Here is a 57,671-nt window from a genome sequence, read left to right as displayed (position 1 = left end):
ACGGACGAGGTCGGCACTGCGGGTACGGATCCGCTCGGGGTCGGCGAGCAGCACCGGCGACCCCCCGGGCAGCAGGTCGGTGAGCAGCTCCAGCTCGCCGCCGACCAGCGCCGGGACGAGCGACTCCATGCCCTCCGACGGGATGCCCTCGGCCAGGTGCTCCAGCAGCTCGCGCAGCGGTGGGTTGTTCTCGTGGGTGCGGGCGAGCTCCGCGGCTCGGGCGCGCACCGGCTCGGTGAGCAGCAGCTCCCGGCAGCCCGGCGCCACCAGCTCCTCGACGGGAGCGACCGAGCGCTGGTCGGCGACGGCGAAGTAGCGCAGCTCGCTCACCTCATCGCCCCAGAACTCGACCCGGACGGGGTGCTCGGCCGTGGGCGGGAAGACGTCGATGATGCCGCCGCGCACCGCGAACTCGCCGCGGGCGGTGACCATCTCGACGCGGGTGTAGGCCAGCTCCACGAGCCGGACGAGCAGCGCGTCGAAGTCGGCGGTGTCCCCCACCCGCAGCTGGACGGGGTCGAGCCGGCCCAGGCCCGGCGCGATCGGCTGGATGAGGCTGCGCGCGGCGGTGACCAGCACGCGCGGCGCGGTCTCGGGACGGGCCAGCCTGCGGAAGAGCGACAACCGCCGTCCGACGGTGTCGGGGCGCGGGGAGAGCCGCTCGTGCGGCAGCGTCTCCCACGACGGGAGGACGGCCACGTCGTCCGGCCCGAGCAGGTCGGCGGCAGCGGCGCCGAGATCCTCGGCCTCCCGGTCGGTGGCGGTGACGGCCAGAACCGTGCGCCCGGCACCGCCGTCGTCCACTGGTGAGCCGAATGCGGCGGCGAGGATCGGACGAAGCGCGGACGGTCCTTCGATCCGCAGCGCGGGCATCTCGCCCACCACGGGTCGCACGTTGCGCGCCGCGTCGAGGACGGCGCGCAGATCGGGGTCGGAAAGAGTGGAATGAAGCAGACCGGAGAGCATGGCCACGGTTCGAGATACCCCTCGCATGGCAGGAGCTGGGCAGCACAGACAGACCCCTACCCGGGACTGGCGCCCGGTGGGGCCTCGGCTTCCAGGCTACGCCCGGGACCGGGCACGCCGGCCCGGGGTCGGGATCCGCGCCCTGGGAGGGTGCTGAACAACTCCGCCCGTAGCGAGCGGTGATCCAGGTGCAGTGTCCTTGCGGGACACCCGCACCCGGGCGATCGCAAGGCGGAGGAGGGGGGCCGATACCGCTGTTGTATCGGGCCCGACGACAACGCCGCGAGGGCGCCGCCTGGGCGCCGCGCAGTAGGGCCGAGTTGTTCAGCGCGCTCCTACGGGAAGGTGACGACCAGCCGGTCCAGCGGGTACTGGTCGCGGTGTGCGCCGTCGCTGGGCGTGGGCTGCACCGGAAGGGGCTGGGTGGTGTTCTCCAGCTGGTCGAGAGCCTGGGTCGAGGCGATCTGCCCGGTGACGGTGAAGGAGTCGATGACGTAGGGGACGCCCTCCGACTCCACCGGCGACGCCCCGTCCATCACGTGGAAGTGCAAGTGGGGTGCCGAGCTGTTGCCGCTGTTGCCGACCAGGCCGATCGGGTCGCCCCGCCCGATCCGCTGCCCCTCCGCGACGTGCAGCGAGCCCGCCTGCATGTGCGCGTAGAGCATGTAGAGGCCGTCATCGATCGCCACGATCACGCTGTTGCCGTCGGCCTGATCGAGTCTGATGCCCGCCGGTAGCTCTCCCGGCTCCTGGTCGGGAAGACCGTCGATGACCTTGACGACGGTGCCGTCCGTGGCGGCGATCGCCTGCTTCCCGTAGATCGTGTAGTCGGCGGGGTCATCCGGGTCGTCCCCGGTGACGGTCCGGCCGCGCGCGTCGAGCTGCTCCCAGTCCACCGCGAAACGCTGGGCGAACCAGAGCCCGTTGTCGACCGACAGCCCGGCCCGGCGATGGCGCACCGAGTCGCAGCAGCTGTCGGCCGCGATGTAGCCGGACCCGGGGACGAGCGGCGGCCCCAGCACCGGCACCGTCGCGTCGCTCACCGTCACCGCCACCGACTTCGACGTCACACCCTCCGGCGGCAACCCGGGCGCCGTCACCGTCACCCGGTTCTCGAGCCGGTCGGGGATCTCGGCACGCGTGGCGAACTCCAGCGTCATGAAGAGCATCGCGACCTGGCCGCCGCCGATCCCGGTGACGCCCGACCGCGCACCGGGCAGGGCGAGAGCGGGCGGGATCTGGGCCGCGTCGAGCGTGTAGAGCACCACACCCGCCGGACTGCGCACCTCGACCCGGGTGGGCGTGAGCATCAGCGGCGTCATGTTGCGCAGGCTCAGCTCGTAGGTGGCGATGAACTTCCCGTTCGAGGCGGCGAACGGGATCGTCGGCTCGAACGTCGAGACGATCAGCGGCGACAGTTCGGTGGGTAACTCCGAGCCACGCAGTTCGCCCGTGATCGGGCTGTGGCCACGTTGCATCGGGACGCGCGGGGGAGGCGCTGTGCACGCCGCGATCAGCACGAGAGCCAGCGCAAGCAGCGCCGTCGACCGCCGTGCCGTCACGGGTGCACCCCTCCCACCAGCACACACTCGTGATGACCAGCCCGAATGTGAGCGGCGAGGGGCCGACCTCACCCGATCGGTCCCCCACATGCGCGTTCACGCATCGGCACGAGCGGCACTCCGGTCCGGGCCTATCGGGCGGGAGTGCCGTTCGTACGAGGTGGGCCGTCAGGGGCGGGGCGGCAGCTCCGGGCGGCGGCGGCTCGGCCGTGTGGCCACGTCGGGCGGACGCACCGCGGGCTGCTGGGCCAGTGCCTCCAGCGCCATGTCGACGGCCTTCTCCAGCTGGGGATCACGCCCGGCCACCCAGTCCTGCGGCGCGATCACCACCTCCACGTCGGGGTCGACGCCGTGGTTCTCGACGTTCCAGTTCGTGTCGTCGAACCAGAACGCGTACCGCGGCTGCGTCACGCGCGTGCCGTCGACCAGCCCGTAGCGTCCGTCGATGCCGATCACGCCACCCCAGGTACGCACGCCGACAACCGGGCCGATGCCGAGCCGCTTGATCGCCGCGGTGACGATGTCGCCGTCCGAGCCGGACAGCTCGTCGGCCAGGGCGATGACGGGGCCGCGCGGGGCGTCCTCGGGGTAGGTCGTGGGCTGGCGGTGCCGCGGCAGGTCCCAGCCGATCACCTTGCGCGCCAGCTTCTCCACCACCAGCTGCGACGTGTGCCCGCCGCTGTTGCCGCGGACGTCGAGGATCAGGCCCTCCCGGCTGGTCTCGCGGCTCAGGTCGCGGTGCAGCTGCGCCCAGCCCGGCGCCATCATGTCGGGCACGTGCAGGTAGCCGAGCCTGCCCTCGGACCGGTCGGCCACGAACGCCCGGCGGCCTGCCACCCAGTCCTGGTAGCGCAGCGATGCCTCGGACGACAGCGGCTTGACCACGACCCGGCGCACCGTGCCCGCGTCATCGCGGTCCGGCCCGGAGCGGACGGTGAGCTCCACCAGCTCGTCGGCCCTCGACACGAGCAGCGGCGCAGGTCCGTATGCAGGGTCGACCGCCTTGCCGCCGACTTCGAGGATCACGTCGCCCGGGCGGACGTCGACACCCGGTCCGGAGAGCGGGCTCCTGGCAGCGGGGGCCGACGTCTCCGGGGGCAGCACACGCATCACGCGCCACCCGTCGTCGGTGGGCTCGAGGTCGGCGCCGAGCAGCCCCGGCTGCCCCGAGTGGTCGCCCGCCCCGCGTCCCGACACGTAGGCGTGCGACGTGCCGAGCTCGCCCTGCAGCTCCCACAGCAGGTCGACGAGGTCGTCGTGGCTGCCCACGGCGTCGACGAGCGGCCGGTACCGGGCCATCTCCTCGGCCCAGTCCACGCCCGCCATGTCCGGCGCCCAGAAGTGGTCACGCATCAGCCTGCCGGCCTCGTCGAACATCTGCCGCCACTCCGCCGTGGGGTCGACCGTGACGACGATCCGGCGGGTGTCGATCTCGAACTCGTCGCCATCGCCATCGCCGGGCGCCGAGGAGTTCGGGCGGTCGGTGCGCAGCACACGCAGCGTGCCACCGTCCCGGACGACGAGCCGCGTGCCGTCGCCGCTCACGGCGAAGCCGCTGACCGGGTCGGCGATCACGTCGAGCTTGCGGCGCACCAGGTCGTAGCGCTCGAGCACCGGCCGTTCGGCCTTCTCGTCGGTGCCCGCACGGGTGTCGCCGAGCACGCCGGAGACGGGGACCCGGTACCAGAGCAGGCAGTCCTTCCCTGCTCGCATCCCGCTGTACCGCGCCGCGACGACGGGCACGGGCACCACTCGGTCGGCCAGCCCCTCGACGTCCACCACCACCTCGGGCGGGGTGTCGTCCTTCTTCTTCTCCGGCTTGGCCTTGCCCTCGGCGGCGTCCGGCTCGGCCGACGGGTCGGTAGCCGCCGGCGCGGGTAGGTCCGAGGGCCCCTCCTCCCCCGGCGAGACCGGACGCCCGTCGGGGCTCGCCCCGAACGGAGATGGCGTACGTGCAGCCAGCGGAACCAGGAACGGACGCCACGACGCCGGGAACGTCAGGTCGAAGGAGTGTTCGTCGTAGATCGGGTCGAAGCTGCGGCGCGACAGGAACGCCAGGTACTTGCCGTCAGAGGTGAACGTCGGGTCCATGTCCACGAACCGCGGCTCTGTGACGGCCACGAGCGTGTCGTCGGCGAGCCGGGCCATCATGATCCGCGTCAGGCCGGACTCGACCGGGTCGCGATAGGCCAGCCAGGCGCTGTCGGGCGACCAGCACAGATCGCTGATCTCCCCGTCGGCTCCTCGCGCAAGCTCACGCAGCTCACCTTCGCGGTCGCCGGCGAGCTCCAGCACCAGGAGCCGCCCGTCGTGCGCGGCGAGAGCCAGCTTGGATCCGTCGGGGGCCGCGGCCAGCTCCAGCACGCGACCGACCTCGCCGACCCCGTGACGGCGCAGCGGTGCCACCCCGTCTGCCCGCTCGTCGAGCGGCGCGACGCAGACGGCGTCCTCCCCTTCGACGTCGTCCACCCACACCACGCGGTCATCGCCCAGCGGCCGCGCCAGCCGGGCCCGGGCACCCGGCTCCGCGAGGAGCGTGCGGGCAGGCCCGTCGCGGTGGGTGAGCCGGTGGACGGTGCCACGCACCAGCGCGATGCTCGTGCGACCGGTGCGGTCGGGCGCGGCCCACGTGAGCTCGTCGGCGGTGCGGACGCGGAACGGTTCGCGGGCCGTGCGCGGGCCACCGAGTCGCACGTCGAGGCGCCGGGGCTCGGCGGAACCGTCGAGCGAGTCGAGGATCCAGAGCTCGCCCGCCGACTCGAACACGATCCGCTCGCCGTCGGTGCTCGCGTGCCGCACATAGAACGGCGGCGCGTCTGGGCCGCCGTGGTCGGTGTGGCGCCGCAGCCCGGAACCGTCCGCGCCGAGCGAGTAGATGTTGCCCCAGCCCTCGTGGTCGCAGATGAAGGCGATGCGCCTCCCGTCGCCGGAGCCGACGAGCATCGGGGCCGCCATCTGCCCGTCGAGATCGGCCGCGAGCCGCACGAACTGCCCGGACCCGGTCGCGTCCCACCACAGCTTGCCGGCCGTGCCACCCCGGTACCGCTTCCACCAGGCCATGTCCCGCGACATGACGCTGGTGACGACCACGATCGGGCTGCCGTCCGCGGCCAGTGCGACGTCGGAGACCGGTCCGAGGTCGAGCCGGCGCGGCGTGCCGCCGCTCGGCGGGATCGCGTAGGCCCAACCCCGCCGGGACGCCTGCCCCACCGTGCTCACGGCGAGCACATCTCCGTCGGGCGTCCACCCGACCACGTGCGCCCGTGGGTCGGCCCAGTAGGACAGCCTCCGCGCGCCGCCACCGTCGACGTCGCTGACGAAGACCTCGGGCGCCCCTTCCCGCCAGGACGTCCACGCAACCCGCGTGCCGTCGGGCGACAGGCGCGGATGATCGACCGGCACGTCGTCGGCGGTGAGCCGGTAGGCCCTCCCACCGGACACCGGCGCAGTCCAGACGTCGTTCTCGGCGACGAAGACGAGAGTGTCCGCGTGCAGGTGGGGGAAGCGGAGGTAACTGCGGGGCATGGTCCAGACGGTAGCGATCATCAGAGTCAACAGGGAGCCGTAGATCGACACGTTCGCAAGCGGATGGGCGTTTTGCACACTGTGTCCTCACCCGGGCGGCGGCAAGATGAGGCTCATGCTGCGGACCACGGCCAGCCGCTTCGTCGTCGCAGCGGTGGCCGCTGCAGCGCTGGGGCTCACCGGATGCACAGCGCCCGACGGTGCCACCTCGGCCGAGACCGGGAGCTCCGCACCGGTCTCAGCCCCCACCCCCCTCGCCCGCACCGGCACGCCCGAGCTGCGGGCGAGCGTCGTCGCGGGGGGCCTGTCGCACGTGTGGGACCTGGGATTCCTCCCGGACGGACGCGTGCTGCTGACCCAGCGCGACGGCCGGATCGCGCTGCTGTCGAGCACGAAGCCCGGGGCCACGGTCACGCCCGTCGACGCCGATCAGTCCGATGTGTACGTCCGGGGCGAGGGCGGGCAGATGGGGATGGTCGTCCACCCCGACTTCGCCGAGACCCGCCGATTCACCACGTGCCAGACCCATATGGAGGGGAGCACCCCCACCGACGTCCGGCTCGTCACCTGGCAGCTCTCCGCCGACGGCAGGGCCGCGACCAGGGTCGCCGACCCACTGGTCGGCGGGATGCCGATCAACCCGTCGGGCCGGCACTCGGGGTGCCGCCCGACGCTCGCCTCGGACGGCACGCTGCTCGTCGGCACCGGCGACACCGCGCGCGCCGCCATCCCGCAGGACCTGACGTCGCTCGGCGGCAAGGTGCTCCGCATCGACCTCGCCACCGGTGGGCCCGCGCCCGGCAACCCCTTCGCCGACGCGGGCAACCCCGCACAGCGGCTCGTCTGGAACTACGGCCATCGCAACGTCCAGGGCGTCGCCGTCGATCCGCGCTCCGGAGCGGCGTACTCGGCCGAGCACGGCCCGACCACCGACGACGAGGTGAACCTCCTGCGTGCAGGCGCCAACTACGGCTGGGACCCGTCCCGGGGCGGCACCGTCGGCGGCTACGACGAGTCCGTGCCGATGACCGATCTCCAGCGCTTCCCCGACGCCGTGTCCGCCGCGTGGAGCTCGGGCAGCCCGGTGGAGGCGGTGTCCGGCGCCGCGTTTCTCAGGGGTCCACAATGGGGTGATCTCGACGGGGTACTCGCGGTGGGCGCGCTGCGCGGGCAGAAGCTGCTGCTCATGCGCCTGCGCGCGGACGGTACCGTCGATCAGGTGACCATTCCGCCCGCACTCGATGGCGCGTTCGGCCGGCTACGGGCCGTCCGGCTCGCACCTGACGGCGCGCTACTGCTATCAACATCCAACGGCGCCGATGACCAGGTGCTCCGTATCGATCCGGTATGACCGTTTTCGTCGGCGACTACTACGATTCCTAGTGGCGCACGCCTACTAACTTCCTTCGTAGGACCGACCTGTCCTGGTCGTACGGTAACCTCCATCCGCGAACTTGCAGGGCATTCGACCGGAGAAGCGAGGAATTGCGTGATCACGCTCTATCTGAACCGCCAGATCGCCGACGACCGCCGACGTGAGTCGCTGTTCTCCGGCGATTTCTACCTTTACACCGGGTTGCCCGGCGCGGCCGCTTTGGTGAAACACGCCGAGGACCTCATCGCCGAGACGTTCGGCGACCTCGACCCCGAGCGCGCCCAGTTCGAGATGAGCGTCGAGGAGTTCATCAGCCGGGTGGGTCCGCTCAAGTCCGAGTTCACCAACGGGCAGCGCACCAAGGAACTGTGCCAGCAGTTCGCGGTGGACTTCGGCGTCGACCCCGACCGCACTTACTTCGACATCCCCCGGCTGCGCGTGATCCCCGCGGAGAACTACCTCACCGCCGGCGTCAGCTACAACTACAAGGCCCACCGCGACATGTGGTACGGCCACCCGCAGCAGCTGGTCAACTACTGGACCCCGGTCTTCCCCGTGGTCGGCGACAACGTCATGAGCATGTACACCGACTACTTCGACAAGCCGGTGAAGAACGGCTCCAACCAGTACGACTATGACGAGTGGGTGGCCAAGCACCGCCACGCCGCCGCCGAGAAGACCACCACCGACGACCGGCCCCACCCGCTCCCGCTCGAGGAGATCGAGTCCCGCGGCGAGATCCGGATCGCGGGGGGCGCGGGCGATGTGATGATGTTCTCGTCCAACCACCTGCACGCGTCGGCGCCGAACCTCTCCGGCGTCACGCGCTTCTCTTACGACCTGCGCACCATCAACATCGACGACGTGCGTGCCGCCCGCGGCCCGCGCAACGTCGACAGCGGTGCCACCGGCACCACCCTGGGCGACTTCCTGCGCGTCTCCGACCTCGAGCCGCTGAAGGCCGAGGAGTTCGCCGACGCCATGGCCGCCTCGCAGTGATCTGCGGCCGCCGCGCGCCTCAGCCTGTGGCGTAGCGCGCGGCGGCGCGTTCACGCGCCTTGGCCGCCTCCACCTCGCGGTTCTTCGGGGGCGCCGAGGTCACGAGTTCGTCCAGCAGCCGGCGCGTTGCGGCGGTGACCGCCTCCACGGCCCGGGCGAACGCCTCCTCGTTGACCTGCGACGGCGAGGTCGACCCACTGACCTTGCGCACGTACTGCAACGCAGCCCCGTGCACCTCATCCCGGGTGGCGGGCGGCTCGAAGTTGTGCAGGGTCCGGATATTCCGACACATACCCCAATCCTGCAGCATTGTGGAGCCCCAGTGTTGCCGCAGGGCGCTGCAGACAGCAGTACGGCTCCACAGTTCCTGGGCTGTGGATGGGCGTTCGACTGCTCGCCCCGTCTGCGTCAGCCTTTTGATCCATGGTGATCTCCGGTTTGCCCGATGTGTTCCGTGGTTCCGACGCCGTGGCGTGCGGCGCCCTCACTCGTGCCCAGCTGCGCGGGCCTTCGGTGCGGCGGATCTGTCGCGACGTCTACACGGTCTCGTCGGGGCAGATCACCCACCAGTTGCGGTGCCGGGCGATGGCTCTCTCCCTACCGGCCGGGGCAGTGATCACCGGTCGGTCAGCAGCCACGATCAGGGGTGTTCCCCTCTGCTGGCCCGACGACGACGTGCAGGTTCTCGCGCCGACCGAGATGCGACTGGGGCATCGGGCGGGCCTCGATGTGCGGCGCACCGGAATCGAGCCCGTCGAGTGGGAGCCCTGGGCCGGCGGTCGGATCGCCACACCGATGCGGCTCGCCCTCGACCTGCTACTCGGCCGTGCCTTACCTGATGCCGTAGCTGATCTGGACGCCGTGCTGCGCGCCCGGCTGGTCGAACACGCGGCCGTCGCGACGATGGTGGCGCAGCGATCCGACAACGGGATCGTCCTAGCCCGGCGAGCCGTCGAACTGGCCGATCCGAGGGCGGAGTCGTTGCCGGAGTCCAAGCTCCGCGTCCACCTCGTGCTCGACGGTCTTGCTCCGGTGCCGCAGTACTGGATCCACGACGCGGGCGGTCGCATCGCACGCGTGGATCTCGCCCTGCCGGAGCACAAGATCGCCATCGAGTACGACGGCGACTGGCGTGACGGCGAGACGTGGGCGCTGAACCGCGACCGCGACCGCCTCAACCGGGTACACGCGGCGGGCTGGGACGTGGTCTTCGTGACAGCCCCACTACTCCGCGACGGAAAAAGACTCCTACGAACGATAAGACAAGCAATCCCCAGCTGAGCATTTGGGAGCCGTAGTGCTGTCAGAGGCCGCATCCCGACAGCGCTACGGCTCCACAATGCTGTGTTAGGGCTGTACGCGCATTGTCGCGTCCAGTTCCCCTGCTTCTTGGCGCGCGCTCAGGACTGCCAGGCGGGTGAACTTGTTGTCGAACGCGTCCTGCGTCAGGCCGCGCTCGCGGTACTCCTTCGCGAGCTGCTGGGCGCCATCCGGGATGGTCCACTTCGCCTCGAACTCGAGCTCCTTGCGCGCCCGGGAGAAGTCCACCCGGTAGGAGCGCGGGTCGTTGCCTGCCTCACCGGTGATCTCGAGCTCGGAGTCCGGCACCGCCTCCACCACGGCCTGGGCGATCTCGGCGACGGTGCGGTTGTTCTTCTCGGTGCCCACGTTGAACGCGCGCGCCCGCACGACGTCGGCCGGCGCGGCGAGCGCGGCGAGCACAGCGCCCGCGATGTCCTCGGCATGGGCGAGGGGACGCCACGGGGTGCCGTCGGAGAGCACGGTGACCTTGCCAGTGAGGATGGCCCGTCCGACGAGGTTGTTCAGCACGATGTCGGCGCGCAGCCGCGGGGAGAACCCGAACGCGGTGGCGTTGCGCAGCGAGAACGGCACGAAGTCGCTGTCGGCGAGCTCCGCCAGGTCGTCCTCCACACGCACCTTGGAGATCGCGTACGGGGTGACCGGCTTGAGGGGCGCGTCCTCGTCCACCAGCTCGTCGCCGGACTGCGCGCCGTACACCGAGCAGGTGGACGCGTAGGCGAAGCGGGAGACCCCGGCCTCCTTGGCCAGGCGGGCGAGCCGGGTGGAGGCGTGGTGGTTGATGTCGTAGGTGATCTCGGGGGCCAGCGAGCCCAGCGGGTCGTTGGAGAGCGCCGCCATGTGGACGACGGCGTCGAAGCCTTGCAGCTGCTCGACGGTGACGTCCCGCAGATCGGTGCTGAGCCCGGGAACGTCCGGGGTGTCCAGCGAGCCGAGCACGCACTCGGCGAACAGGCCGCTGTCGAGCCCCGTCACGTCGTGGCCTGCCGCGGTGAGGATCGGGGCCATCACGGTGCCCAGGTAGCCCTGGTGACCGGTCAGCAGAACTCGCACGGGGATCCCTTCGAGTGGTTCGTATGGCGGGGGTTCAGTCCACCGGGTGATCAACCCCGGTGAGAGGAGCGACTCCGAGCACGAGCTTCGACGCGTGGAACGCCTCGGCGTACCGCGCATGGCACTGCACACCGCGGATGCGGGCCAACCCTCCGAACGTCTCGGCGTCGAACCAGCTGCGGTCGCGCTGTGAGCCGTAGTGTTCGTGCAGCTTGGCCACCTTCTCGCGCAGCACCGGCTCGGCAAGGGGCAGGTACACGGTGGGCTGAGCCAGGTCGCTCTCCCACTTGAGGATCTCGTAGCCCAGCGTGAGGTGGTCGCGGAAGACCGTGGGCACGAGCTTCGCGAGCGTGCGGTGGTCCTGGTGGGCATCGTGCGGCGACGGCGCGAAGATGATGTCCGGTTCGCCGAGGGTGCGCAGCTCCTCGATGGCGAGCTTGGCACGCTCCCAGCGCGTCGGGACGCGACCGTCGGGGAGGTCGAGAACCGCGACCTCCAGCTGAGCCCCGGGGCAGAACGCCGCCAGAGCAGCGCGTTCCTCCTCTTCCCGCAGCGAGCCGCCCCCGGTGAGGACGAGCGCGGAGACGGTGACGCCGGGATGCGCACGGCACAGCTCGATGAGGGACCCGCCGGCGCCGATCGCGATGTCGTCGCAATGGGCGCCGAGCAGCAGGATCCGGTCGATGCGCTCCGGCAGCAGGCTCAGCACGATCTCATCGCTCGATGTTGGCGTCGTTCATTGCCGCAATTGTGGCCTGTAGGGGGTCGCGGTCGCCTGTGCTGTTCTCCCAGAGCATCCACGGCCGGGTGCCACCCTGGTAGGCCGCCTCCAACGCGGTGCGCTCCTTGACCGTGTCGGCAGGCTGCCAGAACCCCCGGTGCCGATAGGCCATCATCCGGCCCTCCTTGGCCAGCACCGCGGCCCCGTCCGCGATCAGATCCCCGTTCTCCGGGATGTAGTCGAAGATCTCCGGACGCAACACGAAGTACCCGCCGTTCTCCCACAACGGCATCTGCTGCAACGTGGTGATCGCCGAGATCCGATCATCCGACCCCACGTCCACACAGTGGAACGCCGACTGCGGCGGCACCGCCAGCAACGCCCCCACCGCATCCGAGGCCGCGAACTTCCCGATCATGTCGTTCAACGGCAGGTCGGTGAGCACATCGGCGTAGTTGGCCAGGAACATCTCCTCCTCACCCACCAACGACCGCACCCGCCGCAACCGCTCCCCGATCGGGGAGTCCAACCCGGTGTGCACGAACGTGATCGTCCAGTCCTGGATGTCCGAACCCAGCAACTCCACGTTCCCGCCACGCAGCACGAAGTCGTTGGAGGCCGTCTCGGAGTAGTTCAGGAAGAAGTCCTTGATGTGATGCGCCCCGTACCCCAGGCACAACACGAAATCCGTGTGTCCGAAGTGGGCGTAGTAGCGCATCACATGCCAGATCAGCGGCCGTGGCCCCACCGGGTGCATCGGCTTCGGCAGATCCGACACGCCATCGCGCATCCGCATGCCGTAACCACCGCAGAACAATACGACCTTCACGCGATCACCTCGAGCGCCGGAATCGGGAACACCAACTGCCCGCCCCATTCGCGGACGTAGGACAGCTGGTCGATCAGCTCGTCGCGCAGGTTCCACGGCAGGATCAGGACGTAGTCCGGCCGGTCCTTCGCGATCTGTTCCGGCGCGAGCACCGGAATACGCGTACCGGGGGTGAACCGCCCGTGCTTGTACGGGTTGCGATCCACTGTGTATTTCAGCAGGTCGGGGCGGATGCCGCAGTAGTTCAGCAGGGTGTTGCCCTTGCCCGGCGCCCCGTAGCCGACCACCGTCTTGCCCGCCCGTCGCGCCTCGATGAGGAAGGCGACCAGGTCGTCACGCACCCGCGAGACCGCCTCGGCGAAACCGTCGTGGCCCTCGGCGGTGTGCAGCCCGGCCGCCTCCTCGGCGGCGAGGACCGCACGCACGCGCTCCGACGGCTCGCCCGCGATCTCGGTGGGCCGGGCCCACATCCGGATGGAGCCGCCGTGGGTGTCGAGCAGCTCGACGTCGACGAGCGTCAGGCCGCCCGACTCGAGCGCCCGCTGGCCGGTGAGCAGCGTGTAGTACTGGAAGTGCTCGTGGTAGATCGTGTCGAACTGGGTGCGCTCCACCAGCGTCAGCAGGTGCTGCACCTCGATCGACACCCAGCCGTCGTCCGCCACCAGCGCCCGCAGCCCCTGCGTGAAACCGACGACGTCGGGGATGTGGGCGTAGACGTTGTTGAGGCAGACGAGGTCGGCCGGACCGTGCTCGGCGCGGACCGACGCACCGGTCTCCGGGGTGAGGAACGCCGTCAGGGTGGGCACGCCCTTCTCCCGAGCGGCCTCGCCCACGTTGACCGACGGCTCGATGCCCAGGCAGCGGATACCCCGCTCGACGACGTGCTGCAGCAGGTAGCCGTCGTTGCTCGCCACCTCGACGACGAACGATTCGGGGCCGAGGCCGAGCCGCTCGACGGACTCATCGACGAAGCGCTTCGCGTGCTCGACCCACGATGTGGAGAACGACGAGAAGTAGGCGTACTCGGTGAAGGTCTCCTCCGGTGTGATCAGCGGAGGAAGCTGCGCGAGCAGGCACTTGTCGCACACTCGCACGTGCAGCGGGTAGGTGGCCTCGGGGCGCTCCGTGGCGTCCGCCGTGAGGAACAGCTCGCACGGTGGGGTGGCCCCGAGATCCAGGAAGCTTCTGAGCTCTGCCGAACCGCAGAGCCGGCACGTGACGAGGGGCGCGGCGGTTGGCGCGTCACCCGCATGAGCTGCGTTCTCGGTCAGCACTGCGGCGCCCCCCCGCTCGTGTCGCGCCGGTGACGGTTCTCCAGTCTGCGCACGGGGGCCAGTGTTTCACGAACAGCCCAGCACTCCCCCGCGGGTAGGTCACCCGGGTGGGCCGCACGCGCGCCCGCCCGGCCCCCTACTGGAGGCATACATGCAGGTCAAAGCGGTGGAATCGCCCGTAGCTCCAACGCGAGGCTCACGCTTCCTGGCTACTGAGCCGGGCGAGCCGTTTGGGAGTGGGCCAACGCACGTCGTAGGCCCAGCCGAGCTTCTCGAATATCCAGATGAGCCGGGCCGAGATGTCGATCTGGCCGGGCAGGACGCCGTGACGCGCGCACGTCGGGTCGGCGTGGTGCAGGTTGTGCCACGACTCGCCCATGGACAGCACGGCGAGCGGCCAGAAGTTGTGCGACCGGTCACGTGAGCGGAACGGGCGCCTGCCGATCATGTGGCAGATCGAGTTGATGGACCACGTGACGTGGTTGGAGATCGCGAGGCGCACCAGCCCGCCCCAGAAGAAGCCGGTGAGCACGCCGACCCAGGACCACGAGATGAGCCCGCCCAGCACAGCGGGAAGCAACAGGCTGACCGCCACCCAGATACCGAACGTCTTGCTCACGCGCACGATCGCGCGGTCGGCGAGCAGGTCCGGGATGAACCGCCGGTGGTTGGTCTCGTTGCGGTCGAAGAACCAGGTCATGTGGGCGTGCAGGAAGCCCCTCGCCACGGCCAGCGGCGACGTGCCGAACAACCACGGCGAGTGCGGGTCACCCTCACGGTCGGAGAAGGCGTGGTGGCGGCGGTGATCGGCCACCCAGTTCAGGATGTTGCCCTGCACGGCCAGCGAACCGGTGATCGCCATCGCAACACGAAGCCACGGCTTGGCCTTGAACGACTTGTGCGTGAAGTGGCGGTGGAAGCCGACCGTGATGCCGAGTACGGCGGGCACGTAGAACACGACGAGGAGCACGAGGTCGTGCCAGTCCACCCCCCATCCCCACGCCAGTGGCACGGCCAGCGCGAGCGCGACCATCGGTCCCGCGACGAAAACCCAGATCAGCGAGTGCTGGAACGCGGTGCGTCGGCCGGAGATCACCGGGTTCGGATCCGACGTCGGCCGACTTCCGTCGGCGTCCGAGACGGTGGCGGTCATGGGGCTCCTCGCGGATGAGTGTCTGGGGTGACGGCCGGGCGGCCCGCGCGGCTGCGGACCGCACCCGTTCCGGAGGCTAGGTGATCAGGACCCGGCCACACAGCCCCCGCCACGGGAACAACAGGCGAATCGCCCGGTTCACAGTGCGCTCCATCGCATACCCGGCCGTGGTCCGCCGCAACCGGTGTTCCCACTGCGTGACAGGATGAAGGCCTGTCCGCCGTGGTGTAACGGCAGCACCTCGGATTTTGGTTCCGATGGTCCAGGTTCGAATCCTGGCGGCGGAGCAGCAGGTCAGCGCCTCGCCGACCAACCTCATGCCGCAGCGGCACGGGCGCCGGCAGCCGGCGTTCCGGGCCACCCCCCGTCGTCCCGGCGGGGGTCGGGAGTAGCCCGAACTCGGGTCGCCCGAGCGGCGGCCGAGCCCGCGAGCGGTTTTCGTCACAGAGATGAGATACGCGGGTGACATACCCGCGCAACCGCCACGACCTGCGACGACCCGGGTACGGGGCGCGTCTGCCGCGGACGGACCGTCAGAGCTCCGGCTTCTCGTCGTAAAGCACGAAGTGCTCGACCACCGGCGGCGCGGCCAGGAACTCACCCAGAAGCGCTACGTACCGGCTGTACCGATCCGTGCCCCGGAAGTTCTGCAGATGGGCGTCGCGCGACTCCCACTCCACCATCCCGACGAACCGGGTGGGGCTCTCCACCCCGCGAAACATCTGCGCCGAGAGACATCCCGGCGTTCCGGTCAAAATCGCCTGCGCCTCGGCGTTGCGGGCGGCGAAATCGTTCTCGCTGCCCTCACGAACATCGATCAGCGCGATCTCGCGGATCATGAAACCGACCCTACGCGCGGTCCGACCGGCGCCGTAGCCGAACCGGGGCGGTCCCGCCTCATTCAGCGGGACCGCCCCGGCACGGTTGTCATGGATCGGTCAGTTGGTGCGGTTCTGTTTGATACTGGTGTTCGTACGCGAGTTCCGCTCGGCGATGGTGATCGCCTCGCGGGCCCCCTCAGCGTGGATGTTCACTCCCCTGCCTTGCTCGGCGATGGTGTTCGCTTCGCAAGCCCGCTCAGCGCCCGTTCGGCGCCGGCGGCGGCTGGGGCGGTTCGGGCGGACGCCCGTTCCCCGTGCACCTCATGCCACTCCTCTGTTTCCCTACCAGTGGGGCCTCCGTGACGGCAGGCCCCGGTCCGTCACTCCAGACCGGCGTCCAGGGTGATGGTGGTGCCGGCCAGTGCCTTGCTGACCGGGCACCCTTCCTTGGCCGCGAGTGCGGCCTTCTCAAACCCCGCCGCGTCGAGTCCCTCGACCTCGCCGCGGACGGTGAGCGCGATGCCCGTGATCGCGAACCCGCCCTTGGGGTCCGGACCGAGCGTGACGTCGGCGGTGACGTCCAGCGACTGCGGCGTGCCGCCTGCCTGCGCGATGAGCGCCGACAGCTGCATCGCGTAGCAGGACGAGTGGGCCGCCGCGATGAGCTCCTCCGGGCTGGTGGTGCCGCCAGCGTCCTCCGCCGTGCGCTTCGGGAAGCTCACGTCGTACGTGCCCACGCCACTGCTGGTGAGTTCGACCTGGCCGGCTCCCTGCTCGAGGGTGCCGTTCCAGGCCGTGCGGGCGGTGCGCGTGGGCATCGAAAGCCTCCTGAGAGCGGTCGTGATCTTCCTTCTGTGACAACCCCCGAGAACGAGCGAACTATCCGTCAGGCTCGGCCGGTGAGACGACCGGTGCAGGATGCACGGCGAACGGTCCGGCCGGACCGTGTGTCAGCCATTCGGGGTGGCTCACGGCCAGGAAGTCGTGGACCGTCCTCGCGCCGTTACGCAGGCCCACCGGCCGGTGGCGAGACGTCCGTCCAGATGCCGGGCGCGACGATGGGCTCGACGGCGGGGTACCTACCGACCCCGTAGGATTTCCAGGTCCCCGACGCCGGCCCGGCGTGCCGCACCGCACCAGGTTCGGTATCGCCGCAGCTCGCCACGGTGACCACCAGCAGTAGAACAGGGAGTGGGCTCCATGGTCGACAGTCACGAGCCCGGACGCACCGGCGACTGCGCACCCGTCCGCCCGGCCGCCGCCATCGTGCTGGCTGCGGGCGAGGGCACGCGGATGCGCTCGGCCGTGCCGAAGGTCCTCCATCCGATCGCCGGCCGCAGCCTTCTCGGGCATGCGGTCCACGCGGTTGCCGCGTTGGAACCCGAGCACCTCGTCGTCGTGGTCGGCCACGGCCGCCACCAGGTCGGCGACGCCGTCACCGCACTGGGTGACGAGCTCGCCCGGCCGGTGCTCGCGGCCGAACAGGAGAAGCGCCTCGGCACGGGTCACGCGGTCCGGTGCGCGCTCGATGTCGTGCCGTCCACGATCACGGGACCGGTCCTCGTCACCTACGGCGACGTCCCGCTCCTCGACCCGCACACCCTCACCGACCTCATGGCCGACCACACGAGTTCGGGGGCGGCACTGACCCTCCTCACCACCGAGCTCGCCGACCCCACCGGGTACGGCCGGGTGCTGCGCGAGTCGGACGGCACCGTCACCCGCATCGTGGAGGAGGCCGACGCCACACCGGAGCAGCGGGCGGTCACCGAGGTCAACTCGGGGGTGTACGCCTTCGACGCCGAGTACCTCCTCGCCACCATCACCAGGCTGCGCGCGGCCAACAGCCAGGGCGAGCTGTACCTCACCGACCTCGTCAAGATCGCGCACGACAACGACGTCGACGTCCGCGCCGTGCGCTGCGTCGACGGCTGGCAGGTACGCGGCGTCAACGACCAGGTCCAGCTCGCGGCCATCCGCGCCGAGCTGAACCGGCGCCTGCTCGACGGCTGGATGCGCAAGGGCGTCACGGTCGTCGACCCGGCCACCACGTGGACCGACGTCGAGGTCCGGCTGGAGCCGGATGTCGTGCTGCACCCGCACACCCAGCTGCACGGCTGCACGTCCGTCGCCGGCGGCGCCGAGGTCGGCCCGGACACCACGCTCACCGACTGCGAGATCGGCGCGGGCGCCAGGGTCATCCGCACGCACGGCACCGGAGCGGCCATCGGCGCGGGCGCGTCGGTCGGGCCGTTCGCCTACCTGCGGCCGGGGGCACGGCTCGGCGAGCGCGGCAAGATCGGCACCTTCGTCGAGGTCAAGAACTCCGACATCGGCACGGGCACCAAAGTTCCGCATCTCACATATGTCGGCGACGCCACAATCGGCGAGTACAGCAACATCGGCGCGTCCTCGGTCTTCGTCAACTACGACGGTGTGCGCAAACAGCGCAGCGTCATCGGATCGCACGTCAGGACCGGTTCGGACAACACCTTCGTCGCCCCGGTACACGTCGGCGACGGCGCCTACACAGGGGCCGGCGCGGTCGTGCGCGAGGACGTCCCACCGGGGGCGCTCGCCGTGTCCGCCGGGGCACAGCGCACGATCGAGGGGTGGGTCGAGAAGAAGCGGCCCGACACCCCGGCCGCGGAGGCCGCCGCCAGGGCGGTCGACCGGGCGAACAATGGCGATGGAGGCACAGCACGGTGAGCGCGATGTCGGCAGTCCCGAAGAAGAACCTCATGCTCTTCTCGGGGCGTGCACATCCTGAGCTGGCCGAGCAGGTCGCCAAGCACCTGGACGTGACGATCACGCCACAGTCGGCGTACTCGTTCGCCAACGGTGAGATCTTCGTCCGGTTCGAGGAGTCGGTGCGCGGCTGCGACGCCTTCGTCCTGCAGTCGCACTCGGCGCCGATCAACGACCAGATCATGGAACAGCTGATCATGGTCGACGCGCTGAAACGGGCCTCGGCCAAGCGGATCACCGTGGTCATGCCGTTCTGGGGCTACGCGCGCCAGGACAAGAAGCACCGCGGGCGCGAGCCGATCTCGGCCCGCCTCATCGCCGACATGTTCCAGGTGGCCGGCGCCGACCGGATCATGACGGTCGACCTGCACACCGCTCAGATCCAGGGCTTCTTCGACGGGCCGGTCGACCACCTCTTCGCGCTGCCGGTGCTCGCCGAGCACGTCAAGCGCACCTACGCCGACCACCCACTCGCCGTCGTCTCCCCCGACTCCGGCCGCGTCCGGCTCGCTGAGCGTTGGGCCGAGACCCTCGGCGGCACGCCGCTGGCGTTCATCCACAAGACGCGCGACCCCCGCAGGCCGAACGAGGCCGTCGCCAACCGCGTCGTCGGTGAGGTGGAGGGCAGGCTCTGCGTGGTGATCGACGACATGATCGACACCGGTGGCACCGTGGCCAAGACCGCCGAGGTGCTGCTCAACGAGGGCGCGTTGGACGTCGTCGTCGCAGCGACGCACGGCGTGCTCTCCGGCCCCGCGCCCGAGCGTCTCGCCGCCTGCGGGGCCCGCGAGGTCATCTTCACCGACACACTGCCGATCCCGGACGAGAAGCGGTTCCCGGCGATGACCGTGCTCTCCATCGCCCCGCTGCTCGCCGAGGCCATCCACCAGGTGTTCGACGACGGCTCGGTCACCAGCCTCTTCGACGGCAACGCGTAGGGACTCCGCGAATCACACTCCGGTGCGGCCACGGCAGCGTCGATCCATCGACCGCCGTCGGCCGTACCGGAGGCGCGGGGCGTGCTCTGCCTCGTGATCCACAATTCCCTGTCTGTGGTCGTCACCGATCGACCGACTCGGCTTTCGCGAGTACCCACAGCGCTTGGACGGCTCTACCAGCGGCATCCGACCGCATTGCCCGGGTCGGTGGACGCCCAGGAGCGGCTGAAGTCACCGCAGAGAGTGACGCCCGTAAGGGCGAGGGTCTGGCGAGGCACGCGGTGCGCGTCGCGTATCGTTGACGCCAGTTCCGCGGCGAGGGTGGGTGTTCCTTCTTAGCCTGCCGTTATCGACGCAGCCCCGGCCCGGCCGGTCTGCCTCGCCGCGCGTCCATGTCACAGCACGCTTGATCGAGGAGAAGTACCGTGGCCGAGGCCCGTATCGACGCCGAGACCCGCACGGAGTTCGGCAAGGGCGCCGCCCGCCGCACACGTCGCGCAGGCAAGATTCCCGCTGTGCTCTATGGGCACGGCACCGACCCGCAGCATCTCTCGCTCCCGGAGCTTGAGTTCAAGCGGGTCGTCCGTGAGCAGGGCCGCAACGCCGTCATCACGCTCAACATCGGCGGCCGCCCCCAGCTCGCGCTGACCAAGACCGTGGTCACCCACCCCATCCGGCCGTACATCGAGCACGTCGACCTGCTGGTGATCAGGCGGGGCGAGAAGGTCGCCGTCGAGGTCCCGGTGGTCGTCGTCGGCGACGCCGCGCCCGGCACCCTGGTCACCCAGGAGCTCAACAACATCGAGGTCGAGGCCGACGTCTCCAACATCCCGGAGCACGTCGAGGTGTCCGTCGAGGGCCTCGAGGTCGGCACCCAGATCCAGGCCGCCGACGTGCCGCTGCCCGAGGGCACCACGCTCCGCGCCGACGCCGAGGTCCTCGTGATCAACATCGTCGCCGCCCCGACCGAGGCCCAGCTCGAGGGCGAGATCGACACCGAGGGTGCAGGCGTCGTCGAGGAAGCCCCGCAGGCCCCGGCGCCCGAGCCCACCGAGAGCTGACCATGACGCCGGGCCCCGCTCTGGTGGTCGGGCTCGGCAACCCGGGCCCCGACTACGCCGAGACCCGGCACAACGTCGGATTCCGCGTCGTCGAACTACTCGCGGCGCGGGCCGGCGGTGGCCGCTTCTCCCGGCACCGAACCAACTCCGACGTGCTCGAAGCCAGGCTCGCCGGACGGCGGGTCGTGCTCGCCAAGCCGCGCACGTACATGAACGTCTCCGGGGGCCCGGTCGCCGGGCTCACGAAGTACTTCTCCGTGCCGATCGAGGATCTCGTCGTCGTCCATGACGACCTCGACCTCGGCTTCGGCGTGGTGCGCCTCAAGCGGGGCGGGGGCGAGGGCGGCCACAACGGCCTGCGCTCCATCAGCTCCGCGCTGGGAACGAAGGAGTACCTGCGCGTCCGCTTCGGGATCGGCCGGCCCCCGGGCCGGCAGGACCCAGCCGACTTCGTGCTGAAGCGCTTCTCCGGGGCGGAGAAGAAAGAGCTGGAGTTCGCGGTCGACCTCGCCGCCGACGCCGCCGAGGCCCTGCTCTCCGACGGCCTCGAGCCGGCGCAGAACAAGTTCCACGCCCTCTCGGGCTGACGCGCTTGCGTCGTTGATCAACGGTTTGGGGACGCGCGGCCGTGCAGTGAACGGCAGCGGGGCCCGCAACGGTGATCTCGAACTGCGGCGGCCCGGATCAGCCACCACCCGGCGACGGCCCGCGGCCATGATCAGCAATTGGGGACGCCCAGCGGCGTCATATGCGGCCACCGGGCCCGAAATGATGATCATGGCGTGCAGCGCCGGCTGCTCGACGCGGACAGTCGGCAGGCGCGAAGGGATCAGCTTTCAGGAACCCGGAACCGTCCTCGTGCGGTTGCCCGGCACCTGATCAGCCACTCGGTGGGCAACGACGTATGTCCGGTGGCTCGTGGGGGGGCGTGCGCTCCATGATCATCATTCGGGGACCCGCAACCGCATCACGCACAGCTGGAGGGCCCGAACCGGTGATCATGAACTGCGGCGGCGCAGATCGGCCACCACCCGGCGGCTGGCGGCCATGATCAGCGAATGGGGACGCACAGCCGCGTCATATGCCGCTACAGGGCCCAAGCTGATGATCATGGTAGCTGGCTAACCGGGGTCCAGGCTCCGGCGCCGAGCAGTGATCAACAGCCGGTAACCCGTGCCATCCCGCCCTCCGCAAGCCCGGCGGGCCGCCATCACCCGCGCCGATCCCCCCTGACGGCGCGACCCCGCGCGGCGCCCTCATGATCAGCAATTGGGGCCACAGAACCGCACCGAGAGCAGCCGCGGGGCCCGAAACGGTGATCATGAACCGCGGCCGCGCAGATCAGCCACCACCCGGCGGCCATGATCAGCGAATGGGGACGCGCAGCCGCGTCATATGCCGCTACGGGGCCCCAAACGGTGATCATCGCCTGGAGCTGGCCCGCCGCGGCAGCGATAAGCGGTCGGGCCGCCCGGCATCCCCGTGCAGCTGCCTCAGACGCGAGCCCGCAGCAGTTCGCCCGTGGCTGCCCGCCGCAGCTTGCCGGAGGGGGTCTTGGGCAGGGTGCCGGGGCCGAGCACCATGACCTCGGCCGGGCGCACCCCCACCGCGGAGACCACCTGGCGGGTGACGTCCTTGCGGATCACCTGCTCCGCCTCCGGGTCGCCCGCCTTGCGCGACTCGACCGCCACAAGGAACGACTCGCGGTGCATAGCGCCTTCCGTGCCGCTGAGCATCCGGACGGCCACGGCGTTGCCGGCGCGCACGTCGTCGGCTTGGGCCGCCGCACGCTCGATGTCGGTGGGGTAGATGTTGCGCCCGCCCATGATGATCACGTCCTTGCGCCGGCCGCAGACCACCACCTCGCCGTTGACGACGTAGCCCTCGTCGCCGGTGTCGAGCCAGCCCTCGTCGTCCTGGGTGGCGACCGGGCCGTCGACGGTGAGGTAGCCGGGGGTCACCGACTCGCCACGCAGCTGCAGAACACCGACCTCGCGATCGCCGAGAACCGCGCCGTCGTCGCCCACCACCCGTACCTCGATGCCGAGGAGCGGCGGGCCCAGCTTCGGGAAGCGGCGGCGGGGCTCGCCGGCCGTCGGCTCCGCGCGTCGGTGTTCCTCCAGCTGCTGGGCGTCGATGTGGTCGACCTCCAGTCCGGTGGCGAGCGGGGCGAAGCTCACACCGAGCGCTGTCTCGGCCATCCCGTAAGCGGCGACCACCGACTCCGGTTGCAGGCCGAAGCGGCTGCCCGCCGACGTGAACGCCGCCACGGCGTCGGGGTCGATGGGCTCTGCGCCGTTGAGGGCGATCCGGAGCGACGACAGGTCGAGCGACCCCTCGTCGGCGCGGGCGAGCTGCCGGCCGAGCACCGCGTAGGCGAAGTTCGGCGCCGCGGTGACCGTGCCGCCGTACTTCGAGATCAGCTCGGCCCACAGCAGCGGGCGCGTGAGGAAGTCGACCGGGGTGACGCTCACGAGCTCGAGCCCCGTGGTCATCGGGACCGTCAGGAACCCGACCATGCCCATGTCGTGGAAGAGCGGGAGCCAGGACACCATCACGTCGCTGCCCACGTCGAGCGCGGAGGCGTGGACCATGCCTGCGATGTTGGAGTGCAGGTTGCGATGGGTGATCCGCACCGCCTTCGGCTCCGCCGTGGAACCGCTCGTCAGCTGCAGGAGAGCGGTGTCGTCCTCGGCGGCGGCCGCGGCGTCGGGGACGAAGTCGCCGCCCGCGTCGAGCGACTCGATGGTGCGGTAGGCGATACCGCGCTCGGCGAGCACCGGCGCCAGCCCGTCGAACGGCGCGCCGAGCAGCACCAGCTTCGCGTCGATCATGTGCAGGACGGACACGGTGTCCTCGGCCCAGGAGGCGAGGTCGGTGCGCGCCGTCGGCTGGTGGAGCATCGTGACGCTGCCGCCGGTGAACCACACGGCCTGGGCGACGGGGGCGATCGACGCCGGCTCACCCGCGAGGACCCCAACCGCGGCGCCCCGCGGCAGACCAGCCACGTCGTGGCCGCCCGCGACCAGCCCAGCCGCCATCCGCCGTGCGGCGGCGTGCACGTCGGACCACGGTCGCCGCACTGCCGTCCTGGGCTCGCCGGTGGTCATCCCTTTGGTGGAACGGGTGGCGGAGTCCAGCAGCATTGCCAGGAACCGGGACATGGTCAAGAGCTTACGGTCTCCGCGACGGCGGGACCGTCCGGCGGCCCACGTCGAGCGGGCGGAATGAGGGCCGGACGGTACTAGCATCGAGGGGTGGCCGATCACTCCGCAGACCGCCTTTCCGCACTCGTCACCGCAGCCCTGCCCGGCGCGCGCGCCGATCTGGAAAGGCTGGTCCGGATTCCGAGCATCTGGGCCGACCCGTCCCACGCGGAGGACACCCGCCGCAGCGCCGAGGCCGTCGCCGAGCTCGCCAGAGGCGCTGGGGCCGCGGACGTCACGATCATCACGGCCGACGGTGGCGCGCCCGCCGTCGTCGCCCACTGGCCCGCCCCTGACGGCGCACCCACCGTGCTGCTCTACGCGCACCACGACGTCCAGCCCACCGGCGGCGACGAGCACTGGACGACCCCGCCGTTCGAGCCGGCCGAGCGGAACGGCCGTCTGTACGGCCGGGGTGCGGCCGACGACAAGGCAGGCGTGATGACCCACCTCGCGGTGCTGCGCGCCTACGAGGGCAAGCCGCCGGTCGGGGTCACGTTGTTCATCGAGGGTGAGGAGGAGTCCGGCTCCCCCACGCTGAGCGCCTTGCTCCGTGAGCACCGCGACGCGCTCGCCTCCGACGTGATCGTGATCGCAGACTCCTCGAACCCGTCGGTCGACGTCCCGGCCGTCACCACGAGCCTGCGCGGCCTGGTGAGCGTCATCGTCGAGGTCGCGATGCTGGAGCGCCCGGCGCACTCCGGGATGTTCGGCGGCCCGGTCGGCGACGCCCTCACGGCGCTCTGCCACGGGCTCGCCTCCCTCCACGACGAGAAGGGCGAGGTGGCCGTCCCGGGGCTCGTGCGCGGCACCGCCGAGGGCCCCGACCTCGACGAGGCCACGCTCCGCTCGGACGTCGGGCTGCTCGACGGCGTCGAGCTGCTGGGCTCGGGCAGCGTGCCGACCCGCCTCTGGAACAAGCCGGCCGTGGCCGTGCTCGGAATCGACGCACCGCGCGTGGCCGAGTCGTCGAACGTGCTGCTCCCCCGCGCCCGCGCCTGCGTGAGCATGCGGCTCGCACCCGGTGAGGACGCCCTGAAGGCGCAGCAGGCACTGGCGGAGCACATCGAGGCCAACGTGCCGTGGGGCGCGCAGGTCACCATCACACCGGAGTCCGGGGTGGCGGAGCCGTTCTCGCTGGAGGCCACCGGCGCCGTCTACGACGCGGTACGCCGGGCGTTCGCCCAGGCCTACGGCAACGAGGTGGTCGAGACCGGCGTCGGCGGCTCCATCCCGTTCATCGCCGAGTTCGCGCGCACCTTCCCCGGCGCCACCGTGCTCGTCACGGGCGTCGGCGACCCGGCCAGCCGTTGGCACGGCATCGACGAGAGCCTGGACCTGGCGATGTTCGGGAAGGCGGTGCTCGGCGAAGCCCTCCTGCTCGCCGAGCTCGCCCCGAGCACCTCCTGACCACGAGCGAACCACCCGGCACTCCCCGGGCACACTGATCGCGTGCGGATCACGCTGCTCGGTGCCGTGGAGGCGTGGCCGGAGGGCAGCGAGCAGCACCCGGTGTCGCTCGGCGGGCTGCGCCTGCGCGGGTTGCTCGCCCGGCTCGCGCTCGACGCCGGGCGACCGGTCGCCGTGAGCGAGCTGGTGGACGACCTGTGGGGCGATGCACCGCCCGAGGGAGCCGGCAACGCGCTGCAGGCGCTCGTGTTGCGACTGCGCCGGGCGATCGGAGCCGATCTCGTGGACACCGCCGCCCGCGGTTACCAGCTGCGGGTGGAGCCGGAGGCGGTCGACGCACTGCGGTTCGCGTCCGTACTGACGGCTGCGGACGCTGCCGACGACACGACGGCGCATGCGCTTCTCGGCCATGCTCTGGCGCTGTGGCGCGGGCCCGCGCTCGCCGACGTTCTCGACCTGCCCTTCGCCGGACCGGTGGCACATCGGCTGGCCGAGCGCCGGGCGCTCGCCGTCGAGCGGCAGGCCCGGCTCGCGCTGGAGCTCGGACAGCCCGCCGTCGAGCTCGACACCCTGCGCGCACAGCTCGATGCCGCCCCGCTGCGCGAGAGCACGGCGGTGCTGCTGGCCCGCGGACTGCACGCCACCGGCAGGCAGGCCGACGCCCTCGCCGTGCTGGACAGCACCCGGGCGCGGCTGGCCGACGAGCTCGGCGTCGATCCGGGCGCCGAGCTCGAGGCGGCGCGGCTCGCCGTTCTGCGTGGCGACGCCACTCCCGCGCGGGTGACGGCCCAGGCCCCCACGTTCTCGTCGCCCCCGCCGGCCGCCCCGCTGACCAGCTTCGTCGGCCGAACGGGCGACGTCGAACGGATCCGTGCGCTGCTCGGCGCCGCCCGGCTGGTGACGCTCACCGGGCCCGGAGGCGCGGGGAAGACGCGGCTCGCACGGGAAGCCGTCACGGCCGACGGCGCGGAGACGCGAGTCGCCGAGCTCGCCGCGCTGACCGCCACGGAACAGCTGCCCGCCGCGGTGCTCGCCGCGGTCGGAGGGCCCGAGCTGCTGCTTCGCATCCAGGACGACACCGGCCCACCGACGACGGCGCGGCTCGTCACGGCCCTGGGCGGCCGCGAGCTGATCCTCGTGCTGGACAACTGCGAGCATCTGGTGGACGGCGTGGCCGTGCTCGCGGAGACGCTGCTGGGCGCGTGCCCGTTGTTGCGGGTGCTGGCCACCAGCCGTGAGCCGCTCGGGGTTCCGGGCGAGGTGCTGCACCCCGTCGAGGCGCTGGCGCCGGTCGACGCCGTCCGGCTCTTCGTCGACCGGGCGGCGGCGGTACGTCCCGGCTTCGGCCTCGGCCCCGACGTCGAGCCGGCCGTCGCCGAGATCTGCCGCAGGCTCGACGGCCAACCACTGCCCATCGAGCTGGCGGCGGCACGCCTGCGGTCGCTGACGCCTGCGGAGATCGCCGCACGTCTCGACGACCGGTTCCGGCTGCTCACCTCCGGCGCCCGGACGGCGCTGCCCCGCCACCAGACGCTGCGCGCGGTCGTCGACTGGAGCTGGGACCTGCTCGACGAACCGGAGCGGGCGGTGGCGCGCCGGCTCGCCGCATTCGCGGGCGGTGCCACAGCTGCTGCTGCGGAGCGGGTTTGCGCCGGCCCGGCGGGCCCGGCCCCGGGCGAGGTGTTCGAGCTGCTCGCGGCGCTCGTCGACAAGTCGCTGGTCGTCGCGATCCCGCAGAACGGCAGCACGCGCTACCGGATGCTGGAGACGATCAGGGAGTACGCGAGCGAGCGCCTCGACGAGTCCGGCGAACGGGCGGTCACCGAGGCAGCACATGCCGCACTGGTACTCGAGCTGGCAGAAGCCGCCGAACCCCGCCTGCGGAGGACCGAGCAGCTCACGTGGCTGGTGCGGTTGCGGGCCGAGGCCGACGAGATCGACGTCGCGCTGCGCCGGGCCGTTGCCGCAGGTGACGCGGGCACGGCGCACCGGCTCGTCGCCGCGATGGCGTGGGCCTGGATCGTGCGCGGGCTGTTCGACGAGGCCGTGCGCTGGGTGGAAGCGGTCCAGCCGCTCACCGGTCCGGCCCCTGTGTTGGCCCGCGCCATGAACACCGCCTATCTCGCCCTGGTCGGCGTGGCACGTGGTGATCTCCCGGCGGCGGAGCGTGCCGTCGAGGCCGCCCTCGCGCTCGCCGACGGCCTTCCCCGTCCGCTGCCACCCGTGCTGGAACTGCTGGGCCCGGTGTACGCGCTGTTCGCCGGCTCCGATCCAGGGCCGATCGAGCAGCTCTGCGCCACGGACGCTGATCCGTGGGTGCGCGCCTTCGCGCTGCATACGCAGGCCCAGATCGCGGAAAACGAGGGCCGGCTCGACGATCAGCGCCGGTACCTCCGCGCGGCGCACGAGCTGTTCGCCGGCACGGGCGATCGCTTCGGGCTGGGCATCGTCGTGCACGCGCTGGGCGAGCTGGAGGACATCGCCGGCGAGCACGACGCAGCCGCCCGCGCGTACGACGAGGCGATCGCGCTCGCAGGTGACCTGGGCAACGACGACGACCTGCCCCAGTTCATGACCAAGCGCGCGATGCTCGCAGCCCGGCGCGGTGACGTCGCCGCAGCACGGGAGATGCTGCAACGGGCAAGCACCATGGCGCGCGGACTGTTCAGCACGGCGGGGCTCCTGTCGATCGCGCTCGCGCAGGTCGAGCGCCTGGCAGGGGACGTCGACGCGGCACGCGTCCACGTCGCCCGAGCCGCCACCGAGCTGGGCGACCGCGGCAGCGGAGCACCGCAACGCGCGGCGTACCTCGCGATGACGCGGGCGGCGGTCGAGCTCACCGCGGGGGACCGGCCGGCGGCCAGGGCGGCACTCGCCGAGGCGGTCACCGCGGCGGTGGAAAGCCGGGACGGGCCCATCGCCGCGGGGGTGGCCGAGGTCGCCGTGCTCGTCGCGCTCGCCGACGGCGACGCGGAGTGCGCCGGCCTGCTGCTCGGGATCGCGGCCGCCCAGCGTGGGGCCATCGATCGGGGCAATCCGGAGGTGCTCGCCGCCCTCGACCGCGTGCGTGACGCGCTCGGTTCCGCCGCGGCGCAGGACGCTGTGCGGCGCGGCCGAGAACTGCCGCGCGACGAAGGGCTGGCGGTCCTCGCGGAGAAGACCACCCAGCCGATCTGAAAGCCCGACCGTCCCGCCACGGCCCCTCGACGCGGCGGGACGGGCCGTGCCTATCAGGTCCGGCGCTGGTAGAGCGCCACCGCGAGCGGCGCGAAGATCGCGACGACGACCGCGGCCGCGATCAGGGACGCCGTGGCCGGCGCGGCCACGGGGCCACCGGTGAGCAGTCCGCGCACCGCGTCCGCGATCTTCGAGACCGGATTGAGCTCGACGAACCAGCGCAGCCAGGAGGGCATGGTGGAGGCGGGGACGAACACGTTGCTGCCGAACGTGATCGGCAGCATGATCAGCGCGCCGAGGCCCTGCACGGACCGCGGCTCCTTCACGACCATCGCCAGCGCGGTGAAGATCCAGCACAACGCGAAGGCGAAGACCATCACCAGGCCGAGCGCGGCCACCACGGCGACCGGGCCGGTGGCGAACCGGAATCCGAGGATCACGCCGAACACCAACATGATCACGCCCGATGCCAGGTAGCGGACGAGGTCCGCGCCGATCGCGCCGAGCAAGGGAGCGGCGCGCGAGATCGGCAGGCTGCGGAACCGGTCGAAGATGCCGGTGTGCAGGTCGTCGGCGAGTGCCACGCCCGTGCCTGCTGAGGCGAAGACCACGGTCTGCACGAGCACGCCGGGCAGCGCGAACTGCAGGTACGTGCCGGTGTCACCGGAGATCGCGCCGCCGAAGACGTAGACGAACAGCAGCAGGAAGATGATCGGCTGCAGGGTGACGTCGATCAGCGCCTCCGGCGAGTTGATCGTCTTGACCACACCGCGCCAGACGAGCGTGGCGCCGTGGCGCAGCGCGGACGGGATCCGGCGAACGGGCGCTCCGCCCGCGCTCCCCGTCCGATGCGACGTAGCCGGTCGTGCAGTGGTGACAGTGCTCATCAGGCAGCCTCCTCGGTGGCGGCGGCCGGGCCTGCCACCCGTCCGGTCAAGGTCAGGAAGACGTCGTCGAGGCTCGGCAACCGCAGACCCAGCTCGGCGACGGTGACACCGGCTTCGTCGAGCCGGGCCCCGGCCCGGTGCAGCAGCCCGGAGTCGACGGCCGGCACGATCAGCTCGCCACCGGCGTCGACGGTGGGCTCGAGGCCGGGGGCCAACTCCGCGATCAGCGCGGTCACCAGCGGCAGGTCGGCCCGGTGCATCGGCCGCACGTGCAGCCGCTGCCCGCCGACCTCGGCCTTCAGGGTGGCCGGGGTCCCGGCGGCGATCACCCGCCCCCGGTCGAGGACCACGAGGTCGTCGGCGAGCTGGTCGGCTTCTTCGAGGTACTGCGTGGTCAGCAGCACGGTCACGCCGTCGGCGGCGAGAGCGCGCACGCTGTCCCACACCTCGTTGCGGTGGCGGGGGTCGAGCCCGGTGGTCGGCTCGTCGAGGAACAGCACCTGGGGACGACCGATCAGGCTCGCGGCGAGGTCGAGCCTGCGCCGCATTCCTCCTGAGTAGGTGCGGACCCGCCGGGCCGCCGCTTCGGTGAGGCCGAACCGCTCCACCAGTTCGGCGGCGCGGGCGCGCGCGGTGCGCCGGGGCAGGTCGAGCAGCCGGGCAACCAGTACGAGGTTGTCCGTGCCCGACAGTGCCTCGTCAACCGCGGCGTACTGCCCGGTCAGCCCGATCTGCCTGCGGACGGCGGCCGGCTCCGCGACGACGTCGTGCCCGAGCACGCTCGCGCGCCCCGCGTCGGGTCGCAGCAGTGTGGAGAGCACCCGCACGGTGGTGGTCTTGCCGGAGCCGTTCGGGCCGAGCAGGCCGAGCACGGCCCCTCGCCGCGCGACGAGGTCGACGCCGGCCAGCGCCGCCGTCCCCCCGAACTTCTTGACCAGGCCCTCGACCTGGATGACTGATTCCATGACGGTGACGCTGCGCCGGGCCGCTGATACGCCACTTACACCGCGCTGATGCGCCGCTGATACGGCTCGCGCGGCAGGGCGCGAACCGACCGAGGGTTCCGACCGGCCCGCCGCCTCCGTCGATCAGCGGTGGGCCGGTCGCCCAGTGCGGTGCCCCCCTCCGGGTCCCCCGACCCGGCCGCACGTCCTCGACGTTAGAGGAGATGACCATCCGGCGGATCGGTCGAAAGATTGATCTCAACCCGCCGGAGGTCGGAGCCCGTCCCGCAGCACGGCGTAGACGCGCTGCCGCAGCTCGGGTTCAGGGTCGGCGCGAACTACGTACAGCATGGCTTTGAGCAGGGCGACCAGATCCTTGACCGTGATCTCGCCGCGAACGGCCCCGGCCGCCTGCGCCCGCGCCAGCAGCACACCGAGCGCATCCTGCATCTCGGCCACCGCTTCGGCGATACCCTCCGCCCCGGCTCCCGCGAGAGCGTCCGGAAAGTCACGTTTACGTTCCGCCTCCTCGGCGAGGCGGGCGAGGAACCCGTCGAAGGCCGCCCCGGGATCGTCCGCCGTGGCTCGGGCTCGCGCGTCCGCCGCATGCTCCTGCACGCGGGCGAGCGACACGGCCTCGAACAACGCCTCCTTCGTCGGGAAGTGCCGGTAGACCGTGCCCGGACCGACGCCGGCCGCGGCGGCGATCTCGTCGAGCGGGACGTCGTACCCGCGCTCGGCGAACGCCTCGGCAGCGGCGGCCAGCACTCGTTCCCGGTTGCGGCGCGCGTCGGCCCGTAGCGGTCGCTCAGCCACGCGGCCCCCTATGGCTAAACGGGGCGATCGTTCCGTATAGTCGAAACGGGGTCACCGTTCCGATTCTAGGGAGGATTCATGAGCCGTAGTCCGCGGGAAGTCGTCGACCAGGTGCGCCGCATGGTGGCTGGTGAGGGCGTCACGTTCGCCGACCTCTTCGCCGTCGACGGTGTGCTCCGCTACCCGTTCGCCCCGCCTGGAATGCCGCGCGAGCTGAACGGGCAGGACGAGATCCGCGCCTACCACGGCGCCGCGTCCGGCCGGCGCGCGATGTTCGAGATCGAGGACGTCGACGTGGTGGTCCGGGAGACGGACGACCCCGAGGTCGTCGTGGCGGAGATCGAGCACCACGGGCATTCCCACGCCACTGGTGGCCCGTACCGGTTCCGGGCGCTGGGGGTGATCCGCGTACGCGACGGCCAGATCGTCGAGTACGACGACTACATGGACCCGATCGCTACGGCCGCGCTGCTCGGGCGCACCCCTGATCTGGTGGCCGCGCTCGCGTCCTGATCGCGGGTCGTGCGCGGATGCCGGTGCTCCCGCATCCGCGCACGACCTATAGGTGCCGTAGAGCGGGCCACAGCTCCGCCCATGGCCGCTGACGCCCCTCGAGCAGGAAGATCGGCGTCCCCTGCGCCAGGTTGGCGACACGCACGTCGTTGTCCAAGGCGCCCACCTGCGTCACGCGGTCGAACTCCGCCGCCACCGCGGTCGGGTCGCCGACGAAGATCACGGAGCCGGAGTCCTCCGGCGGCATGCCGAACCACGCGGCCCCCCGCGCCCCGCTGTACGCGGGCAGGTCCGGCGCGAAGTGCTGGATCGCCGACAACGACCAGTAGTCCCCCGTGACCACCACGGCGTTCCGCGCGGACTCCGGCGGCAGCGCCCGATGTGCGGCCACCACGTCGTCCACCATCGCGGGCCAGCCGATCTCGTCGCGCTGGAAGTTCCCGATCTGCAGCGGCTGGTCGGCGTGCGCCGAGACCGGCTTGATCGGGAGGATGTGCAGGACGCCGAGAACGAGCACGGCCGTGACGGCGTACACCGGCCACGTCGGCACCCAGCGCCACCACACCGCAGGCCTGCGCCGCTCGATCGCGGCCGCGGACGCCGCCCAGAGCAGCGGGAACATCCCGGCGATGTAGTACGGACGCCCGCCGCTCACGAGGAAGATCAGGGTGACGCCGAGCGCCGTGACTCCCAGGAACCGGTACGCGGGGTCGGCCAGTAGCCGGCCGACACCGTGCACGGCGAGCACCGACCCGATCAGCAGCCCGACCATCAGCAGCGCCACCGGCAGGAACCCGATCACGCCGCCCGCATAGACGCTCTCGGCGGCGACGGCGCGGCTCATCCCCAGTTGCGGCCAGCCGTTCTGCGCCTGCCAGACCAATGTGGGCACGGTGGCGAGCACCGCGATCGCGCCGCCCAGCCAGAGCGCGGGCCTGCGCAGCAGATCGCGGGGACCGAACACGAGCACCGCGACGATCGCGACCACCCAGAACGCCACGACGAGGAACTTCACCTGGAGCGCGACCGCGGTGACCACCCCTGCCGCGATCAGCAGCCCGTCCTGTCGGGTGCGTAGCCAGCGGACCAGCAGCCAGGTCAGGGCCGTCCACAGTGCGGGGTCCAATGTCGACGTGGCCAGCAGGTGCCCGGTGCCCAGGAAGTTCGGTGAGATCGCAAACGCGCCCGCCGCGATCAGCTGCGCGCGCCTCCCGCCGCCGAACTCGCGGGCCAGCAGTGCGGTCAGCACGACCCCGGCCACCGTCGCGAGCGTGGCCGGAATGCGGAGCACCGGCAGCGATCCCGGCGCGATGGTGTCCATCGCCAGCGCGATCAGCGGCAGCATCGGCGGCTGGTCCGCGTAGCCCCAGGCGAGTTGGTGCCCCGCCGCGATGAAGTACAACTCGTCGCCGAAGTAGCCGTAGCGGCCGCTGACCGCGGTCAGCAGTACCGCCGTGGCGGCTGCCATCGCGAGCACCGGGCCGCGGGCGAAATCCGGCACCGGCCGGACCGGCGTCGGGCTCGTGATCGTCGTCATTCGTCCCCCCAGAGATTCACGAGCGACGCTAAGGCGCCGCGAATCCGGGCGAATCGATCGAACGACGGATCCTGGGGTCAGCCGGACGTCCGGCTCGACGCTACGACTCGGCGATCTCCGCCGCCGCCAGCCAGTCCAGCTCCACGCTCTCCTTCTCGGCGAGCACGGACCGGAGCTCGGCGTCGAGCTCCAGCAGCCGGGACGGGTCGGTGGCAGCAGCGGCCAGCTCTTCGTGCAACTGCTTCTCGCGCTTGCTCAGCGTCTCCAGTCGGCGCTCCAGCCGGGAGGCCTCCTTGCGCGCTGCTCGCTGATCAGCCGCACTCGACGTCGGCTTCGCCGCAGCGGCGGGTGTGGGTGGCGGTGCGGAGAGGCCCGTCGCCTGCCTGCCTGCCGCCGCACGCCGCTGCAGGTACTCCTCGATCCCGCCGGGCAGGTGCGTGACCTTCCCGTCGCCCAGAAGCGCGACGACCGTGTCGCACACCCGTTCCACGAGGTAACGGTCGTGGCTGACGACGATGAGCGTGCCCGGCCACCCGTCGAGCAGGTCCTCGAGCCGGGAGAGCGTGTCGACGTCGAGGTCGTTGGTGGGCTCGTCGAGCAGCAGGACGTTGGGCTCCGCCATCAACAGCCGGGTGAGCTGGAGCCTGCGCCGCTCACCACCGGAGAGCTGCCCGACCGGCGTCCACTGGCGGGCGGCGGGAAAGCCCAGCCGTTCCAGCACCGACGACGCGGTGAGCTCGAGCTTGCCGAACCTCACGTACTTCGCCACCTGCTCGGTGGCCTCCAGCACGCGCATGTCCCTGGGCAGGTCCGTGAGCTCCTGGCTCAGCTCGGCGAGCTGCACCGTGGTGCCCCTGACGATCCGGCCGCCCTGCAGCGGACGTTCCCCGCTCAGGGTGCGCAGCAGCGTGGTCTTGCCCGAGCCGTTGACCCCGACGATCCCGACGCGGTCACCGGGACCGAGGCGCCAGGTGACGTGGTCGAGCAGCGTGCGGCCGGCGATCTCGGCGGTGGCGTCCTCCAGTTCCAGCACCGTGCGGCCGAGCCGGTTGGTGGCGAACCCGAGCAGTTCCACCGTGTTGCGGGGCGGCGGGACGTCGGCGATCAGCGCCTCCGCGGCCTCGATCCGGAACCGCGGCTTCGACGTACGGGCAGGCGCGCCGCGGCGCAGCCAGGCCAGCTCCTTGCGGGCGAGGTTCTGCCGGCGTGCCTCCGCGGCGTCCGCCTGCCGGGAGCGCTCGGCACGGGCGTAGACCCAGTCGGCATAACCGCCGAGGTAGCTCTCCACCCGGCCGCCCGCGACCTCCCACGTGCGCGTGCAGACCGCGTCGAGGAACCACCGGTCGTGCGTGACGACCACGACCGCGCACCGCCGCGACAGCAGATGCTGGGCGAGCCAGCCGATGCCCTCGACGTCGAGATGGTTCGTGGGCTCGTCCAGCACCACGAGGTCGGGCTCGCCGACGAGCGCCGCCGCCAGCGCCACCCGCCGCTTCTCGCCGCCGGACAGGCCATCGACGGTGCGGTCGAGGTCGCCGATGCCGAGCCCGCCGAGCACGTCGCGGACCTTGGCGTCCGCGGCCCACTCGTGGTCGGCCGCGCCCTCCCAGGCCGCGAGCACGACGTCCCGGACGCGGGCACCGGCCGGGAGTGCGTCGCCCTGTGCAAGGTGGGCGAGGTTGAGCCCGCCGAGGCGGCTCACCCGTCCCCCGTCGGGCGGACGCTCGCCGGTGATGATGTCGAGCAGGGTGGTCTTGCCCCCGCCGTTCAGTCCCACGACGCCGACGCGCTCCCCACGCTCGACGCCGAGCGACACGGCATCGAGCAGGACGCGCGAGGCGTCGCCGGGAACGTGAGCGGTGACGGCCTCCAGGTTGACCAGGTTCTGGGCAGATCTCGGGGCTGCTGCGCGTGGAGGCATCAGGCACGCACCGGAGGCCAGGACGTGGGTGGACCAGGCGGCTCGTGCTGATCGACGACACGGGCGCCCGGCACCGGGCCGTGCGCCACCCGCACGGTGCGGCAGACGCCGACACCGGCCAGCTCGGTGGCCACGTCGATCGCCGCGTCGGCGCCGGAGCACAGGAACGCGCACGTCGGCCCCGACCCGGAGACGAGCCCGGCCAGCGCGCCCGCGGTGACCCCAGCACGCAAGGTGCGGCGCAGATCCGGGGCCATGCTGACGGCGGCGGCCTGCAGGTCGTTGCCGAGGCTGAGCGCGAGCTGACGGGGGTCGCCGCCGGCCAGCGCCTCCAGCACGGGCTCGACGGGCCGGTCCGGCGGGGCATCGTCCCCACGCAGCCGGTCGAGCTCTCGGAAGACGCTCGGTGTGGAGAGGCCGCCGCGGTGCAGGGCGATCACCCAGTGCTGCGGGTGCCGGGACAGCACCGGCACGATCCGCTCGCCGCGTCCGGTGCCGAGCGCGGTGCCGCCGTAGAGCGCAAACGTGACGTCGCTGCCGAGCTCGGCTGCCAGCACGGACAGCTCGTCGCGGGAGAGGTCGAGTTTCCACAACGCCGACAACCCGACGAGAGCCGCGGCCGCGTCGGCGCTCCCGCCGGCCATTCCACCGGCTACCGGAATGCCCTTGCGCAGCACCAGCCGCACGTCCGGATCACGGTCGGCGCGCTCGGCCAGGAGCTGGACGGCCCGCCAGGCCAGGTTCGTCTCGTCGGCGGGCACCTCGGCGACGCCTTCTCCGTGCACCTCGATCCCGGGCGCGTCGCTGGACGCGAGGGACACCTCGTCGAACAGGCTCACGGCGTGGAACACCGTGACCAGGTCGTGGAAGCCGTCCTCGCGCAACGGCCCGACTGCAAGATGCAGGTTGATCTTCGCCGGAACGCGCACGGTGACCGGGGGAGGGACGGCAGCGAGCACCCGACAACACTACGTGCGTCGGCTCCCGGCCCGAGCGGGGCGGGCCACGAACCTGACGCCTGGGCTACTTGACAACCGGCAGGACGGGCGCCGCCGCCTCGGCGGGCGACGGGCGGCTCAGGTGCCGCGGCCTCGCGAACAACAGCACCGCCACCAGCCCGATCAGCAGAACCACGGCGGGCAGCACGAGCGCCTGCCCCATCGCCGTGGCGAAACCGGCGTGCAGTGCCTCCGGAATCCGCGACACGCCGACCTCTGAACTTCCGCCGGCGGGAGATGCCGGCAGATTCGCGGCGAGCCGCGACTCGATCAGCACCGCGATCCCCGCACTGCCCAGCACCGCGCCGATCTGGCGGGTCGTGTTGTAGATGCCGGCGCCGCCACCGGCGTTCGAGGGCGGAAGGTTCCGCGTCGCCGTGCTGCCGATCGGAGCCCACACGAAACCGTTGGCCACGCCGAGCAGCGCGACCGGGAGCAACAGCTGCCAGATCGGCGTGGCCGGCCCCATGATCGCCGCGAGCCACAGCAACGCCACCAGGAAGGACACCATCCCGATACCGGCGATCCAGCTCGGGTGCACACGGTCGGTCCACCCGCCCACGAGCGGCGCGAGCCCACCGGAGACGACCGCCATCGGCACGAGCAGCAGCGCCGAACCCGTGGGACTGAGCCCGAGCACGCCCTGGGCGTAGAAGATGATCGGGAACGTCATCGCGGTGACCGCGAAACCGACCGTGCTGATCGCGACGTTGGCGAGGCTGAAGTTCCGGTCGCGGAACAGAGCAAGTGTCACCAGCGGCTCTCCGCGGGTGCGCGCCTGCCAGAACAGGAAGGCCCCCATCACCACCAGGCCGGCGACGATCAGCGACCACACGGAGATCGGGCCGGTGATCGTCCCCCAGTCGTAGGTCTGCCCCTCCTGGATGCCGAAGACCAGCAGGAACATGCCGATCGCGCTCAGCGCCACACCGAGCAGGTCGAAGCGGCGGACGTGGGTCGGGAGCTCGGGAACCAGCCGGGCCGCCACGACGAAGCCGACGACGCCGACCGGCACGTTGACGATGAAGATCCATTCCCAGCCGAGGCTGTCGACGAGCACTCCGCCCAGGATCGGCCCGACGAGCGTGGCCACACCGGCGGTGGCGCCCCACAGGCTCATCGCCTTGCCCCGGCTCTCGGCGGGGAAGGTCCGCGTGATCACGGCCATCGTCTGCGGGGTCATCAGGGACGCCCCGAGGCCCTGCAGAACCCGCGCCGTGACGAGCTCGCCGATGCTGTCGGTCAGGCCGCACCACAGCGATGCCAGCGTGAAGACGGCCAGCCCAGCGAGGTAAACGCGGCGCGGTCCGAACCGGTCACCCAGCCGCCCGGTGATCAGCAGTGGCACCGCGTAGGCGAGCAGGTAGGCGCTCGTGACCCACACGACCGAGTCCACACCGGCGCCGAGCCCGGCCATGATCGCGGGCGTGGCGACGGAGACGATCGTCGAGTCCACCAGGATCATGAAGAACCCGACCACCAGCGCCCACAGCGCGGGCCACGGGCTGGGCGGCACGGCCTCGGTAGCCGTGTCGGTCAGTCGTCGAGTGGCCATCCCAGCTCCTTGGTCTCGAGCCGAGCCACGAGCCGTCGCAGCCAGGTCAGCTCCGCCCGCGACATCTCCACGAGGAAGTACCCGTCCAGCAGGTGGGCCTCAGCGGTCTTGGCCGCCCCGCGTGCGAGGGCCGGCTCCACCTCGGCGAGCTCCGCCTCGATGCGGCGGATACGTGCCGTGAGCAGCTCGATCGCCTCTGCACGCGGAAGGTTGTGCGCCTCGCCGAGGGCGACCGGGAACCGGGGGAACTCGTTGACCGGCTCAGCGAGCACGCCGCGGATCCACTCCTGCATCGCGACGCGCCCGGTGGCCGTGATGCAGTACGTGGTGCGCTCGGGACGCGCGCCCTCGCGGTCGGTGCCGATCGCCTCGACCAGTCCATGGGCCGCCAGCCGGTCGACGGTGTGGTAGAGCGAGCCCGGCCGCACCTTGACGACCCGGTCCTCGAACCGATCCATCATCAACCGGTACATCTCGTAGGGATGCATCGGCCGTTCGCACAGCAGCGCCAGGATGCTGGTCGCCAGCGACGTCAGTGCCGCCACTACACACACCACTCCGCCCAGATCGTTCCCCCAGGGTTATTCCGCGCGGAATAGTACACACGGAACTTCCGCCCTCATCGACACGGGCGGACGCCGGCCAGGGGGGTGCTGAACAACAACTCAGCCCGTAGCGAGCGGTGGATCCAGGTGCAGTGTCCTTACGGGACACCCGCACCCGGGCGATCGCAAGGCGGAAGAGGGGCCGATACCGCCGTTGTATCGGGCCCGACGACAACGCCGCGAGGGCGCCGCCTGGGTGCCGCGCAGTAGGGCCGAGTTGTTCAGCGCGCTCCTAAGGGCGCGCGGCGGCCAGGCGGGCGAACGCGGTGACGTCGAGCTTCTCGGCGCGCTCCAGCGGCGGGATTCCGGCCGCGCGCAGAGCCTCCTCCGCCGCCGCAGGCGAGCCCGCCCAGCCCGACAGCGCCGACCGCAGGGCCTTGCGGCGCTGCGCGAACGCCGCGTCGATCAGCGTGAACACCTCGGTGCGGTCGCCGGGCGGCGGTTCGCGCCGGTCGAAGGCCAACAGCCCGGAGTCGACGTTCGGCACCGGCCAGAACACCGCTCGCGGCACCGGACCTGCCCGGCGGGCCGAGGCGAACCAGGCCAGCTTGGCGCTCGGCACGCCATAGGTCTTGCTGCCGGGTTGGGCGGCGAGGCGCTCGGCCACCTCCGACTGCACCATCACGAGCCCACGCCGGATCAGCGGCAACTCGGCCAGCAGATGCAGCACCACGGGCACGCCGACGTTGTAGGGCAGGTTCGCGACGATCGCGGTGGGCGCCGGCTCCGGCAGATCAGCGGCCCGCAGATGCAGCGCGTCGGCCGTGACGACGCTGAGCCGGTCGGCCAGCGCGGGCGCCCGCTCGGCGGCGGTGGTGGGCAGCCGGGCCGCCAGCACGGGGTCGATCTCCACGGCATGGACCGCGCGCACCGCCGGGAGCAGGGCGAGCGTCAACGATCCGAGACCCGGCCCGACCTCCACCACGACGTCGTCCGGCGCGAGCTCCGCCTCCCGGACGATGCGGCGCACCGTGTTGGGGTCGTGCACGAAGTTCTGCCCGAGCCGCTTCGTCGGCCGCAGCCCCAGCTCGCCGGCCAGGGCCCGTACCTCTGCCGGCCCCAACAGCCGCGACCGCTCGTCCGTCACCCCCGGAGGGTGCACCGGCCCACTCTGCGCGGTGTCACCGGGGCAGCCCGAGCTTGTTCGCGCACGCCGGCCAGGCCCCGTAGTCGCCCCGGTCGTCGCGGACCTTGCTGGCGACCGCAATCTGCTCCTCGCGGCTGGCCTGGTGGGGCAGCGGCGCGTAGTCGGTGCCGCCGTAGGCGCGCCAGGTGCCGGCATCGAACTGCAGGCCGCCGTAGTAGCCGTTGCCGGAGTTGATCCCCCAGTTGCCGGTGGCCTCGCAGTAGGCGAGCCGATCCCAGACGCTGCCGTCGGTGACGGCCGGAGCCTGCGGGATGTCGTCGTTCGTGCCGATCTTGACGATGCGGGGCCTCGCCGGGGTCATGCCGCCTGCACGGACCTGCTCGCGCCGGACCTCCGCGCCGTTCTGCACGTACACGCGCATGATCGCCGTCTGCTCGCCGGCCTTGCCCTTGTCGACGACCACCCGCTTGCCCCGGGGCAGGTCGGGATCCTCGATCTCCTGCTCCGGCGGCGGGATCGGCCGGACGACCACGACCTCGCCGACACCGTTGCGCACCACCTGCACCGACGCGCCGTCGGTGAGCGGAGTGTCGCCGGAGGGCACCGAGACGTCGTCCGGGCCGAGCTGGATGCCCCGCTCGGCGAGCAGGCCGCTCACCGTTCCCGCGGAGGTGGTGAGCTGCTCGAGGGCGTTGGTGCCGTCGGTGAACGAGACGGCCTTCGGCACGTTCAGCTTGAGCGCCATACCGGCCAGCGGAATGCTCGTGGTGGGCGCGGCGGACATCTGGATCGGGCTGGCGTCGACGCCGAGCACGGCCAGGGCGTCGCCCACCGACGCCGCCGTGGTCCAGACCTCCCGCTCCGACGGTCCTTCCACGAGCGTGAGCTTGCGCGCCTTGCTGACGATGATGTGGTCGCCACTGACCAGATCGGTGGGCAACGCGGGCTCCACACGGTCCTGCGGAGCGGCGTCGAGCCCAGCCGACTCCAGCGCCGATTCGACGTCGTCGGCGAACGTGTGCACGACGCGGTCCTCGCCGTCGACCGTGATCGTGATCGTCTTGTCCATGGCCAGCGCGGTGGCGCTGCCGCCGACCAGAGCGACGAGCGTCGCGAGCACGGTGCCGCGCACGACGACGCCTGCGTGACCCCGGCGAGCGGCGGCCTCTTGGCGACGCCGGTCGGCACGGGTGGGAGCAGCTGTGCCGGGAGGAGCCGGCGGCGCCGTGACAGCCGCGAACGGGTGGGTCAGCGGCTCGGCCTCGACCTCGACCTCGGGAGCGGCGACGGTCGCGACCACCGGGATCGGGCCCGTCATGTCGTCGTCGATCGGCGCGATCCGGCCGGTGACCTCCTGCGCCGGAACGACCTCGAAGGGGCCTGTCGAGGGGTCGGCACCGGCATCGACGGCGATGGAACCGTGGGCAGGCCGTGTCATCACGGGAACCTGGCGCCGCAGGTCGCGGCGCGGCGGCCGGGTTCCGCCGTGCGCCGGCCTGGTTCTGCCGCTGCGCTCGATCGCGGACTCGCGCGCGTGCGCGAGCAGCTCGGCGGGGGATGCCGGGAACGTCCCGGTGTCCCCACCGCTGTACCACTCTGCGTAAGGGTCCTCCGTGGACACCACGGCAGGGGGCGCGGTGTCCTTTCGACCCCCGCGCCCACGCGGGGCACGGTGCCGCGCGCGAGGAGAGACGTCGACCACTGGCTTCCAGACCTCGTCGGACCGGGCAGGGGAGGCATCGATCACGGTGGCCCGGAGGCAAGGATCAGGGGGAGCGCCCCGGTCCACCGTGACCGCTGTGCTGGGGAGCGTTCCCCACCCCGGCTTTAGCGATCACGGAACCGTAACGGGCAGTCAAAGCCCTCGCCTATTCCCGACACGCCGATAGCGCCGAGTGGACCCTTCGCTACGCCGAACGAGCGTCGCCCGCGCCTGCCGAAGGTAAACCCGCGACAGCGGGTAGCCCATCGAGACGGAAAACTCGCCGGGCGGTGCCTGCGGTGCTCGCGGCGAGCTGATCGTCGGTGACACCGCGCAACGTCGCGAGAGCACGCACGGTCCACGGCAGGCAGTACGGCTCGTTCGCCCGGCCGCGGTGCGGGTGCGGGGTGAGGAACGGAGCGTCGGTCTCCGCGAGCAACTGGTCCTCCGGCACCACGACCGCCGCCTCCTGCAGCGCGCGGGCGTTGCGGAAGGTCACAGGGCCCGCGAAGGACAGGACGTAGCCCGCCGCGGAGCACTCTCGGGCCATCGCGGCGTCGCCGGAGAAGCAGTGGAACACCACCGTCTCCGGCGCTCCCTCCTCGCGCAGAATCCGCAGCACGTCGTCATGGGCGTCACGGTCGTGGATCATCAGCGGCTTGCCGATCCGCTTGGCGAGGTCGATGTGCCTGCGGAATGACTCCTGCTGCGCGGCGGGCGGCGAGTAGTCCCAGTAGTAGTCCAGGCCGGTCTCCCCCACCGCGACCACCCGCGGGTCACGCGCGAGCCGTTCGATCTCGGCGTGGTCGTCGTCGGTGAGGGCGGCCGTGCGCGTCGGGTGCAGCGCGACCGCGGCGACCACGCGGTCGTCCCAGTGCGCCGCCTGCACGGCCCACCGGGCGGACGCGAGGTCGTCCGCGACCGTGACGGCGCGCGTGACGCCCACCGCGGCCGCCCGGTCCATCGCGGCCGCCACGTCGGCGGCGTCCACGCAGCCGCAGGCGTCGAGGTGCGTGTGCGCGTCGACGGTCGGCGCGGGGAGCGGCTCCGGGGCGGGCGGCCGCTCGCGGCGCCCATCCGCCCCGCTCACCGACACCCTCTCCCGCTCCGGGTTGCGCTCACTTCTGGATCGGCGCCCACTCCGGGCCGGTCTCGCCGAGCTCCGGGTCGAGCTTGCGGAAGATCGGCGTGGGCTTCGCCAGCGGGCGACCGACCGGGATCGGCGTGGACTCCCAGCGTGCCTGCTCGCGGGTGTAGTCGCCGGTCAGGATCGGGTTGATCCGGCCGGGGATGTCCAGGTCCGCAACGTCGACCAGCTCCGGCTGGGCAGCCCACACCCCGGTGCCGCCCAGCGCCTCGTGCACCTTCTGCGCAGCGTGCGGCAGGAACGGGGTGAGCAACGTGTTGGCGTCCTGCACGACCTGCAGCGCCGTATGCAGCACGGCGTCGCGCCTGCCGGTGTCGTCCCCCAGCTTCCACGGCTCCTGCTCCGACAGGTACCGGTTGGCCGCCGAGACCACCCGCATCGCCTCGCCGATGCCGGCCCGGAACCGCGAGCGCGTGAGGTGCCCACCGACCGTGTCGAACGCCGCGCGCGAGAGCGCGAGCAGCTCGGCGTCGGCCGGCGCCGGAGTGGTGGCAGGCGGGATCGCACCGTTGTTCTTGTGCGCCATCGAGATCGACCGGTTGACGAGGTTGCCCCACTCGTTGGCGAGCTCGAAGTTGACCCGCCGGACGAACTCGTCCCACGTGAAGTCGACGTCCTGCGTCTCGGGCCCAGCGGCCGAGATGAAGTACCGCAGGCTGTCCGGCCCGTAGTCGCGCAGGAAGTCGTGCAGGTAGATCACGGTGCCGCGCGAGGTGGAGAACTTCGAGCCGCTCATCGTGAGGAACTCGCTGGAGGCGATCTCCGTGGGCAGGTCGAGGACGCCGTAGGGGCCGGGCTCGCCGCCGTGGTCGCCCTGGCCGTTGTGGCCGAGCAGCAGCGCGGGCCAGATCTGGGCGTGGAAGGTGATGTTGTCCTTGCCCATGAAGTAGACGTGCTCGGCGTCGGGGTCGTTCCACCACGCCTTCCACGCGTCGGCGTCACCCGTGCGCCGGGCCCACTCGACACTCGCCGAGAAGTAGCCGATGACGGCGTCGAACCAGACGTAGAACTTCTTGAGCGGCTGGTCGCGCCACCCGTCGAGCGGGATCGTGACACCCCAGTCGAGGTCGCGGGTGATGGGCCGCGGGCGCATGTCGTCGACGAGGTTCCTGGTGAAGTTCAGGACGTTCGGCCGCCACCCCGTCTTGGTGGCAAGCCATTTGCCGAGCGACTCGGTGAAGGCGGGTAGGTCGAGGAACAGATGCTCGGTCTCGACGAACGCGGGTACCTCGCCGTTGATCCGCGACCGCGGGTTGATCAGCTCAGTGGCGTCGAGCTGGTTGCCGCAGTTGTCGCACTGGTCGCCACGGGCGTGCGGGTAGCCGCAGATGGGGCAGGTGCCCTCGACATAGCGGTCGGGCAGCGTGCGGCCGGTGGACGGGCTGATGGCGCCGGTCGTGGTTCTCGGGACGATGTAACCGTTGCGGTACAGGGCCAGGAAGATCTGCTGCACGACCTCGGCATGGTTGCCGGTGGTGGTGCGGGTGTAGAGGTCGTAGGTGACGCCGAGCCCGCGCAGGTCCTCCGAGATGACACGGTGGTACTTGTCCGCGGTCTGCTGCGGGGTCAGGCCCTCCTTCTCGGCCTGCACCAGGATCGGGGTGCCGTGCTCGTCGCTGCCCGAGACCATGAGCACCCGCTTGCCCGCCATCCGCTGGTAGCGGGAGAACACGTCGGAGGGCACACCGATACCGGAGACGTGGCCGATGTGCCGCGGGCCGTTGGCGTAGGGCCATGCCACGGCGGTCAGCACGGGGGAACTCATGCATCAAGACTAGGCCCAGCCCGCCACCGGGTTCCGCGGGCGCTCAGACCGTGGCGGAGCCCTCGGACCAGGAGATCTCCAGCTTCTCGTCGACGGTGCGCAGGACGATCCCGAGGACCTCGCTCGTGAGCTCCCCCGAGGCACCCGGTTGCACGGGCACGAGTCGGCCGCCGAGGGCGCGGAACAGCTCGACCCGGCGGTCGTGCGGGTGGGCGACGATCATCTCGCGGACGCCGAGCAGACCGTAGAAGCCGATCTTGTCGTAGGTCTCGTCGTCGTTGGACCGGATCTCGACGACGAGCTCGGCCCCTTCCGCGCCCCGCTCCGAGAAATGCTCGGCTGTGCAGTACAGCTGGTCCGGCACTCGGTAGTCGTCGTCCGAGCGGAAGAGACCGGTCCCGAACAAGGGCACGAGATCCGCCGCCTCCGCGAGTGGTGCGACGACAAGGAAGAACTCCGAGGCAAACCGCTGGTGTGGGCCGCTGGGAAGAGACACGAGGTGCAGCAGGCCGTCCCACATCTCGTCGCGACGGTCGAGTCCCAGCCGGCGGCGCTCGTCGAGCATCGCCTGCGGCGCGTCGAGCATGAGGACCCGCATGCGCTCAGGGTAGCGACGCAAGTCGATTACCGTGTGCAGGGTGAACGTTGAGGTCACGCCACTGCCCGGCATCGGTGTGCGTAAGGACTTCGCCATCCGGGGCGGCAGACGGATCGGCGTGGTCACGCACCGGGACGGAAGGATCGAGCTGATCATCTCCAAGTCGGACGACCCCGACGCTTGTCTCGCCGAGCTGCCGCTCACCGTCGACGAGGCGAGTGCGCTGGCCAACCTGCTCGGCGCACCGCAGCTCGTCGCGCAGCTCACCGAGGAGCACCGCGACCTGCCCGGCATCCACACCCGCCAGATCCCCGTCGGCGCCCCGTTCGACGGACGCACGCTGGGCGACACCGCCCTGCGCACCCGCACCGGCGTCTCCGTGGTCGCCGTGATGCGGGCGGGCCAGGTCCACCCGAGCCCGACGCCGGACTTCACCCTGACCGCCGGGGACCTCATGGTCACCGTCGGCACGTCGGAGGGGCTCGACAACGCTGTCAAGATCCTCAAGCGGGGCTGATCGCGCGTGGACCACACCGCGCTCGAACTGATCGAGCTCGGCGCCGTGTTCTTGAGCCTGGGCATCCTGGGCAGGCTCGCCGGCCGGATCGGGCTGTCCCCCATCCCCCTCTACCTGCTCGGCGGGCTGTTCTTCGGCACCGGCGGCATCATTCCGCTGAGCGGCATCGAGGGCTTCACGTCGCTGGCCGGCGAGGTCGGAGTGGTCCTGCTGCTCCTGCTCCTCGGGCTCGAGTACTCGGCGGCCGAGCTCGTCACGGGCCTGCGCCGGTCCTGGATGGGCGGCATCCTCGACATCGTCCTCAACGCTGCGCCGGGTGCGGCTGTCGCGCTCGCGCTGGGCTGGGGTCCTGTCGGGGCGCTCGTGATGGGCGGCGTCACCTACATCTCCTCGTCGGGGATCATCGCGAAGGTCCTCTCCGACCTCGGCCGCCTCGGTAACCGCGAGACGCCCGTCGTGCTGTCGATCCTCGTGTTCGAGGACCTCGTGATGGCGCTCTACCTGCCGATCCTCACCGCGGTGCTGATCGGCGTGAGCCTCGCAGGCGGTCTCACCGCCGTCGGGATCTCGGTGGCGGTGCTCGCCGTCGTGCTCGTGGTGGCGCTGCGCTACGGCCGGTTCGTGTCCGCACTCGTCGACTCCCCGGACCGTGAGGTCTTCCTGCTCAAGGTGCTCGGGGCCGCACTGCTCGTGGCTGGGTTCGCCTCGGCGATGCAGGTCTCGGCGGCCGTCGGCGCGTTCCTGTTGGGCATCGCGATCTCGGGCTCCACCGCGGAGAACGCCACCAAGCTGCTGGAGCCGCTGCGTGACCTGTTCGCCGCGGTGTTCTTCGTGGTGTTCGGGCTCAACACCGACCCCGCGTCGATCCCCCCGGTGCTGGGCTGGGCGGTCGTCCTCGCCGTCGCCACCACGCTCACGAAGCTCGCCACCGGGTGGTGGGCTGCGAGTCGCGTGAAGATCGGCACGCTCGGCCGGGCTCGTGCCGGCGCCGCGCTGGTGGCACGCGGCGAGTTCTCGATCGTCATCGCGGGGCTGGCCGTCGGCTACGCGGCGGTGGACGAACAGCTTGCCGCCCTCGCCACCACGTACGTGCTGCTCATGGCCGTGATCGGCCCGGTGGCCGCGCGGGTGGTCGAGCCCGTCGTCCGCTGGGCACGCGCCAAGCGCCCGTCCACCGCGCCCGCCCCGTCCGCCGGCAACTGACCGTCCGCCCGGCTGACCCTCCGCCCGACGACATGGTCACCTGACGCGCATCTGCCGACGCGCAGAACAGCGACAGGTGACCATGTCGCGGCGGGGGGTTCGGCGGGCGTCACGGCCGGTCGTAGCGGCGGCGTAGCTCGCGTGTCAGGTCTTCCGCGCGCTGGGCGTGAATGTCGGGGACCTGCGCGGCCAGGCGGTCGGCCGCAGCCGCGATCAGGTCGAGCTGGGCCACCAGCTCCCCGGCCGCCCGCTCCTCCGACGTCGACGGTGCACGGCCGAGGTAGGTGTCCAGGCACATCGGCAGATCAACCCGCAGGATCTCGGCCGCCAGCGCGAGCCGCTCGGGAGCGGCCGCACGGTCGGCGGGCTGGTCGGCGACCTCGTCGAGCCGGTCGAGCACGAGCCGCACGACCTCGGCGATCCGCCGGACTGCGGGGATCGTGCCCGCCGGAAGGGCCTCGGAGCGCGGCTCGATCCGGGAGAGGAGAGTGGCGGAGTCGGAGCGCAACGCGTCGGTCAGCCGCGGCGCCGCGGCCGCGTCGGCCGACCCGACCAGCGCGCCCACCCCGTACAGCCCGAGCGCCACGACCGGCCAGACGTCGCCGATCACCCCGGCGAGGTGCAGCCCGACGCCGGCGAGCGCGCCTGCCATCCCGGCGATGTTCTTCCGGGACGAGAGGTAGCGGTGCACCACACCCCGGCGCTCAGACATATCCGCGGATCTCCTGGAAGACCTCCGCAAGCGGCACTGTGCGCGCGTCGAAGGTCCGGCCGCCGGTCAGTTCCGCGACCTCCTCCATCTCGGTGGTGCTGCTCTCGCCGAAGAGCACGCAGAACACCGGCACGCCGCGCAGCTCGACGGAAAGCGCGCCGACGTAGGCGCGGAACGCGGCGATGTCGGCGCCGCTCGTGTTCTCGCCGTCGGTCATCAGAACGATCGAGGTGAACCGGTCGGGGTCGGCCGCGATCTGTTGCTGCGCGAGCCGGTACGCCCTCTCCAGGCTGTCGTAGATCGCCGTATCGCCACCTGCCTGCAGCGCAGCGCCGGCATCCGCGATCCGCTGCCGGTCCGGGCCCGGGTCGTCCTCGGCCACGGTGAACGTCTGCGGGCTGCCCGCCACGGTGTTGAAGGGAAGGAGCGTCACCTCCTCGCGCCCCCGGAACCGGCGGTACTGCGCGGTGAGCGAGGGGTCGGCCCCTGCCAGCCCCGCGAGCGAGCGGCGCAGGTCGCCGATGCGGTCGTCGCGCTCCATGGAGCCCGACGTGTCGAGGACGTAGACGGTGCGCGACGGGCGCCGCAGCTTGTCGAAGTAACTCGTGAGCAGCGCGTCGACCACGTCGGCCTGCCCGGGGAACGGCAGCTCCACGAGCGTGGCCGACGTCGGGGCAGGGGCGACGCCGGGCACGGCGGGCCTGCGGTTCGTGCGTGTCGCGATCGCGAGCTGCACGTCGGGCGAGCGCAGGTACTCGGTCAGTCGGCGGGAGGCGTCCCGCACCTGTTCGGACGCACCAGCCAGCACGGTGAACGGGTACTCGGCCGTGACCACCCCGTCGGCCGGGTAGATCAGCTCCAGCGGCTCGGGGAGGTCCCCCGCGGCGTTCATCGCCAGTAGCACCGACTCGTAGTTGATCAGGCCGTCGACCCGGTCCCCGGGATCGGCACCCGTGGCACGGCGGACGTAGGCGTCCTGGAGGAAGCCGGACGACCCGGCGGCGAGCGTCTGGGCGGCGAAGAAATCGCGCAGCGCCGGAGCCGTCGACGCCGCCTGTTCGACGGTGAGCGCCGACCCGGCCCCGACCAGCGCCGTCGCCACGGCGACGACGGCCGAGAACCCCGAGTTGGACGCCGACGGGTCGGTCATCCCGTAGGTGAACTGCCGGGCGCCGGCCGCGGCGGCGATCTCGGCCCATGTGACCGGACGCCCCACCCAGCCGAGGCGCTCGGCCACCGAGCGGCGCAGGCCGAGCACCACCGGCGAGGACATGATGTCGGTGGCCGTGCCGAGCCGGGCCTGTGCCTCGGGCTGCAAGGCCAGGTAGCGGTTGGAGGAGAACCAGATCGCATCGTGATCTGCCGCCGCGGCCCCGGATGCCACGGCCTCGGCACCGTCCAGCGTGCCGATCGGGTCCAGCTCGACGCGCACGCCCGTGGCTGCGGCGGCCTCGTCGAGCACCGGCCCGAGATCGGCGAGCTCGCTCCCGGCGAGCACCCGCAGCGTCACCGCCTGTCCGGACGGTCCCTCGCCCGGCTCGGCAGGCGTTCCGCTCGTGCACCCGGTCAGCAGGGCGAGCACCGCAGCGGCCGCGACGGCCAGCCGCCTCACGGGGTGCACCCGAGGCTCGTCAACATCGACTCCAACGTGTCGTACGACGGCGGCTCCACCACGTCGACGAGCGCCGGCGGCTCCGGCAGGCCCCGGTTCCGCAACATCTCGGCGAACGGCCTGGGGTCCGTCGGGCGGAAGCCGTGCTCCGCGGCCAGTGCGATCAGCTGCGGGTCGGTGGTGAGCAGCGCGCCGATCCTGTCGCCCTCGGGTGTGAGCGGTACGAGCGTGTGCCGCGAGAAGATCGTCGGGCTCGGGTACAGCAGGCGTGCGTCGGCAGGCAGGACGGGGTCCGCCGACAGCGCCTCCGCCAGGTACTGCGCCTCGTACACCAGCGCCATCGGGACGCGGCCCATCCCGGCCGACAGGTAGTCCTCGAACAGCACCTCGGTGGTCGGCGGCAGGTAGCCCTGGTCCCGGAACAGCGGCCGGATGGCGGGCATCACCGCCGCTGCGGCGGCCGGGTCGGCCACAACGGAGTCGGCATCGGCCGCGTACGAGGCGATGCCGAGGTACATGGCGGCGGAGTTCGACTGGCACGGCGCCGTCGTCGAGAGCAGCACGTTCTTGCGCGCCGGGAAGGCCGTGTTGCCCGGCAGCTGATCCCAGCGGGTGTCCGCGGCGGCGAGCGCCAGGTACCGGTGCACGTCGAACGTCGTGGTCCCCGGCGAGACGACGCCCGCCTGCGTGAGCAGGTCGACGATCGGCGCGAACGTGGCCACCGCCATCGGGGAGGAGAACGGGGCGTACGTGCGCGCTGCCGGCCGCTCGGCCAGCAGCTTGTCGGCCGCCGGCGAGCTGGAGGGAAAGGCGAAGTCGTAGTCGTCGAGCCGGACGGTGGTGGCGATCTGGCGCGACCCCGCGGGGTCGACCCGGACCTCGAGCCCGTTGGCGCGGAACACGTCGAGCACCCGCTGGTCGGCGAAGAACGCCGACTTCTCGGATCCGATCACACCGGTGACGGTGGTCAGGGCCGTGGGCTCCGACTCGCCGCCGCCGATGTCACGGAACACGACGACGCCGACGACCACCAGGAGCGCGAGCGCGAGCAGCCAGCTGAGAACCCGCCTGCCGGAGCGCCGGCCGCCCGGAGCGGTCATGACGGAATGATTTCGTCCGACTTTGAACGGGCCATGAACGCACGGCCCCGAATCGGGCGTCATGGACACCTGAGGCGGAACCGGAGCCGCACAGATCAGCGGCAGACGCCCGTGTCGCGTGCAGGAGTCAGGTGCGGGCGGCGAGCGCGGCAGCGTAGAGCTCGCGCTTCGGCACTCCGGCCGCCTGCGCCACCGCCGCCACCGCGTCCTTGAGGCGCTCGCCGTCGGCCACCCGCTCCTCGACGGCATCGACCAGCGACTCGACGCTCGGTGCCGCCGAGGGCGCTGCGCCTGCCAGCACGACCGTGATCTCCCCGCGCACCGGGCCCACGGCGGCCCACTCGGCGAGCTCCGAGAGCGGGCCGCGTAGCACCTCCTCGTGGGTCTTGGTCAGCTCACGGCAGACGGCGGCAGCCCGCTCGGGTCCGAGGACGCCGACCGCGTCGGCGAGCGTCTCCGCCAAGCGGTGCGGCGATTCGAAGAACACCGTCGCCCGCGGTTCGGCCGCGAGCGTCGCGAGCCACCGCCGGCGCTCACCCGCGCGGCGGGGTGCGAAACCCTCGAAGCAGAACCGCTCGCACGGCAGTCCGGAGAGCACCAGCGCCGTCGTCACCGCGGACGGCCCCGGTAGGCACGTGACCGGCAGGTCCTCCGCAGCTGCGGCCGCGACCAGCCGGTAGCCGGGATCGGACACAGCGGGCATCCCCGCGTCCGTCACGACCAGCACGGTCCGCCCGGCCCGGACGTCGTCGAGCAGGCCGGGCAGGCGGCTGGCCTCGACGGCGTCGTAGTGGCTGATCACGCGGCCGGTCACGGTCACCCCGAGCGCGGCGGCCAGCGAACGCAGCCGTCGGGTGTCCTCGGCGGCCACCACGTCGGCCGTGCCGATCGCGGCGCGCAGGCGCTCCGAGGCGTCACCCGCATCACCCAACGGGGTTGCCGCCAGCACCAGACGGCCGGACACCGGCTCAGCAGACATGGATCGCAGCCTACGATCGCCTTCGTGGCCACCCGCAGCGTCGACCGCACGCGAGGTGCCGGAGCCACCCGGGCCGCGGGGAGCGACGCCCCCATCGGCAACCGCCCCGTCGGGGACGCCCCGGCACCCGGCCTTCATCCCGCCGACCCCACGGTCCGGCTCGGCGCCCCGCCGCCGTCCGACCGGCTGCGCGGCTGGGCTGTCGCGATCACGCTGGCGCTCGTCGCGGGAGCGGTGCGGTTCGTCGGCCTGGGCCGCCCGACCGACGGCGGCACACCCGTCTTCGACGAGAAGCACTACGTGCCCCAGGCGTGGCAGATGCTGCGCAACGGCGGCGTCGAGGACAACCCCGGGTACGAGCTCGTGGTGCACCCGCCGCTGGGCAAGCAGCTCATCGCGCTCGGGGAGTACGCCTTCGGCTACGACGGGTTCGGCTGGCGGGTCTCGGCCGCACTGGCCGGCACCCTGATGGTGCTGCTGATCGTCCGCGCCGGGCGCAGGCTCACCCGCTCCACGCTGCTCGGCGGGATCGCGGGCGTGCTGTTGATCTGCGACGGGTTGTCCCACGTGCAGTCGCGCATGGGGATGCTCGACGTGTTCTCGGCCCTGTTCGTGCTCGCCGCGTTCGCCACGCTCCTCTGCGACCGCGACGACGTGCGTGCCCGGATGGCGATCGTGATTGCCGAAGGCCGGGTGGGCGACTCCCCGTACGGTCCGCGGCTGGGCGTGCGCTGGTGGCGCCTCGCCACCGGCGTGCTTCTCGGGCTCGGCTGCGCGGTCAAATGGTCGGGCGTGTACTGGCTCGCGGCGTTCGCGGTGCTCGCCCTCGTCTGGGACCTCACGGCCCGCCGCGCCGCGGGCGTCGAGCGTCCGTGGGTCGGCACGCTGCGACGTGATCTCGCGCCCGCCCTGTGGGCGCTCGCGCTGGTGCCGATACTCGCCTACTTCTCGGCATGGTGGGCCTGGTTCGCGAGCGAGACCTCCGTCGACCGCTACGCCGTCGGCCAGAAGATCGGCCTCGGCGGCCCGTGGTCGTTCATCCCCGCCCCGCTGCGCGGGCTCTGGTACTACAGCAGCAAGGTGCTCGAGTTCCACGTCGGGCTCACCACGCAGGCCAGCGGGGTGCACCCGTGGGAGTCCAAGCCCTGGACCTGGCCGATGGGCCTGCGACCGATGCTCTACTACTACAGCTCCGGCAGCCAGATCACCGGATGCGGCGCCCCGACGTGCATCAGCGCCGTGATGCTGATCGGCACGCCCGCCTTGTGGTGGCCCGCGCTCGGCGTGCTCGCGGTCGCGCTGTGGCGCACCTTCACCAGCTTCGACTGGCGCTACGCCGCCGTGCTGGTGGGCTACGGGGCGGGCATCCTCCCGTGGTTCGCCGACATCAACCGGCAGATGTACTTCTTCTACATGACGCCGGTGGTGCCGTTCCTGATCTTCGGCACGGTGCTCGTCATGGGCGGGATCCTGGGCAAGTCGAACGCATCCCGGGAACGCCGCCAGACCGGGCTGCTCGTCGTCGGGCTCTGGGTGGGTGCGGTCGTCGCCAACTTCGTGTGGCTCTGGCCGATTCTCATCGGGCAGCCGATCACCCCGGAGATGTGGGACGCGCAGCTGTGGCTGCCGTCCTGGCGTGCGTGAGTGCTGCGGGTCTCACTCGTAGCGGCGATCGGTGCACGGGAGCCAAGACTGGACGTGCCCGTTCCGATCGCCGATGAGAGGTGATGATCATGGCTTCGCCTGTCACGCTCGCCCACGTCGTGCTGTGGAGCACGAACCTCCCGCGAATGCGCGACTGGTACGTGAAGGTTCTCGACGGTCGCGTCACCTACGAAACCGCGGGCGTCGTTTTCCTCACCTACGACGACGAGCACCACAGGGTCGCGCTCCTGGACCCGGCAGTCGCGGCGCGCACGCCCGCAGAGTCGACCGGCACTCCCCGAGCCGACGTGCCGGCCCAGGAGCCGCCGATGCCCACCCGCGGCCTTGCACATTTCGCGTTCACGTACGCCTCGCTGGAGGACCTGCTCGACACCTACCAGCGGCTCGAACCCGACGGTGTCACGCCGACGACCACGCTCAACCACGGCATGACCACCTCCCTGTACTACGTCGATCCGGACGGCAACCAGATCGAGCTGCAGGTGGACAACTTCGCGACCCCTGAGGAGGGCATGGCGTTCATCGAGTCGGAGTCCTTCGCCCGCAACCCCGTCGGCGTCCCGTTCGACCCCGACGCGTTCGTGGAGAGGCTCCGGGCGGGCGAGACGGCCGCCGACCTCGTCACCCCGACGTGGTGAGCGTCCCGTTCGGCACCGTCAGCCGACCGCCGCGAGCAGCACGCTCGCTCCGAGGGCGAGCCCCGCGCTCGCGAGTTGCATCCCGGTGAGCCGTTCGCGCAGCACCGCGCGCGCCAGCAGCACCACCACCACGGGATAGAGCGACACCACAACGGCGCTGACTCCCAGGTCCCCGAGCCGGGCCGAGAGCAGGAACAGCACGTTCGCCACGGAGTCGAAGATTCCGCTGACGATCATCAGGCGGACGGGCGACGGTGCAGGCGCCGGCACGGACACCGGTGCGGCGGCGGGACCGGCGAGCTCGGGCTGCAGCACCGCGTGGCGCGTCCGCATCGGCAACCGGTGCCGCAGCACGAGCACGGCCACCAGCGTCAGCGAGGTGACTCGCCCTGCGAGCAGCGGCCAGAGCCCGGAGTCGTCGCTCGTCGCGCCCAGGCCGACGAAGAACAGGCCGAAGCCGACGCCAGCGGCGAGTCCGAGCAGGAGCCCCGTGGTCGCCGCGGCATCGCGGCGGGTGCCGGCCGTGGCCAGCAGGATGGCGACCAGTGCCACGACGATCGCGAGCACGGTGAAAGGTCCGAGACGTTCCCCGGAGAGCACGCCCGCCACGAGCGGGAGCCCGGCGCCGACCACGGAGGACAGGGGCGCGACCACTCCCATCGGCCCGACCGCGAGCGCCCGCAGGTAGAGCAGCAGCCCCGCGGTGCCTGCGATGCCCGCCACCGCACCGAGCGCGAACGTCGTGACGGACGGCCGCCCGGGCAGGAGCCACAACGCCGGCAGCAGGACCAACAGCCCGGCTGCCTGGGCCACCAGCGTGACGACGAGCACCGGCGCGCGCCGGGCGGCGAGTCCGCCGGCGAAGTCGCACACGCCGTAGGCGAGCGCCGCGGGGAACGCGACAGGGACGGACATCGCACCTCAGTTCACTAGAACGTACTCAGCAGGCCATCGCAATGGACGTTAGCTCTGGAGGTTGGGGAAGTACAACCAAGTATCCGGGGAAGTACGGCACACTGACCTACATGCAGTCGCCAGAGGAGGTGGCCACCACCGTCGGCCGCAACGTCCGTGCGCTGCGCCAGCAGCGCCGGATGACCATCGACGCGCTCGCCGCCGCCGCAGGCGTGAGCCGTGGCACGGTGATCCAGATCGAGACGTCCCGCGGCAACCCGAGCATCGCCACGCTGGTCAGCCTGGCCGCAGCCTTGCGAGTGGGAGTCGCCTCCCTGGTGGACGGCGACTCGGAGCCGCGCATCGTCGTGCGCCGAGCAGCAGAGGCCGCCCGGCTGTGGGCCGGCGCCGCCGGCAGCAGCGCCGTCTTCCGGATCGGCACCGACCCACCCGACGTCGTCGAACTATGGGACTGGACGCTGCAACCGGGCGACAGCTTCGACGGCGAGGCGCACCCGATGGGCACGCGGGAGGTCCTCTCGGTGCTGTCCGGACACCTGGGCCTGCGCGTCGGCAACAGCGTGCAGCACCTGGACGCAGGCGACACCGTGCTCTTCGAGGCCCACGCCCCGCACCGCTACAGCAACGACGCTCCCGAGGACGGCGACGGCACGCCGGTGCGGTTCGTCATGGTCGTCCTGCAGCCCGGCGACGCCGGACTCGTGCCACCCACGAGCATCGCGGAGGCCGAGATCCCGCTCGTGTGACCGCGGATCAGCAGCCGTCTGCCCGCAGCGGGCGGTGCACCGGGTCGACGGCGAGCGTCACCGCCTCGACCTCCGAGCGGTACAGGCACCCTCCGCTGGTGCGCACCTCGACGGTGTCCGCGTCGACGAACCGCACCCCGCTCGGCGCAGGCGCCTGCTCGACCCCCTGGTACACCACCGACTCCTGCTCGAACGGCCCGCTGCCCGACCGGATCACCACGGCGTAGATGGGGTCGATGGCATATGGCGCGCCCTCGACCACGACCAGGCGGCGCCCACCGTCGGCCACCTGCGACACCTCACGGTCGACGCCAGCCACCTGCGACGCCAGCCAGACCACGGTCACCCAGCCGAGAACCGCGACCGCACCCAGGGCCAGCACGAGGGCGCGCCCGATGCCCCGGACGACGACGGCGAACGCGGCCGTCATCAGCAGGATCGCCACCAGCACCAACCCTGAGGTGAACCAACGGGCGTGGCGGAGGTGGAACGGGTCCAACACGGCCAATGCGGCGAGCCCGCCCACGATCACGGCGAGCACGGCGAGGATGACGGCGCGGCGCAGTCTCGGCACCGCGGCATCGTGCCTGATTTCGCCGCCGACGGCGCGTCGGACGGCCCACCCGTGGCGGTGATAAGCGGCGCCGGTAGCTTAGCGCCACAGACGGTCAGGATTGACTGTTCCCGCGTCCGAAGAGGAGCACGTTGTTCCCCGGAACGTTCGCCGCCCTCACGCCCGACAAGGCTGCCGTGGTCATGACGGACAGCGGGGCTGTCCTGACCTACGCCGAGCTCGACGAGCGCTCCACCCGGCTGGCGCGCGCGTTCCGCGATGCAGGCCTGCGCCCAGGCGACGGCATCGCGCTCCTCGCCGAGAACACGGCCGAGTTCCACGTCGTGTACTGGGCCGCGATGCGCAGCGGGCTGTACTTCACTCCGATCGACCACCACCTGACGACGTCCGAGATCGCCTACATCGTCTCGGCGGCGTTCCCCAGGGTCGCCGCCGAGCTCCTCGATCACACACCGCGCGTCACGTTCCGGCTCGCCGTCGGCGGACCGCTCCACGCACACACCGAGGTTTCCGCCGCCATCGCCGCCGCCTCGCCGGAACCGCTCCCCGACCAGCCGCGCGGCGCCGAGCTGCTCTACTCATCCGGCACGACGGGCCGGCCGAAGGGCATCACCGTGCCCATCTCGGGCGAGCAGGTGAACCGGCACCGCAACCCGGTGCGCCGGCTGTTCGGCGACCCCTACGGCATCGACGCCGACACCGTCTACCTCTCCCCCGCCCCGCTGTACCACACCGCGCCCATGCGCTTCACCGGAATGGTGCACGAGATCGGGGGCACCGTCGTCATCATGCCTCGCTTCGACGCCGCCGCCGCGCTGGAGGCGATCGAGCGCTTCCGCGTGACGCACAGCCAGTGGGTGCCCACGATGTTCGTCCGGATGCTCAAGCTCCCCGACGAGAAACGGCTCGCCCACGACCTGTCCTCGCACCGTGTCGCCGTCCACGCCGCGGCGCCGTGCGCGGTGGAGGTCAAGCGGAAGATGATCGAGTGGTGGGGCCCGATCATCGAGGAGTACTACTCCGGGAGCGAAGGCCTCGGCCTGACGATGATCGACTCGGTGACCTGGCCGCACAGGCCGGGGTCGGTCGGGCGGGCGGTGCTCGGCGTGCTGCACGTGTGTGACGACCACGGCGACGAGCTGCCGCCGGGCCAGGTCGGGCTCGTCTACTTCGAGCGGAACAATTTCCCGTTCGCCTACCAGAACGACCCCGAGCGAACGCGGCAGGCGCAGCACCCGAGGCACGGCAACTGGGGCACCACCGGCGACATCGGGTACGTCGACGCGGACGGCTTCCTGTTCCTCACCGACCGCGCGGACTTCACGATCATCTCGGGCGGGGTGAACATCTACCCGCAGGAGGTGGAGGACGCCCTGACCCTCCACCCCGCGGTCCTCGACCTCGCGGTGTTCGGGCTCCCCGACCCCGACATGGGCGAGCAGGTGGTGGCCGTCGTCCAGCCTGCCCCCGGCATCATCACCGGGCCCCAACTCGAACGAGAATTGCTCACCTACCTGCGGAAGTGCATTGCGCACTACAAGGTGCCACGCCGGATCGACTTCGTCGACGAGCTCCCTCGGGCCGCCACCGGCAAGATGCGCAAGCACAAGCTACGCGAGCAATACATACTGACGCCCTGACGCCGACGAGCGTTCCGGCTCGACGGTGTTGTGTTCGGCCGGCGATTTCTACCGGGCCGTTTCCGTCCAGGTGACCGGCAGTTCGTGGACGCCGTAGATCCGCATGTTGGTCCTGAGTTTCACCTCGCCGGCAGGAATGGCGAGCTGGAGGGTCGGGAAGCGACGCAGCAGGCCTGCGAAACCGGCGCGCATCTCGATGCGGGCCAACTGCTGGCCGAGGCATTGGTGGATGCCGTGGCCGAAGGACAGGTGACCGCGGGCCTCGCGGCGCACGTCCAGGGTGTCGGGGTTCTCGAAGCGCTCGGGGTCGCGGTTGGCGGCCAGCAGCGAGACGATGACGGTCGATCCCTTGCCGATTGTCTCGCCGCCGAATTCGATGTCGTCCACGGCGTAGCGAAAGAAGATGTCGGCGATGGACAGGTAGCGCAGAAGTTCCTCGACGGCACCGGGCATCAGATCAGGGTTGGCGCGCAGTTCGGCCAGCTGCTCGGGGTGCTCCAAGAGCGCGAAGGTGCCCAGACCGAGCATGTTGGCGGTGGTCTCGTGGCCCGCGAGCAGCAGTAGGAATGCGACGCCGGTCAGCTCCTCGATGGTGAGGTCGTCATGGCGGGCCAGGTCGGACAGGATGTCCTCGCCAGGCTCGGCGCGTTTGCGCGTGACCAGTTCGGCGAGATACGTGGACAGTTCGGTGAACGCGGCGATCTTCTCCTCGAACGGCAATTCCGTGTTCAGGAACCTAGCGGTGTTGACCTGGAAGTTCTCCCGGTCCGTGTATGGCACACCGAGCATTTCGCAGATCACCAGCGACGGCACCGGCAACGCGAACTCCGTGACCAGATCGACCGGCGGCGTGAGGCGCGCCAGTTCGTCCAGTTGCCGCTCGACGATGTCGACGATGTGCTCTTCGAGCTGCTTCATGCGCTTGACGGTGAAGGCACCGATGAGCTTCTTCCGCAGCCGGGTGTGGTCCGGCGGATCCATGCTGATGAACAGGCCCGGCTGCTGCGGGGACGGTTCGGTGAAGGTGGGCATGCCGGGGATCTCGTACGGCTCGTGGAGAACGCCGAGGTCCTGACGGGAGCTGAACCGGGTGTCGGCCATGAGCCGCCGGACCGCGTCGTAGCCGGTGACGATCCAGCCCTCGTGCCCGTCGGGGA

48 protein-coding genes and 1 tRNA gene (2 of these 49 only partly in view) are annotated in these 57,671 nt (G+C 71.4%); 17 read left to right on the top strand and 32 right to left on the bottom strand.

Annotation, left to right across the window (positions count from 1 at the left end):
- The 3 genes from mfd to ACQPZQ_RS04305 all read right to left on the bottom strand — a co-directional run.
- Positions 1-966 carry the 5' end (the start) of a transcription-repair coupling factor gene (gene mfd, locus ACQPZQ_RS04315; protein ID WP_433299000.1) on the bottom strand. It extends 2,607 nt beyond the left edge of the window, so only the first 966 of its 3,573 coding nucleotides appear in the window; it begins with the start codon at positions 964-966; its stop codon lies off the left edge, out of view.
- Between the two features lie 335 nt (positions 967-1,301).
- Complete coding sequence (locus ACQPZQ_RS04310) at positions 1,302-2,528, bottom strand: M23 family metallopeptidase (protein ID WP_433292262.1); 1,227 nt, start codon at positions 2,526-2,528, stop codon at positions 1,302-1,304.
- Between the two features lie 168 nt (positions 2,529-2,696).
- Entirely contained in the window at positions 2,697-6,053 is a 3,357-nt protein-coding gene (locus ACQPZQ_RS04305) for a S41 family peptidase (RefSeq protein ID WP_433292260.1), read from the bottom strand.
- A 115-nt stretch (positions 6,054-6,168) separates the two neighbouring features.
- Here ACQPZQ_RS04305 and ACQPZQ_RS04300 point away from each other — a divergent pair, with 115 nt between their 5' ends.
- Together ACQPZQ_RS04300 and ACQPZQ_RS04295 are read left to right on the top strand one after the other, a co-directional pair.
- Positions 6,169-7,404 (top strand): PQQ-dependent sugar dehydrogenase, encoded by a 1,236-nt coding sequence (locus ACQPZQ_RS04300; RefSeq protein WP_433292258.1) that lies wholly within the window; start codon positions 6,169-6,171, stop codon positions 7,402-7,404.
- A 138-nt stretch (positions 7,405-7,542) separates the two neighbouring features.
- A complete protein-coding gene (locus ACQPZQ_RS04295; RefSeq protein ID WP_433292256.1) occupies positions 7,543-8,427 on the top strand; it encodes a hypothetical protein in 885 nt (294 codons plus the stop codon).
- A gap of 19 nt (positions 8,428-8,446) precedes the next feature.
- On the opposite strand, the gene ACQPZQ_RS04290 is transcribed toward ACQPZQ_RS04295, so the two are convergent.
- Positions 8,447-8,719, bottom strand: coding sequence for a DUF2277 domain-containing protein (locus tag ACQPZQ_RS04290; protein ID WP_433292254.1), 273 nt, complete (start codon positions 8,717-8,719; stop codon positions 8,447-8,449).
- A gap of 131 nt (positions 8,720-8,850) precedes the next feature.
- Between ACQPZQ_RS04290 and ACQPZQ_RS04285 the strand changes: the two genes are divergently transcribed.
- A complete protein-coding gene (locus ACQPZQ_RS04285; RefSeq protein WP_433292252.1) occupies positions 8,851-9,708 on the top strand; it encodes an endonuclease domain-containing protein in 858 nt (285 codons plus the stop codon).
- Positions 9,709-9,774: 66 nt separating this feature from the next.
- Here the strand turns inward: ACQPZQ_RS04285 and ACQPZQ_RS04280 are convergent, their stop codons facing one another.
- The 5 genes from ACQPZQ_RS04280 to ACQPZQ_RS04260 all read right to left on the bottom strand — a co-directional run bounded on the left by ACQPZQ_RS04280 (position 9,775) and on the right by ACQPZQ_RS04260 (position 14,777).
- Positions 9,775-10,800: an NAD-dependent epimerase/dehydratase family protein gene (locus ACQPZQ_RS04280; RefSeq protein ID WP_433292250.1), complete on the bottom strand. Its 1,026-nt coding sequence runs from the start codon at positions 10,798-10,800 to the stop codon at positions 9,775-9,777.
- A gap of 34 nt (positions 10,801-10,834) precedes the next feature.
- Positions 10,835-11,509, bottom strand: a complete 675-nt coding sequence (locus ACQPZQ_RS04275) for a PIG-L deacetylase family protein (RefSeq protein ID WP_344722145.1) — start codon at positions 11,507-11,509, stop codon at positions 10,835-10,837.
- 4 nt (positions 11,510-11,513) lie between these two features.
- Complete coding sequence (locus ACQPZQ_RS04270; protein ID WP_433292248.1) at positions 11,514-12,350, bottom strand: glucose-1-phosphate cytidylyltransferase; 837 nt, start codon at positions 12,348-12,350, stop codon at positions 11,514-11,516.
- A complete protein-coding gene (locus tag ACQPZQ_RS04265; RefSeq protein WP_433292246.1) occupies positions 12,347-13,624 on the bottom strand; it encodes a class I SAM-dependent methyltransferase in 1,278 nt (425 codons plus the stop codon). Before ACQPZQ_RS04265 ends, ACQPZQ_RS04270 begins: the two co-directional genes overlap by 4 nt.
- Positions 13,625-13,820: 196 nt before the next feature.
- On the bottom strand, positions 13,821-14,777 hold the full coding sequence (locus tag ACQPZQ_RS04260) for an acyl-CoA desaturase (RefSeq protein ID WP_241043148.1): 957 nt from the start codon (positions 14,775-14,777) through the stop codon (positions 13,821-13,823).
- A 216-nt stretch (positions 14,778-14,993) separates the two neighbouring features.
- Here ACQPZQ_RS04260 and ACQPZQ_RS04255 point away from each other — a divergent pair.
- Positions 14,994-15,064, top strand: a tRNA-Gln gene (locus tag ACQPZQ_RS04255).
- Positions 15,065-15,310: 246 nt separating this feature from the next.
- Here ACQPZQ_RS04255 and ACQPZQ_RS04250 read toward each other — a convergent pair.
- Both ACQPZQ_RS04250 and ACQPZQ_RS04245 read right to left on the bottom strand, forming a co-directional pair.
- Positions 15,311-15,616 carry an antibiotic biosynthesis monooxygenase family protein gene (locus tag ACQPZQ_RS04250; RefSeq protein ID WP_433292243.1) on the bottom strand — a complete coding sequence of 102 codons (306 nt, stop codon included), beginning with the start codon at positions 15,614-15,616 and terminating at the stop codon, positions 15,311-15,313.
- A gap of 362 nt (positions 15,617-15,978) precedes the next feature.
- Positions 15,979-16,416 (bottom strand): OsmC family protein, encoded by a 438-nt coding sequence (locus ACQPZQ_RS04245; protein ID WP_241043146.1) that lies wholly within the window; start codon positions 16,414-16,416, stop codon positions 15,979-15,981.
- A 382-nt stretch (positions 16,417-16,798) separates the two neighbouring features.
- Here ACQPZQ_RS04245 and glmU point away from each other — a divergent pair, with 382 nt between their 5' ends.
- From glmU to pth, 4 genes are all read left to right on the top strand, one after another.
- A complete protein-coding gene (glmU, locus tag ACQPZQ_RS04240; RefSeq protein ID WP_433292241.1) occupies positions 16,799-18,307 on the top strand; it encodes a bifunctional UDP-N-acetylglucosamine diphosphorylase/glucosamine-1-phosphate N-acetyltransferase GlmU in 1,509 nt (502 codons plus the stop codon).
- A 5-nt stretch (positions 18,308-18,312) separates the two neighbouring features.
- The gene (locus ACQPZQ_RS04235) at positions 18,313-19,284 is read left to right on the top strand and encodes a ribose-phosphate diphosphokinase (RefSeq protein WP_241043144.1); all 972 of its coding nucleotides are present in this window, start codon (positions 18,313-18,315) and stop codon (positions 19,282-19,284) included.
- A gap of 425 nt (positions 19,285-19,709) precedes the next feature.
- A complete protein-coding gene (locus ACQPZQ_RS04230) occupies positions 19,710-20,345 on the top strand; it encodes a 50S ribosomal protein L25/general stress protein Ctc (RefSeq protein ID WP_433292239.1) in 636 nt (211 codons plus the stop codon).
- 2 nt (positions 20,346-20,347) lie between these two features.
- A complete protein-coding gene (gene pth, locus ACQPZQ_RS04225; RefSeq protein WP_433292237.1) occupies positions 20,348-20,932 on the top strand; it encodes an aminoacyl-tRNA hydrolase in 585 nt (194 codons plus the stop codon).
- Between the two features lie 906 nt (positions 20,933-21,838).
- Here the strand turns inward: pth and ACQPZQ_RS04220 are convergent.
- Positions 21,839-23,509, bottom strand: coding sequence for a fatty acyl-AMP ligase (locus ACQPZQ_RS04220; protein ID WP_433292235.1), 1,671 nt, complete (start codon positions 23,507-23,509; stop codon positions 21,839-21,841).
- A gap of 93 nt (positions 23,510-23,602) precedes the next feature.
- On the opposite strand from ACQPZQ_RS04220, the gene ACQPZQ_RS04215 reads away from it, so the two are divergent.
- The gene (locus ACQPZQ_RS04215) at positions 23,603-24,961 is read left to right on the top strand and encodes a dipeptidase (protein ID WP_433292233.1); all 1,359 of its coding nucleotides are present in this window, start codon (positions 23,603-23,605) and stop codon (positions 24,959-24,961) included.
- A gap of 42 nt (positions 24,962-25,003) precedes the next feature.
- Positions 25,004-28,138, top strand: a complete 3,135-nt coding sequence (locus ACQPZQ_RS04210; protein WP_433292231.1) for a BTAD domain-containing putative transcriptional regulator — start codon at positions 25,004-25,006, stop codon at positions 28,136-28,138.
- A gap of 53 nt (positions 28,139-28,191) precedes the next feature.
- Here the strand turns inward: ACQPZQ_RS04210 and ACQPZQ_RS04205 are convergent, their stop codons facing one another.
- From ACQPZQ_RS04205 to ACQPZQ_RS04195, 3 genes are all read right to left on the bottom strand, one after another.
- A complete protein-coding gene (locus tag ACQPZQ_RS04205) occupies positions 28,192-29,025 on the bottom strand; it encodes an ABC transporter permease (protein ID WP_433292229.1) in 834 nt (277 codons plus the stop codon).
- Positions 29,025-29,990: an ATP-binding cassette domain-containing protein gene (locus tag ACQPZQ_RS04200; RefSeq protein WP_433292227.1), complete on the bottom strand. Its 966-nt coding sequence runs from the start codon at positions 29,988-29,990 to the stop codon at positions 29,025-29,027. Before ACQPZQ_RS04200 ends, ACQPZQ_RS04205 begins: the two co-directional genes overlap by 1 nt.
- A 237-nt stretch (positions 29,991-30,227) precedes the next feature.
- A complete protein-coding gene (locus tag ACQPZQ_RS04195) occupies positions 30,228-30,785 on the bottom strand; it encodes a TetR/AcrR family transcriptional regulator (protein WP_433292225.1) in 558 nt (185 codons plus the stop codon).
- Between the two features lie 78 nt (positions 30,786-30,863).
- Between ACQPZQ_RS04195 and ACQPZQ_RS04190 the strand changes: the two genes are divergently transcribed.
- Positions 30,864-31,298 carry a nuclear transport factor 2 family protein gene (locus tag ACQPZQ_RS04190; RefSeq protein ID WP_433292223.1) on the top strand — a complete coding sequence of 145 codons (435 nt, stop codon included), beginning with the start codon at positions 30,864-30,866 and terminating at the stop codon, positions 31,296-31,298.
- A 46-nt stretch (positions 31,299-31,344) separates the two neighbouring features.
- Here ACQPZQ_RS04190 and ACQPZQ_RS04185 read toward each other — a convergent pair whose 3' ends face one another.
- The 10 genes from ACQPZQ_RS04185 to ACQPZQ_RS04140 all read right to left on the bottom strand — a co-directional run bounded on the left by ACQPZQ_RS04185 (position 31,345) and on the right by ACQPZQ_RS04140 (position 44,213).
- Positions 31,345-32,835 carry a glycosyltransferase family 39 protein gene (locus ACQPZQ_RS04185; RefSeq protein ID WP_433292221.1) on the bottom strand — a complete coding sequence of 497 codons (1,491 nt, stop codon included), beginning with the start codon at positions 32,833-32,835 and terminating at the stop codon, positions 31,345-31,347.
- Positions 32,836-32,935: 100 nt separating this feature from the next.
- The gene (locus tag ACQPZQ_RS04180) at positions 32,936-34,756 is read right to left on the bottom strand and encodes an ATP-binding cassette domain-containing protein (RefSeq protein ID WP_433292219.1); all 1,821 of its coding nucleotides are present in this window, start codon (positions 34,754-34,756) and stop codon (positions 32,936-32,938) included.
- Entirely contained in the window at positions 34,756-35,715 is a 960-nt protein-coding gene (locus ACQPZQ_RS04175) for a 4-(cytidine 5'-diphospho)-2-C-methyl-D-erythritol kinase (RefSeq protein ID WP_241042661.1), read from the bottom strand. The genes ACQPZQ_RS04180 and ACQPZQ_RS04175 overlap by 1 nt, the downstream gene beginning before the upstream one ends.
- Positions 35,716-35,779: 64 nt before the next feature.
- Entirely contained in the window at positions 35,780-37,309 is a 1,530-nt protein-coding gene (locus ACQPZQ_RS04170) for a DHA2 family efflux MFS transporter permease subunit (RefSeq protein ID WP_433292216.1), read from the bottom strand.
- A complete protein-coding gene (locus ACQPZQ_RS04165; protein WP_433292214.1) occupies positions 37,291-37,854 on the bottom strand; it encodes a PadR family transcriptional regulator in 564 nt (187 codons plus the stop codon). Before ACQPZQ_RS04165 ends, ACQPZQ_RS04170 begins: the two co-directional genes overlap by 19 nt.
- Before the next feature lie 292 nt (positions 37,855-38,146).
- Positions 38,147-39,001, bottom strand: coding sequence for a 16S rRNA (adenine(1518)-N(6)/adenine(1519)-N(6))-dimethyltransferase RsmA (gene rsmA, locus ACQPZQ_RS04160; protein ID WP_433292212.1), 855 nt, complete (start codon positions 38,999-39,001; stop codon positions 38,147-38,149).
- Positions 39,002-39,035: 34 nt separating this feature from the next.
- Positions 39,036-40,622 carry a transglycosylase family protein gene (locus ACQPZQ_RS04155; protein WP_433292210.1) on the bottom strand — a complete coding sequence of 529 codons (1,587 nt, stop codon included), beginning with the start codon at positions 40,620-40,622 and terminating at the stop codon, positions 39,036-39,038.
- A 286-nt stretch (positions 40,623-40,908) separates the two neighbouring features.
- Complete coding sequence (locus ACQPZQ_RS04150) at positions 40,909-41,793, bottom strand: TatD family hydrolase (RefSeq protein WP_433292208.1); 885 nt, start codon at positions 41,791-41,793, stop codon at positions 40,909-40,911.
- Between the two features lie 28 nt (positions 41,794-41,821).
- On the bottom strand, positions 41,822-43,615 hold the full coding sequence (gene metG / locus ACQPZQ_RS04145; RefSeq protein ID WP_433292206.1) for a methionine--tRNA ligase: 1,794 nt from the start codon (positions 43,613-43,615) through the stop codon (positions 41,822-41,824).
- 43 nt (positions 43,616-43,658) lie between these two features.
- Entirely contained in the window at positions 43,659-44,213 is a 555-nt protein-coding gene (locus ACQPZQ_RS04140) for a Uma2 family endonuclease (RefSeq protein WP_433292204.1), read from the bottom strand.
- 40 nt (positions 44,214-44,253) lie between these two features.
- Here ACQPZQ_RS04140 and ACQPZQ_RS04135 point away from each other — a divergent pair, with 40 nt between their 5' ends.
- Positions 44,254-44,730 carry a cation:proton antiporter regulatory subunit gene (locus ACQPZQ_RS04135; protein WP_241042654.1) on the top strand — a complete coding sequence of 159 codons (477 nt, stop codon included), beginning with the start codon at positions 44,254-44,256 and terminating at the stop codon, positions 44,728-44,730.
- Between the two features lie 6 nt (positions 44,731-44,736).
- Entirely contained in the window at positions 44,737-45,933 is a 1,197-nt protein-coding gene (locus ACQPZQ_RS04130; RefSeq protein WP_433292201.1) for a cation:proton antiporter, read from the top strand.
- Between the two features lie 109 nt (positions 45,934-46,042).
- Here ACQPZQ_RS04130 and ACQPZQ_RS04125 read toward each other — a convergent pair whose 3' ends face one another.
- From ACQPZQ_RS04125 to rsmI, 4 genes are all read right to left on the bottom strand, one after another.
- Positions 46,043-46,645, bottom strand: coding sequence for a hypothetical protein (locus ACQPZQ_RS04125; RefSeq protein ID WP_433292199.1), 603 nt, complete (start codon positions 46,643-46,645; stop codon positions 46,043-46,045).
- Complete coding sequence (locus ACQPZQ_RS04120) at positions 46,638-48,266, bottom strand: extracellular solute-binding protein (protein WP_433292197.1); 1,629 nt, start codon at positions 48,264-48,266, stop codon at positions 46,638-46,640. Before ACQPZQ_RS04120 ends, ACQPZQ_RS04125 begins: the two co-directional genes overlap by 8 nt.
- Positions 48,254-49,357: a hypothetical protein gene (locus tag ACQPZQ_RS04115; protein ID WP_433292195.1), complete on the bottom strand. Its 1,104-nt coding sequence runs from the start codon at positions 49,355-49,357 to the stop codon at positions 48,254-48,256. Before ACQPZQ_RS04115 ends, ACQPZQ_RS04120 begins: the two co-directional genes overlap by 13 nt.
- A 127-nt stretch (positions 49,358-49,484) precedes the next feature.
- Positions 49,485-50,336 carry a 16S rRNA (cytidine(1402)-2'-O)-methyltransferase gene (rsmI, locus tag ACQPZQ_RS04110; protein WP_433292193.1) on the bottom strand — a complete coding sequence of 284 codons (852 nt, stop codon included), beginning with the start codon at positions 50,334-50,336 and terminating at the stop codon, positions 49,485-49,487.
- A gap of 93 nt (positions 50,337-50,429) precedes the next feature.
- On the opposite strand from rsmI, the gene ACQPZQ_RS04105 reads away from it, so the two are divergent.
- Complete coding sequence (locus ACQPZQ_RS04105) at positions 50,430-51,980, top strand: dolichyl-phosphate-mannose--protein mannosyltransferase (protein WP_433298998.1); 1,551 nt, start codon at positions 50,430-50,432, stop codon at positions 51,978-51,980.
- An 89-nt stretch (positions 51,981-52,069) separates the two neighbouring features.
- Positions 52,070-52,639 carry a VOC family protein gene (locus ACQPZQ_RS04100; protein WP_433292191.1) on the top strand — a complete coding sequence of 190 codons (570 nt, stop codon included), beginning with the start codon at positions 52,070-52,072 and terminating at the stop codon, positions 52,637-52,639.
- Positions 52,640-52,657: 18 nt separating this feature from the next.
- On the opposite strand, the gene ACQPZQ_RS04095 is transcribed toward ACQPZQ_RS04100, so the two are convergent.
- Complete coding sequence (locus tag ACQPZQ_RS04095; protein ID WP_433292189.1) at positions 52,658-53,554, bottom strand: EamA family transporter; 897 nt, start codon at positions 53,552-53,554, stop codon at positions 52,658-52,660.
- 110 nt (positions 53,555-53,664) lie between these two features.
- Here ACQPZQ_RS04095 and ACQPZQ_RS04090 point away from each other — a divergent pair, with 110 nt between their 5' ends.
- Positions 53,665-54,300: a helix-turn-helix domain-containing protein gene (locus tag ACQPZQ_RS04090; protein ID WP_433292187.1), complete on the top strand. Its 636-nt coding sequence runs from the start codon at positions 53,665-53,667 to the stop codon at positions 54,298-54,300.
- A gap of 7 nt (positions 54,301-54,307) precedes the next feature.
- Here the strand turns inward: ACQPZQ_RS04090 and ACQPZQ_RS04085 are convergent, their stop codons facing one another.
- Positions 54,308-54,874, bottom strand: coding sequence for a hypothetical protein (locus ACQPZQ_RS04085; protein ID WP_433292185.1), 567 nt, complete (start codon positions 54,872-54,874; stop codon positions 54,308-54,310).
- Positions 54,875-55,005: 131 nt separating this feature from the next.
- On the opposite strand from ACQPZQ_RS04085, the gene ACQPZQ_RS04080 reads away from it, so the two are divergent.
- A complete protein-coding gene (locus ACQPZQ_RS04080; RefSeq protein ID WP_433292183.1) occupies positions 55,006-56,514 on the top strand; it encodes an acyl-CoA synthetase in 1,509 nt (502 codons plus the stop codon).
- Between the two features lie 48 nt (positions 56,515-56,562).
- Here the strand turns inward: ACQPZQ_RS04080 and ACQPZQ_RS04075 are convergent, their stop codons facing one another.
- A protein-coding gene (locus tag ACQPZQ_RS04075) for a cytochrome P450 (protein WP_433292181.1) crosses the window boundary here: on the bottom strand, positions 56,563-57,671 show its 3' portion. 118 nt of this gene lie beyond the right edge of the window; only the last 1,109 of its 1,227 coding nucleotides appear in the window; its start codon lies off the right edge, out of view; it ends in the stop codon at positions 56,563-56,565.

It is taken from the genome of Pseudonocardia sp. CA-142604, assembly GCF_050948475.1.
In the GTDB taxonomy this organism is placed as follows: Bacteria; Actinomycetota; Actinomycetes; order Mycobacteriales; family Pseudonocardiaceae; genus Pseudonocardia; species Pseudonocardia alaniniphila.
This window is presented reverse-complemented; position numbering and strand designations above follow the sequence as displayed.

Excerpts from the sequence above, each read along its gene's own strand:
- ACQPZQ_RS04100 (WP_433292191.1), top strand. The coding sequence starts at position 52,070 with ATGGCTTCGCCTGTCACGCTCGCCCACGTCGTGCTGTGGAGCACGAAC.
- ACQPZQ_RS04095 (WP_433292189.1), bottom strand. The coding sequence starts at position 53,554 with ATGTCCGTCCCTGTCGCGTTCCCCGCGGCGCTCGCCTACGGCGTGTGC.
- ACQPZQ_RS04260 (WP_241043148.1), bottom strand. The coding sequence starts at position 14,777 with ATGACCGCCACCGTCTCGGACGCCGACGGAAGTCGGCCGACGTCGGAT.
- ACQPZQ_RS04250 (WP_433292243.1), bottom strand. The coding sequence starts at position 15,616 with ATGATCCGCGAGATCGCGCTGATCGATGTTCGTGAGGGCAGCGAGAAC.
- ACQPZQ_RS04170 (WP_433292216.1), bottom strand. The coding sequence starts at position 37,309 with ATGGCCACTCGACGACTGACCGACACGGCTACCGAGGCCGTGCCGCCC.
- glmU (WP_433292241.1), top strand. The coding sequence starts at position 16,799 with ATGGTCGACAGTCACGAGCCCGGACGCACCGGCGACTGCGCACCCGTC.
- rsmI (WP_433292193.1), bottom strand. The coding sequence starts at position 50,336 with ATGTCTGCTGAGCCGGTGTCCGGCCGTCTGGTGCTGGCGGCAACCCCG.
- metG (WP_433292206.1), bottom strand. The coding sequence starts at position 43,615 with ATGAGTTCCCCCGTGCTGACCGCCGTGGCATGGCCCTACGCCAACGGC.
- pth (WP_433292237.1), top strand. The coding sequence starts at position 20,348 with ATGACGCCGGGCCCCGCTCTGGTGGTCGGGCTCGGCAACCCGGGCCCC.
- ACQPZQ_RS04180 (WP_433292219.1), bottom strand. The coding sequence starts at position 34,756 with ATGCCTCCACGCGCAGCAGCCCCGAGATCTGCCCAGAACCTGGTCAAC.
- ACQPZQ_RS04205 (WP_433292229.1), bottom strand. The coding sequence starts at position 29,025 with ATGAGCACTGTCACCACTGCACGACCGGCTACGTCGCATCGGACGGGG.
- ACQPZQ_RS04245 (WP_241043146.1), bottom strand. The coding sequence starts at position 16,416 with ATGCCCACGCGCACCGCCCGCACGGCCTGGAACGGCACCCTCGAGCAG.
- ACQPZQ_RS04185 (WP_433292221.1), bottom strand. The coding sequence starts at position 32,835 with ATGACGACGATCACGAGCCCGACGCCGGTCCGGCCGGTGCCGGATTTC.
- ACQPZQ_RS04115 (WP_433292195.1), bottom strand. The coding sequence starts at position 49,357 with ATGACCGCTCCGGGCGGCCGGCGCTCCGGCAGGCGGGTTCTCAGCTGG.
- ACQPZQ_RS04220 (WP_433292235.1), bottom strand. The coding sequence starts at position 23,509 with ATGTCCCGGTTCCTGGCAATGCTGCTGGACTCCGCCACCCGTTCCACC.
- ACQPZQ_RS04305 (WP_433292260.1), bottom strand. The coding sequence starts at position 6,053 with ATGCCCCGCAGTTACCTCCGCTTCCCCCACCTGCACGCGGACACTCTC.
- ACQPZQ_RS04290 (WP_433292254.1), bottom strand. The coding sequence starts at position 8,719 with ATGTGTCGGAATATCCGGACCCTGCACAACTTCGAGCCGCCCGCCACC.
- ACQPZQ_RS04235 (WP_241043144.1), top strand. The coding sequence starts at position 18,313 with ATGTCGGCAGTCCCGAAGAAGAACCTCATGCTCTTCTCGGGGCGTGCA.
- ACQPZQ_RS04125 (WP_433292199.1), bottom strand. The coding sequence starts at position 46,645 with ATGTCTGAGCGCCGGGGTGTGGTGCACCGCTACCTCTCGTCCCGGAAG.
- ACQPZQ_RS04090 (WP_433292187.1), top strand. The coding sequence starts at position 53,665 with ATGCAGTCGCCAGAGGAGGTGGCCACCACCGTCGGCCGCAACGTCCGT.
- ACQPZQ_RS04140 (WP_433292204.1), bottom strand. The coding sequence starts at position 44,213 with ATGCGGGTCCTCATGCTCGACGCGCCGCAGGCGATGCTCGACGAGCGC.
- ACQPZQ_RS04285 (WP_433292252.1), top strand. The coding sequence starts at position 8,851 with ATGGTGATCTCCGGTTTGCCCGATGTGTTCCGTGGTTCCGACGCCGTG.
- ACQPZQ_RS04300 (WP_433292258.1), top strand. The coding sequence starts at position 6,169 with ATGCTGCGGACCACGGCCAGCCGCTTCGTCGTCGCAGCGGTGGCCGCT.
- ACQPZQ_RS04200 (WP_433292227.1), bottom strand. The coding sequence starts at position 29,990 with ATGGAATCAGTCATCCAGGTCGAGGGCCTGGTCAAGAAGTTCGGGGGG.
- ACQPZQ_RS04190 (WP_433292223.1), top strand. The coding sequence starts at position 30,864 with ATGAGCCGTAGTCCGCGGGAAGTCGTCGACCAGGTGCGCCGCATGGTG.